Annotated in this window: 39 protein-coding genes; 20 read left to right on the top strand and 19 right to left on the bottom strand. The window is 40.1% G+C overall.

What is annotated here, in order from left to right; translation table 11 throughout:
- Nucleotides 1-162 precede the first annotated feature (162 nt).
- The 3 genes from HZA38_00905 to HZA38_00895 all read left to right on the top strand — a co-directional run bounded on the left by HZA38_00905 (nucleotide 163) and on the right by HZA38_00895 (nucleotide 1,011).
- On the top strand, nucleotides 163-381 hold the full coding sequence (locus tag HZA38_00905; protein ID MBI5414059.1) for a hypothetical protein: 219 nt from the start codon (nucleotides 163-165) through the stop codon (nucleotides 379-381).
- A 127-nt stretch (nucleotides 382-508) separates the two neighbouring features.
- The gene (locus HZA38_00900) at nucleotides 509-730 is read left to right on the top strand and encodes a hypothetical protein (protein ID MBI5414058.1); all 222 of its coding nucleotides are present in this window, start codon (nucleotides 509-511) and stop codon (nucleotides 728-730) included.
- Nucleotides 721-1,011, top strand: a complete 291-nt coding sequence (locus HZA38_00895; GenBank protein ID MBI5414057.1) for a type II toxin-antitoxin system RelE/ParE family toxin — start codon at nucleotides 721-723, stop codon at nucleotides 1,009-1,011. The genes HZA38_00900 and HZA38_00895 overlap by 10 nt, the downstream gene beginning before the upstream one ends.
- 7 nt (nucleotides 1,012-1,018) lie before the next feature.
- Here the strand turns inward: HZA38_00895 and HZA38_00890 are convergent, their stop codons facing one another.
- From HZA38_00890 to recJ, 4 genes are all read right to left on the bottom strand, one after another.
- The gene (locus HZA38_00890) at nucleotides 1,019-1,462 is read right to left on the bottom strand and encodes a riboflavin kinase (GenBank protein MBI5414056.1); all 444 of its coding nucleotides are present in this window, start codon (nucleotides 1,460-1,462) and stop codon (nucleotides 1,019-1,021) included.
- A 36-nt stretch (nucleotides 1,463-1,498) separates the two neighbouring features.
- Nucleotides 1,499-2,629: a deoxyguanosinetriphosphate triphosphohydrolase gene (locus tag HZA38_00885; protein MBI5414055.1), complete on the bottom strand. Its 1,131-nt coding sequence runs from the start codon at nucleotides 2,627-2,629 to the stop codon at nucleotides 1,499-1,501.
- A 76-nt stretch (nucleotides 2,630-2,705) separates the two neighbouring features.
- Nucleotides 2,706-3,047, bottom strand: a complete 342-nt coding sequence (locus HZA38_00880; GenBank protein ID MBI5414054.1) for a four helix bundle protein — start codon at nucleotides 3,045-3,047, stop codon at nucleotides 2,706-2,708.
- 52 nt (nucleotides 3,048-3,099) lie between these two features.
- Entirely contained in the window at nucleotides 3,100-4,770 is a 1,671-nt protein-coding gene (gene recJ / locus HZA38_00875; protein ID MBI5414053.1) for a single-stranded-DNA-specific exonuclease RecJ, read from the bottom strand.
- Nucleotides 4,771-4,966: 196 nt separating this feature from the next.
- Between recJ and HZA38_00870 the strand changes: the two genes are divergently transcribed.
- On the top strand, nucleotides 4,967-5,344 hold the full coding sequence (locus HZA38_00870; protein ID MBI5414052.1) for a hypothetical protein: 378 nt from the start codon (nucleotides 4,967-4,969) through the stop codon (nucleotides 5,342-5,344).
- A gap of 244 nt (nucleotides 5,345-5,588) precedes the next feature.
- Here HZA38_00870 and HZA38_00865 read toward each other — a convergent pair whose 3' ends face one another.
- The 6 genes from HZA38_00865 to HZA38_00840 all read right to left on the bottom strand — a co-directional run bounded on the left by HZA38_00865 (nucleotide 5,589) and on the right by HZA38_00840 (nucleotide 12,887).
- Nucleotides 5,589-6,050: a hypothetical protein gene (locus HZA38_00865; GenBank protein ID MBI5414051.1), complete on the bottom strand. Its 462-nt coding sequence runs from the start codon at nucleotides 6,048-6,050 to the stop codon at nucleotides 5,589-5,591.
- A gap of 54 nt (nucleotides 6,051-6,104) precedes the next feature.
- Nucleotides 6,105-7,679, bottom strand: a complete 1,575-nt coding sequence (locus tag HZA38_00860; protein MBI5414050.1) for a glycosyltransferase family 2 protein — start codon at nucleotides 7,677-7,679, stop codon at nucleotides 6,105-6,107.
- A 55-nt stretch (nucleotides 7,680-7,734) separates the two neighbouring features.
- A complete protein-coding gene (locus tag HZA38_00855) occupies nucleotides 7,735-8,535 on the bottom strand; it encodes a dihydroorotate dehydrogenase electron transfer subunit (protein ID MBI5414049.1) in 801 nt (266 codons plus the stop codon).
- A gap of 88 nt (nucleotides 8,536-8,623) precedes the next feature.
- Complete coding sequence (locus HZA38_00850) at nucleotides 8,624-9,853, bottom strand: O-antigen ligase family protein (GenBank protein ID MBI5414048.1); 1,230 nt, start codon at nucleotides 9,851-9,853, stop codon at nucleotides 8,624-8,626.
- A 22-nt stretch (nucleotides 9,854-9,875) separates the two neighbouring features.
- Nucleotides 9,876-11,318, bottom strand: coding sequence for an extracellular solute-binding protein (locus HZA38_00845; protein ID MBI5414047.1), 1,443 nt, complete (start codon nucleotides 11,316-11,318; stop codon nucleotides 9,876-9,878).
- Nucleotides 11,319-11,549: 231 nt separating this feature from the next.
- A complete protein-coding gene (locus HZA38_00840; GenBank protein MBI5414046.1) occupies nucleotides 11,550-12,887 on the bottom strand; it encodes a glycosyltransferase in 1,338 nt (445 codons plus the stop codon).
- Between the two features lie 181 nt (nucleotides 12,888-13,068).
- Between HZA38_00840 and HZA38_00835 the strand changes: the two genes are divergently transcribed.
- From HZA38_00835 to HZA38_00780, 12 genes are all read left to right on the top strand, one after another.
- The gene (locus HZA38_00835) at nucleotides 13,069-14,469 is read left to right on the top strand and encodes a cysteine--tRNA ligase (protein MBI5414045.1); all 1,401 of its coding nucleotides are present in this window, start codon (nucleotides 13,069-13,071) and stop codon (nucleotides 14,467-14,469) included.
- Nucleotides 14,470-14,499: 30 nt separating this feature from the next.
- Complete coding sequence (locus HZA38_00830; GenBank protein ID MBI5414044.1) at nucleotides 14,500-14,661, top strand: type II toxin-antitoxin system HicB family antitoxin; 162 nt, start codon at nucleotides 14,500-14,502, stop codon at nucleotides 14,659-14,661.
- A 48-nt stretch (nucleotides 14,662-14,709) separates the two neighbouring features.
- Nucleotides 14,710-15,639: a hypothetical protein gene (locus HZA38_00825; GenBank protein ID MBI5414043.1), complete on the top strand. Its 930-nt coding sequence runs from the start codon at nucleotides 14,710-14,712 to the stop codon at nucleotides 15,637-15,639.
- A gap of 592 nt (nucleotides 15,640-16,231) precedes the next feature.
- The gene (locus HZA38_00820; GenBank protein ID MBI5414042.1) at nucleotides 16,232-21,058 is read left to right on the top strand and encodes an S-layer homology domain-containing protein; all 4,827 of its coding nucleotides are present in this window, start codon (nucleotides 16,232-16,234) and stop codon (nucleotides 21,056-21,058) included.
- Nucleotides 21,059-21,245: 187 nt separating this feature from the next.
- The gene (locus HZA38_00815) at nucleotides 21,246-21,785 is read left to right on the top strand and encodes a tetratricopeptide repeat protein (protein ID MBI5414041.1); all 540 of its coding nucleotides are present in this window, start codon (nucleotides 21,246-21,248) and stop codon (nucleotides 21,783-21,785) included.
- A 2-nt stretch (nucleotides 21,786-21,787) separates the two neighbouring features.
- Entirely contained in the window at nucleotides 21,788-23,524 is a 1,737-nt protein-coding gene (locus tag HZA38_00810) for an S-layer homology domain-containing protein (protein ID MBI5414040.1), read from the top strand.
- 342 nt (nucleotides 23,525-23,866) lie between these two features.
- On the top strand, nucleotides 23,867-27,478 hold the full coding sequence (gene dnaE / locus HZA38_00805) for a DNA polymerase III subunit alpha (GenBank protein MBI5414039.1): 3,612 nt from the start codon (nucleotides 23,867-23,869) through the stop codon (nucleotides 27,476-27,478).
- Between the two features lie 299 nt (nucleotides 27,479-27,777).
- Entirely contained in the window at nucleotides 27,778-29,304 is a 1,527-nt protein-coding gene (gene guaB / locus HZA38_00800) for an IMP dehydrogenase (GenBank protein ID MBI5414038.1), read from the top strand.
- A 74-nt stretch (nucleotides 29,305-29,378) separates the two neighbouring features.
- Nucleotides 29,379-30,488, top strand: a complete 1,110-nt coding sequence (dnaJ, locus tag HZA38_00795; GenBank protein ID MBI5414037.1) for a molecular chaperone DnaJ — start codon at nucleotides 29,379-29,381, stop codon at nucleotides 30,486-30,488.
- A 183-nt stretch (nucleotides 30,489-30,671) separates the two neighbouring features.
- Entirely contained in the window at nucleotides 30,672-31,688 is a 1,017-nt protein-coding gene (locus tag HZA38_00790) for a DHH family phosphoesterase (protein MBI5414036.1), read from the top strand.
- A gap of 88 nt (nucleotides 31,689-31,776) precedes the next feature.
- On the top strand, nucleotides 31,777-35,016 hold the full coding sequence (gene carB / locus HZA38_00785; protein MBI5414035.1) for a carbamoyl-phosphate synthase (glutamine-hydrolyzing) large subunit: 3,240 nt from the start codon (nucleotides 31,777-31,779) through the stop codon (nucleotides 35,014-35,016).
- A gap of 97 nt (nucleotides 35,017-35,113) precedes the next feature.
- Nucleotides 35,114-35,422, top strand: a complete 309-nt coding sequence (locus HZA38_00780; GenBank protein ID MBI5414034.1) for a 2Fe-2S iron-sulfur cluster binding domain-containing protein — start codon at nucleotides 35,114-35,116, stop codon at nucleotides 35,420-35,422.
- Between the two features lie 39 nt (nucleotides 35,423-35,461).
- On the opposite strand, the gene HZA38_00775 is transcribed toward HZA38_00780, so the two are convergent.
- Nucleotides 35,462-38,146, bottom strand: a complete 2,685-nt coding sequence (locus tag HZA38_00775; protein MBI5414033.1) for an HAD-IC family P-type ATPase — start codon at nucleotides 38,144-38,146, stop codon at nucleotides 35,462-35,464.
- Nucleotides 38,147-38,215: 69 nt separating this feature from the next.
- Between HZA38_00775 and HZA38_00770 the strand changes: the two genes are divergently transcribed.
- The gene (locus HZA38_00770) at nucleotides 38,216-38,581 is read left to right on the top strand and encodes a (2Fe-2S) ferredoxin domain-containing protein (GenBank protein MBI5414032.1); all 366 of its coding nucleotides are present in this window, start codon (nucleotides 38,216-38,218) and stop codon (nucleotides 38,579-38,581) included.
- 5 nt (nucleotides 38,582-38,586) lie between these two features.
- On the opposite strand, the gene HZA38_00765 is transcribed toward HZA38_00770, so the two are convergent.
- From HZA38_00765 to ruvA, 4 genes are read right to left on the bottom strand one after another with little or no spacing between them, the layout of a single operon-like run.
- Complete coding sequence (locus HZA38_00765) at nucleotides 38,587-39,594, bottom strand: prepilin-type N-terminal cleavage/methylation domain-containing protein (GenBank protein MBI5414031.1); 1,008 nt, start codon at nucleotides 39,592-39,594, stop codon at nucleotides 38,587-38,589.
- 23 nt (nucleotides 39,595-39,617) lie between these two features.
- Entirely contained in the window at nucleotides 39,618-40,475 is an 858-nt protein-coding gene (locus HZA38_00760) for a hypothetical protein (GenBank protein MBI5414030.1), read from the bottom strand.
- Nucleotides 40,472-41,110: a prepilin-type N-terminal cleavage/methylation domain-containing protein gene (locus HZA38_00755; GenBank protein ID MBI5414029.1), complete on the bottom strand. Its 639-nt coding sequence runs from the start codon at nucleotides 41,108-41,110 to the stop codon at nucleotides 40,472-40,474. Before HZA38_00755 ends, HZA38_00760 begins: the two co-directional genes overlap by 4 nt.
- A 31-nt stretch (nucleotides 41,111-41,141) precedes the next feature.
- Nucleotides 41,142-41,702, bottom strand: coding sequence for a Holliday junction branch migration protein RuvA (gene ruvA, locus HZA38_00750; protein MBI5414028.1), 561 nt, complete (start codon nucleotides 41,700-41,702; stop codon nucleotides 41,142-41,144).
- 402 nt (nucleotides 41,703-42,104) lie between these two features.
- Between ruvA and HZA38_00745 the strand changes: the two genes are divergently transcribed.
- Nucleotides 42,105-42,659 carry a transposase gene (locus tag HZA38_00745; protein MBI5414027.1) on the top strand — a complete coding sequence of 185 codons (555 nt, stop codon included), beginning with the start codon at nucleotides 42,105-42,107 and terminating at the stop codon, nucleotides 42,657-42,659.
- 67 nt (nucleotides 42,660-42,726) lie between these two features.
- Here HZA38_00745 and HZA38_00740 read toward each other — a convergent pair whose 3' ends face one another.
- Nucleotides 42,727-43,200 carry a hypothetical protein gene (locus tag HZA38_00740; GenBank protein MBI5414026.1) on the bottom strand — a complete coding sequence of 158 codons (474 nt, stop codon included), beginning with the start codon at nucleotides 43,198-43,200 and terminating at the stop codon, nucleotides 42,727-42,729.
- Between the two features lie 141 nt (nucleotides 43,201-43,341).
- Here HZA38_00740 and HZA38_00735 point away from each other — a divergent pair, with 141 nt between their 5' ends.
- Nucleotides 43,342-44,079 (top strand): hypothetical protein, encoded by a 738-nt coding sequence (locus tag HZA38_00735; GenBank protein ID MBI5414025.1) that lies wholly within the window; start codon nucleotides 43,342-43,344, stop codon nucleotides 44,077-44,079.
- A gap of 33 nt (nucleotides 44,080-44,112) precedes the next feature.
- On the opposite strand, the gene HZA38_00730 is transcribed toward HZA38_00735, so the two are convergent.
- Both HZA38_00730 and HZA38_00725 read right to left on the bottom strand, forming a co-directional pair.
- Nucleotides 44,113-45,483 carry a radical SAM protein gene (locus tag HZA38_00730; protein MBI5414024.1) on the bottom strand — a complete coding sequence of 457 codons (1,371 nt, stop codon included), beginning with the start codon at nucleotides 45,481-45,483 and terminating at the stop codon, nucleotides 44,113-44,115.
- A gap of 234 nt (nucleotides 45,484-45,717) precedes the next feature.
- Entirely contained in the window at nucleotides 45,718-46,482 is a 765-nt protein-coding gene (locus HZA38_00725) for a hypothetical protein (protein ID MBI5414023.1), read from the bottom strand.
- Nucleotides 46,483-46,594: 112 nt separating this feature from the next.
- On the opposite strand from HZA38_00725, the gene HZA38_00720 reads away from it, so the two are divergent.
- Nucleotides 46,595-47,056 carry a hypothetical protein gene (locus tag HZA38_00720; protein MBI5414022.1) on the top strand — a complete coding sequence of 154 codons (462 nt, stop codon included), beginning with the start codon at nucleotides 46,595-46,597 and terminating at the stop codon, nucleotides 47,054-47,056.
- Here HZA38_00720 and HZA38_00715 read toward each other — a convergent pair.
- A partial coding sequence (locus HZA38_00715; GenBank protein ID MBI5414021.1) for an IS30 family transposase occupies nucleotides 47,037-47,146 on the bottom strand: 110 nt, incomplete at its 5' end. The two genes, HZA38_00720 and HZA38_00715, sit on opposite strands and share 20 nt — an antisense overlap.

Genomic DNA, 47,146 nt, shown 5'->3' with positions numbered 1-47,146 from the left:
CTCAAAAAGGAGTTATCTGCCTGGCAAAAACAACGCAATCAAAGTCTATCAACAATTCAATGGAAATTCACAAAGCAAGATGCTGACCAAAAACTACAGAGACACTATACATGAAATTATTTATTGGAAATTATACTAGTGATACTTTTGTCTTTGTAAAGCATGGGGGAAGGTCATAAAAATTATCGTGAAATTGAGTTTGAATATTCAGGAATAGCACCAGGCTGTGCTGAAATTATAGTGATAGTACTAGCATTAATTGGGAGTTGTCTAGCCCCCAAGATTCTGAATCCAGAGAAACCTGAACACGCTATTTCTGCGCAAATAGAAGCAACAAGGCAGAATATAACAAACCAATTTCGAGAAGGCGCGAACAAATAAATAATTTTCATTGAGGAAAAACATACAGAAATTCTTTTTTGAAGTTCTATTGATGGTGTGCATAAGCGTTGCACTTCTGATGTAAAAGTGATACACTTTTCATGTTTGAGAATTCTTTCATCACAATATGCCTACAACAAAAAAGCGTCTTAACATCACACTTTCCCCAGAATTAGAATATACGATCGCTCTTTTGGCAAAAAGAGATCATGTTCCTCTCGCGACAAAAGCAACAGAACTCTTAAAAACCGCAATTGAGATTGATGAAGATGATATTTTAATTCAAATTGCAGAAGAGAGAGATACAAAAAATGCGAAATTTGTCTCTCATGAAGAAGCATGGGGATAAAATATATACTTCAATACCATTCGGAAGTGCAGAAAAAAGATATTCCTTCTTTAGGTTCTGCTGAAAAAGAACAAATTAAAAAAACTATTGAACAAAAACTCGTTCTCGAACCTGAGAAATTTGGAAAACCACTCAGGAAATCATTGAAAGGATATCGCAAACTCAGAGTGGGGAAATATCGAATAGTTTTTCGTATTGAAAAAAATATCGTCAAGATATTGGCTATACATCATCGACAAGATGTGTATCAAATATCAATTGTACGAATAAAATTCGAATAATGAAACTTCAATTATGTGATTTTTTCAAAATCTCCTTCGCTCCTTCGCAATCCTTCGTAATTTGCTTCTTCAATTCTTCCTCAGAATCAAACTTTTTTACATCACGAATCTTTTCGCCAATGATGTCAAATTCAATTGGCGAATTTTCTGGAATATCTGAAAATGAGACGCGATGAATCGCGTCTCTACTAGAAAAAATATGAATTTCGACACTCATGTCGAAACTGTCAAAAGTTGGGCGAGGACCGATGTGGACAATGCCTTCAAAAGGGTCACCCGTAGGCGGGTGACCCTCACTTGTGAAGATTTTTCCACGGACAGCGAATACACCTTCATGATTTTGCGAGGGACGCATGTATGCGTCCCCTACGTGCAATTCAACATTTACCGTCGGAAATCCGATTTTTCTCCCGCGTCCTTCGCCTGTGATGGTATGGCCGGAAAATTGCATGATATTTCTGGAAAGCGACACGGCGCCGTGTCGCTTTCAGGATAAAGAATCTGCCAAATTCAGCGCAAAATCATCCGTCATCCCTGCAATAAAATCCTTGAGAACGACCTCTTTTCTTTCGCCAAATTGGACAAGCTGGTAATAATTCTCTGGAAGACTTTCGGGATGATCATATAAATAAAAGAAAAGCTTTTTAATCGTTTCTTTTCCATTTGTACTCTGCGCAATTACTTGTGAACTTTTATAAAAACATGAAAAGAGAAAATGCCGAAGCTGCGTATTCATATCTTCCATTTCCTGAGAAAATCCGACTATTTTTTCTTTTGAATTACGAATATCATCTGGTGTTTTCGGCTTCAGTTCAGCGATTTTACGAGCGCTTTCTTTTGAAAGATTTTCGACCATTTCATTAATAAGCCCAGAAACAAGACGTGAAATCCAAACCTCTTCTGACCCGCCACTCGGAATTTTTGCCATAACTTTTTGCCAAATATCTAGTTTTGAAAGATCATCGAGAGACAAGATTCCGCTCCGGAGCCCATCATCAATATCATGGTTTTGGTACGCGATTTGATCTGCAGAATCCACAATTTGTGCTTCTAAAAAAGCATTTTCAGCGAGTTTATGTTTTTGTCGATCATGCGGAGACACGTGTTTAAAAAGTCCCTCTCGGCTTTCTTTCGTGAGATTCAGTCCATCGTAATTTGGATTTCGTTTTTCGAGAATTTCGACAATTCTTCGGCTCTGAGCGTTATGTTCAAAATCAAGCCCAAATCGATGCATGAGTTCTCGCATTGCTTCTTCACCGGCGTGTCCAAAAGGAGTATGTCCGAGATCATGCGCAAGAGCGATTGTTTCTGAGAGATCTTCATTTCCCTGAAGAATTCGAGCAAGCGACCTCGCAATTTGAGCAACTTCAAGAGTGTGTGTAAGACGAGATCTGAAATGGTCGCCATAATGCGCCACAAATACCTGGGTTTTTCCTTTGAGACGTCTGAATGCTTTGGAATGAAGCACACGATCTCGATCGCGTTGAAATTCAAGCCGTGTTGGAGACTTCAATTCTTCATGATCTCTTCCCTTGCTTTCGACATTCCGAATCGCATACGGAGGAAGCATGTGAAGTTCACGGTTTTCGAGATCTTGGCGAGTGAGGAGAAAAGTCATAAGAAAGAATTTTTAATTTTGAAATTTTAAATTTCTAAATAAATCTTAATTTCTAAAATTTAATTTTTAAATGATTTTATAAAGAATTTCTTTTGATTTTTGCGAAGATAAGGGTTAATTCATGAGCTTCTTTCCAGAGTTTTCTACAAATATCAGCTTTTTCGGGAGAAGCTTTTGCGATCATTCTAAGCCAATATTTTGTTTCATTCGACTCCTTTGTAGAAATAGCTATTTTATTTCGAAAATCTCTCTTGGAACTGGCGTAATTTGCCTCCATATAGTTTGCGCCAATACTTGTTGAAGATCTGATCAGCTGATGGAATAATGGCTTCAATATATCATTCGTTTGAATTGATTTTATAAACTCAATAACATTTTCTCCAAATTTTGCCGAACGCTCTTCCAAGTCATAATTCATAGTATTTAAAAATTAGAAATTAAGATTTATTTAGAAATTTAAAATTTCAAAATTAAAAATTCCCTCGTATATCTACAATTTTCATCTGCACCCGCCTCTCTCCATTCCATTCTCTCACTTCCGGCGATGCCAGTATATCAATTTCTTTGTCTTGAGAAAGCCTATCAAGAAGAGCGCCCTGCCCAAAGAATATTCCGGAAAATCTTTGCCCGTGCTGATTTTCGAGAAAAAGCGAAAGATGCTTATTCCCATTCCCACAAGCTTTCGAATTTTTGATCTTCATTTTTGGAAAATGAAACAACGGATTCGGGTTTCCTGTACCAAAAGGAGCGCAATTCTCGAGCTCCAAAATTTCTTCTGCATGAATTTTTTCATGGTGAGAAAAATCAAAATCAATATGCTGCAGAATCTCTTCCGTGCCACGAGATTTTTCTACATACCGAAGAAAAGCGGATTCAAAGAGCGAGTATTTTTCCGAAGATATCGAGAATCCTGCAGCAATAGCATGTCCGCCAAATCCCAAAAAAAGATCTGGATTTTCTTCAGCAACATTCTTCAGTGCTTTTGAAAAATGAAAATCATCAGGTCCACGACATGAGCCAATCATTTTCTGTTGTCGGACCTCGACAACAACAGTTGGTTTTCCATATTTTTCACAGATTTTTCCGGCGAGAAGTCCAAGAATTCCAGATGGCCATTCTTCGCTTTTGAGGAGAAATGCCGGAAGATTTTGTCCTCTTCCATCAATCATCTTCTCCGCTTTTTCTAAAAAAATTTCCACAAGATCTTGTCTCCTGTGATTAAGAGTTTCGAGCTCAAGTGCACGAGTATGATTTCCGAGGAGAAGTTCTAAAGAAATATGCGGATCAGAAAGACGTCCTGCCGCATTGAGTCTGGGGGCGAGATAAAACGCAATTTGCTCCGCATTCAAAGAATCAGCAGCGCTTTTCGACATATCGAGGAGACTTCGAAGTCCAGGATTTTTCGTATTTTTTAGGTGCTCAAGACCGAGCAGTGTAATTATTCTATTTTGTCCCTGTAAAATACCACAATCGGCAATGGTCCCGAGCACTGCAAGCTCGAGGAGCTGCTCCAAAGATCGCCTGCTTTTTTCTTTTCCATACACACGGAGAAGAAGACCATAACACAAGAAAAACGCCACACCAGAACCCGTAATGTGTTTGTCGGGAAAAAGTTCGCTCTCAAGAAGTGGGTGCAGGATAGCATATGCAGGCGGAAGCTCTTCTTTAAGAGAATGATGATCCGTAATAATGACATCAATATTTTCTTTTTGAAGAGCTTCAATTTCGCGTCTATTTGAAATTCCACAGTCCGTTGTGAGAACAAGTGAAGTTCCGGAGTTTTTTATTTCTTCAGCAATGTGGGAAGAAAGGCCATATCCTTCCTCTCTTCTCGGAAGCCTGTACGAAACATTTGCGCCCAGCATCTTCATTGTCAAAAATAGTTGAGCAACTCCACTCATGCCATCAACATCATAATCACCAAAAATAAGGATCTTTTCACCTTTTTCAAGAGCATTTTGTATGCGAGAAACGCTTCTTTCCATATCACAAAAAAGAAAAGGATCGAAGAGTTTTTCAAATGTTGCATCAGTAAAATCCGCTTCGGAACGATTTCGAACATCCAGAAGGTTTTTAAAAAGCGATTTCTCTGAAGAAAATTTTCCTCGCTCGCGCCAAATTTTTCCAAGAAATGAAATCATCAGAAGCAATTATAAGTGGAAAATGCCAAATGCAAAAATGGGAAGAATTTATTTTCTTGAAAAAAAACTTTCCTTTCCTGAGAGACACGGTATAATGGAGAAAAATATGGGGGAAAGCACTTGTGAAAAAGAGGGATTTTTGATATAATAAGCTGAAAATCTTCTTTCATTTTTCCATTTTCTTTCATTTTTTTATATGAATACACGATTCTTTTCTCGCAATGTACTTCTCGTAGGAACAGCTTTGCTCCTTGCAGTCGTGGCACATGCGGGACTTCTTCCTGCTACAAAAGCACTCGCAGCCATAGATGTACCTCGCGTGGATATTGCCCCTTCGTCTGATCTCAAAACAGCCGTCATTGGATTCATTAATTATTTCCTCGGCTTCCTCGGACTCGTTGCGGTAGCGTTTGTTATCTACGCAGGTGTCCTCATGGTGACTTCGCAAGGCGAGGATGAATCGACTGGAAAAGCAAAGAAAATCTTGCTGTGGTCTGGAGTCGGAATCATTATCATCATGCTTTCATATGCGATTGTACAACTCGTGGTTCGAGCCGGAGAGACGATAGCATAGGAAAAAAGATTTGTTTTCTGGGAAAATGAAAAAACGTTGATATCTTTATATCGAAGAGAGAGAAGGGATGAATTTCGGTTCATCCTTTCTTTTCGCGAAACCGTCATTTAATACTGCTTCGCTTTTAAAAGGATACTCAATTTTAGTATTATGCCACGAAGCTTTCTCTGCTCCATTATTGTTTCAAAAGCTTCGCAGTATTGAAAAGTGCTATTTTTAAAGCGAAGTGGTATAAGAACATCTCCTACACATACGGAGAAAGTTCTTCTTTTGGTATAAATACTCGGTTATCATCTTGAACAAGAATCATTTTTTTCTCTGGAATTACCTCCTGAATATCCTGAAAACTAAAAATTCTCTTCGAGATGGGAATGAGAAGAATTGATTTTTGACATTCAATTTTCGTAACAACAAAAAGGAGTGGATCAATCCAAATCTCCTGAACGTTCCCATAAAAAGTCCCTGTTTTCGAACACACGGAAAATTCTTTCCAATTTTCCCCTGGTGTATCATGAAGAAAATCTCCAGAAGTCTTCCATCCATGTTTCTTCTCGATAACCGCATCGGGAGAAAGCACTCCGTGGAGAGTAAGAATTCCCGTTACTTTTCCCGTTTGAGAATCCACATAAATTCCTGTAGGAATTTCAAAGGTTCCGTTTGGCATCTCAATAGGGATAGCGCAGAGACGTGAGAGAGGAAGACTCATGGATCTAGTATAGGTGAAATTACGAGAAATGGTACCGCTTTATTTCCTTAGTTTTTATATCGGAACATGACCATATACCTCCTTTGAAATTCTCTTTTTTTCAGTAACATTAAATTCCAATGGTTTTTTGAGAAAAAGACGTATTTGCGCATCAAGAGCCGGAAAAGATCCAAAGATAATAATGACTATGGGGAGAAAAATCCATTGCCAGAAGAGGGAGAAGAACTTCTTTCTCGTTGGAGCTTTTGGCAAGGTAATAAGAGAAACGGTCATGGATAAAACAATTCCAATGATCGCAACTCCAAAAAAGTTTTGGAGAAGATACGCCAAATTTACCGAAATATTTGTTTCACTAAATTCAGAACTCACTATTTGAGGCATTCGAATCGTAAATGTCACAAAAATTGCTGTAGTTGCCCACATAATATGCCCTTCTACGAGTCTCACAAATTGAAGAATCGTTTTTCCCAAGGGAAGCTCACGACGTTTTTTCCAAAAATTCACAGCGCAAAAAGGAATATCACTACATCCCCACGCCCATCTTCGCATTTGTTTGTATTGTCCCAAAACTGACCTGTAATAATTCGCATTGAGCACGGCATCCTGATAAATCGGGATAAAGAGAGGAACAACTTCATATTCTCCCTTGAAATGAAGAAAAGACCTCCAGAACTGATGTCCGTCTTCCACAATAGTGTCCACTGCCCAATAGTTCATTTCTTGAAGAGCAAGAAGCGGCTGAGCATGAGAAGAAAAGTTCCGAAGTCGATCAGGGCGACCACTTTCAATCATATGCCAGAATCCACTGGAAATGGCGAGAATTCTGTTGAGGAGAGGAACATCCCAAATATTGTTATAAAAAAGAGGAAGGGGCTGATAGCTCTGTTTTTGTCGATTGTTTTGAAGGCAAAAATGATACGTAAGACATGAAAAATATTGCACATCCACCTTGTTGTCAGAATCGAGAGTAGTCACGAGAATATTTCGGAGATCTTCATGAAGAGCAATCTGTGCAGAGACTTCTCGAACCGCAAAACTAATGTTTGAGCCCTTCCCCTGAACTTCTCCCGAAATGCCACCTGGATGTTCAACAAAAAAAAGATTTCCGAATATACCAGAAAATTCGTGTTTGAGAATTTCTGAATTTTTTCTCCCCAAAACGGATTTTCGTTCTTCTGTCGCAAGACATACAAATAATTTTTGAAGATCAAAATCCGAATTTTGAAGAGAAAAAAAGGTTTCTCGTAAAATTTCAATATCCTCATCGTACATTGCAATGATGACGAGATGTTTTACTTCTCTTGGAGAAATCCAATCTTTTTTCTGAATGAGTACATCACGAATATTTTTTTCCTCTCTTGTTAAGCATTCACCAGTTTCGAGACTGATTATTTTTTTTGCCCAATTCTCTGCTGCTGATTTCTTAAATTTCCAGAACGAAAATATGAGGAAAACAGAATATTCCACGGTTCGCATAAACCACAAAAATGCATATATCACCACAGAAACAGCGACTGCTTTTGGATACGAAAACGAGAGAAAAATCGGAACGAGAAGAAGAGAAAACGACAAAGTGGCAGGAAAAATCTCCCAAAAACGCCGATAGAGATATTCGCATGAAATCTTCATGGTCATAAGAGCGAAAAAGAAGATTTTTTCTCATCATACTTTGTTCCTGTCTTGATCACCACAGTATCTTCTGTCCCTCTGCTCCGCGATGATATTTCCCAAAATCAGAGAAATTTTGAAGAGCATAAGCTCCATCTTGAACTGGACCTTCTCGGCACATTCGCTCCCCTGTTCCATCTACAGTACATTGTCCGCATACGCCAAATCCACATTTCATATATCTTTCGAGAGAGACTTCACAGGGAACGGATTTTGCGACGCACATTTCTGCAATCACCTTCATCATTTTTTCCGGTCCACACGTCTGAACAAGGTCAATTTTTTCCTTCATAAGGAGACGTTCAAGAATATGAGTCACAAATCCACGTTCTCCTTTTGAGCCATCGTCTGTAGTAACAAAAGTTCGGAATCCAGACTCAGAACACTCTTTTTCAAAAAGAACATTTTGTCCTGACCGTGCACCGGTAATTGCGGTAACAGTATTCCCATTCTCAAGATGCCATACTCCACAATTATGAAGCGGAGCCATTCCATATCCACCGCCCACAAGAACAATATTTTTCTTTTTGGGAAGAGAATATCCTTTCCCAAATGGACCTCGAATCCCAATTGTGTCGCCGGGACGAAATGAACAAAGCGCATGTGAAAATGGTCCAACATCAGCAACCATAAGCCAAAACTCTCCATTTTTATCCCGAGAAATAGAAAAGGGTTTTTCATCTTTTCCCGGAATCCACACCATGACAAACTGTCCGGGAAAAGATTCCATTGAGACGTGAAAAACAAAAGTTTTTACCCCCTTAGCTGAGTCAAAAATTCTCTGAATTGGAATCGCGAGAGGACTGTTATTTCTCATTATGGGAAAGTAAGAATATCTCAAAAAAAGAGTCTCAAAAATGAAGAGAAAATGCAAGATGGAGAGATCAAGCAAAAATCCAGTCTTTTCAATCTTCATTCTGAAAAACAAGTCCTGCATAAATTCCAAAAAGAATCATCCCAAGAGTACTTGTAATGAGAAGATGATCAAAAAGTGCAAAAGTACAGACTGCAGCACTTATACCAAAAAACAACTTTCTGCGTTTAGGATCGGCATTTGCGAATATTTTTCTAATGATACTTCCTGAGAGAAATGCGAATATCAAAAATCCGACAATTCCTGTTTCACTTAAAATAAGAAGAAATACATTATGCACTGGCTGAAGTTGCCAGGGAAAAATGGGGACTATTTTTACGGCTTCTGAAAGAGAATTTCCAAGCCCAAGCCCAAAAATAGGATGTTTCAAAAAAATCTGAAAACTCACAAAAATTTGTAAAATTCTTTCAGATTCTGAAACAGACATATTGTCAAAAGTATGGCGAAAGAATATTACAAAAACACTCAGAACACTAAGAATAATAAAGGAGACAATGCGCTTGTCGATTTTGTCTAAAGTGTCGAAGCTGGCAATACTTCCAATGATAAGAGCAATGAGGGTTGCTTTGGAAAATGTGCAAAAAATTCCGAGAACAAGAAGAATTCGAAGCACTCTCCATTTTTGTATATTTTCGAGGAGGAGAAAAAATACAAAAACTAAAAAAAATCCAAGAATGTTTGGATGCTCAAGAGTACCTGTTGCCCTCCAGATTTCTCCAAATGGCGTTCGAAGGACAGGATCTCCAATAGGGAAAATTTCCGGAGAAAAAAAACTAAAGAGTGTTTGAGAAATTCCGAGAAGTGCTTCAAAAAGTCCGATATATGCCAACACGGAAACAAAAGATGTTTCACGAAAAAAATGATGGATAATTCCATAAAAAATTCCACCAACCATACACCACTTCAAAAGAAAATTGAGCGCCGCTCCAGAGACATTCCCCCCCCAAAGAGAGATACTTCCTACGACGAGAAAAAAGCTCCAAGAGAAAATGAGTGAGTGAGGAATCTTTTCTTTGTGTTTTGCATCATGGATGGAGCCGAGGTTCCATATTCCCAGAATAATGAGGAGAAATCCAAAAATGAAGAAACTCGGAGGCCAAAAAACTGTAGAAAATGGAGAAAAAATCCCACTCCAAAAACTCCCACTTTCCTCCACGTGAAATTTCATCGGAAGAAAAAGAGAAATGAGAAACGCTCCCCAGCAAATCTGAATCGCAGTGAACATCTTGCCGCTGCTGCGATGAGGGGAAGAGGAGACCATTTCTCGGTGGTTCCAAAAGAGACTATGATGCAAAGCAATTTTCTTCAGACTCAGGTTTTTCCATTTTTTTGAGAATGCAGTTCATCTGCTTTTCAGCGGTCTGAATACCGGCATCGACCGAAGTTTTGTTTTTTACAATTTCATCAACCACTTTTCCGAAAATCTCAAAAAATGCTTTTGGCTGGCGGGTAAGAAGGCTCTTTGCATACGGAGCCTGTCTCGCAAATGTCCCCCAGAATTTTTCTGTCGATTGTTCTTCGATCATATCTTGTCGAGACGTAGGTTTATTCGTTTTTTTGTGATATTCAACAAGACTCTCACGCGTTGAGAGAAATTTCAAAAAATCCCAAGCCACTTCGGAATTTTCACTCGTTCGTGAGACGACAAACGGATAATATTTTGCAAAAGCATCATTTTTTCCATTTTCAGTGGAAGTGGAGAACTGAGGAGATGGAGCGACTCCTACATTTTCCATCTGAATAGTTTGTTCGTTGGCGCGGGCAAGTCCATCTATCGCAATTTTAATCTCATTATACATATTGGAAAAACCAAAGATCATAGCAGTCTTTCCGCGGGCAAATACACCGATTTCCTTTTGTTCCGGATAAAGACTGGTAATATTCAAATTCCAAGACGCATGTTGAGAACTCGGAAGAGCAAAACTTGTATAGAGCTTCACTGCTTCTTTTACCGGGAAAAACGGATTCCCCGTTCCCGGACTCACCCCTTGAGCTCTCGAAAATTGCGCCTTTGCCCCCAAAGGCTCAAAAAGCTCTGCGCCCTCCTCAAGAAGAAGAAGCGAAAGAATATCGGGAAAATGCGAAATGTTCACAGCTTGCCCCAAAGCGATACCAGAAAGAGAAAATCTTTCAATACTCGTGTCGGCTTTTGAGAGAGCAAACGCTTGTTCCTCAAGGTCTTTCCACGTTTCAGCAGGCTTATTCGTAGAAGGAAGGTTATCGCGAAAAAGCTCCTTGTTATAATAAATAGCAAGCGTATCAATAAAGAGAGAGACTCCCCAAACCTGATCAAATCCATCGGCATCGGGAAGCACCAAATCGTCGTTTGCAACGCCGAGGAATGTCTCAGCAAATGTTTCAGGAATAAACGTATCTTTTGGAGACGGAAGTATTTTCTTAAGATAGCTTTGAACTGAGTCATTCCTGATAGCGAAAATATCTGGACCTCGCCCTTCCGCAAGCTCATTCAAAACGAGGTTTTCATACTCTTCCACATTTTGGAATTTTTTATAGGTAATATCTATATCGCGATGTTCACTTTCGTATGCTTGAATTTGACCTCGGAATGCATCTTCTGGATCAAAAAGGTTATAAAATACAAGAGTCTTTTTTTCCGTCTGAGTCGTTCCCGCTTTTGGATCAGGGGCCCCAGGATCCTCTCTTTTGGTACACCCAGAAAAGGCAAGAATGAGAATAAGAAGAAGGATGGGAAGAATTCTTTTCATTTTTTCTTTCTGAAGAAAAGCTGAGCGCAAGTTTTTCGCTCACGAACATTTTCTCTTTTTTCCTTATGAAGAGCAAATTATTTTCTCCATAAAAACGATGAAAAATGTGCACTGCTGCGTCAACTGCGCCAAAATTCGCTCGCCGTACCTAAAAGCACGACTCGCTGGAATTTTGGCTTGTTTCCTTGCATTGCAGCATTTTTGATCGTTTTTAGTTCAAATAAATATACCTCAATGTTTCTTGAGCTTCTGGATGAGCTTCCGAGAAAATTGCAAAGGACCTTTTGCTCGCAAGTATTGAATTCCGGCCTTCATTTTTGAAAACATACGGGCAGAATCTAAAAGGACTCTCCACGAATGAGCGCTGAGAGGGATGTCTTTTTCGAGCCACAACCTGATTGGAGTACATACGAGTTCATTTACCAGGATGTTTCGACAAACTTCGCCAGCATTTTTTGAATATGTCAAAAGAAGTTCTTTGTTTTTCTCAAGCTCTAAAATTGAATTTTTGATTTCGACAAAGTTGCCACTTTCGACAACCTGTCCACACTGCCATTTTCGAATATCATGTGCTATTTCACTTCCTTCTGTGGTGATCAAGGGGAGACCGAATTGGAGCATTTCTGTAAGCCGATTTCTCGCGCCTGTTTCTGTTTCAATGCACAAAATATCAGCCATTATTCCCACATTACTTTCTTCATATACTTTGGGAATATACTCCGGCTCGATCCATCCGAGAAAAATAAATCGATCTTGATAAGGAGATGCCTTTACCATTTTTTTAAATCGAGAAAAAGTATTCTCAGCGATATTCGGAATACTTCCTCCAGTTGTCACAAAATAAATATGGTCATTTTCTTTCATGGCTTCTTCAGTTCCATGAAACATCGTTGTGGCATCAAGCCAATTATTAAATCCGCCAACTTGAAGGAGAACAAACGCATTTTCTGGGACTCTTGTCCCTCGAAAATACTTCTTTTCATCGTGGTTCCTTTGAGAGAGAAGATTTTGTGGAACATTTGGAATGGCATGAACAAAATTTTCCAGAAATACTTCCTTCGTAAGTCGTCCCAAAGATGCGAGTTCTCCTAGCGTTGCAAATCGCTGTGCGCGTGAAACAGTTGAAATGCCGTCTGCTCTGAGGAGAATTGCTTTCTCTTGCTCCCATGCCTGAGCAATAAATGCATTGTGCTGAAGCTCACTGCTTTGCGCTTGTATTTCCGCCATAATCCATCCATTGAGATCCGCCCAAAAAGGAACTGACGAATCAATTACTTCTGAGGCAACATACGCAGGGAATGTATTCACCGCAATAACAGCATCAAATTTTTGTTTCGCATAAATTTCAGCGATTTTTATAAAGAGATGAGGACTTCTTCTGGAAATTTCAAAAGTGCGATCATTCTTCCAAATTCCGTGGTCATACTCATCTCCAATGAGGATAACTTTTACGCGATGAGAATTTTGAAGAGCACGAAGAAACTGGTATGTTCTGAGACCTCCGGCATTACACATCGGATGTTCTGAGTCTGGAAGTGGGCCCGCTCCAAAAAGGAGAATGTGTTTCATAAAGATGTTTTTCTTGACGATTTGTACTCGGAAGCCAAGCGAAAGTCAAGGAAGTGCAAAACTCAAAGATCAAAACAAAGCATTTTAAATTTCGCACTTCAAATTGCCGCTTGCAACTCCATATTCTTTTTGTAAGAATTCAGACATACACACAATATCTTTGAGTTTTGATCTTCCTTCTATGCAATTCCTCCTCCAAAACACCCTCAGTGGACAAAAAGAGACATTTTCGCCAAAGCACGGGAATCAAGTTGATTACTACTCTTGCGGTCCGACTGTCTACAATGTTGTCCACATTGGCAACTTACGAGCGTTCCTCAACGCAGACACTCTTTATCGCTGGATGAAATATGGCATGAAATACGATGTTCGCTGGGTGATGAACATTACCGATGTTGACGATAAAACCATTCGAGACTCTCAGAAAGAATTTCCAGAGATGAATCCGATGGAGGCTTTACTCAAGTTTACGAGAAAATACGAAGAGTTTTTCTTTCGAGATCTCGAAATCCTGAGTATTCATCGAGATTCTTTTTATAAAAACCCAAGAGCGACTGAGTCTATTCCTGAAATGCAGGAACTCATTCGGAGCATCATGGAAAGTGGAATTGGCTATGAAAAAGATGGTTCCATTTACTTTTCTTTGGAGAAATACACCGAAAAAAGCACATACGGAAGACTTGTTCATCTTAACCTTGATGCCATGAAAACAGGCTCTCGAACGCTTGCCGATGAAATTGAAAAAGAAAATGTGCAAGATTTTGTCCTTTGGAAAGCGCACAAAGAAGGGGAGCCATCTTGGGCCTTTTCTCTGAATGGGAAAAACTTTCCCGGAAGACCGGGGTGGCATATTGAGTGCAGTGCAATGTCGAAAGCAGCATTTAAAAAATTTCCTTTTGATATTCATTCTGGCGGAGTAGATCTCAAGTTTCCGCATCACGAAGATGAGATTGCTCAGAGCACTGCTGGTTACGCTGAAGATACTGCCAGGTTTTGGGTACACAATGAACATCTCCTCGTTCAAGGCAAAAAAATGTCGAAGTCACTGGGGAATTTTTATACTCTCCATGACCTTATGAAAAAGGGATTTTCTCCTGCGGCAATTCGCTTTTTTCTCGTCACGAATCATTATCAAACAAAGCTCAATCTTTCTGACGAGTCAATTTTTGCGGCAAAAAATTCGTTAGATCGCATTCACAATAAGGTGAGAGAAATTCAGAAAAATCCGGCAAAACAGGGGAAAAGCTTAAAAAAATACCGACAATCTTTTGAAGACGCTCTGTGTGATGATTTGAATACTCCTCAGGCAGCTGCGACTCTCTTTGAAGCGCTCGACGCTGAGTCGCCTCACCTTGAGGAGCTCGAAGAGTTTCTCCGCTTTGCCGAACAAATTTTTGGCGTTAATTTTTCCCCAAAGAACATTGAGGTTCCAGAAAAAATTCTCTCTCTCGCCAAGAAAAGGCAAGACGCAAGGAAAAGGAAAGATTGGAAAATGGCGGATGAACTCAGAAAGGAAATAGAATCACGAGGATATGAGGTGAGGGATGAGAAAGAAGGCATTGATTTTTTACAACAAAAATAGAGAGAATACTTCAGAATTTATTGCTTAAGCATGGCTCGCAATATAATTATTTCTAAAGGCGAAGATGGGTTTTTTATAGCGAATGTCCCGAGTTTACCAGGGTGTTTTTCACAAGGAAAAACCTACGCCGCAGTCCTCAAAAACATTACGGAGGCAATAGAACTCTATACTAAGGCTATTGAAAACAATTGATTACTTTGTTCAGCATATAGGAAAAAAGAAAAAGTTTTAATATTCCCTTTGAAAAAGCTCTTCGCGCTCCTCATTTGGCTCTGTTTCTTCATTTCCGGATCACTCCTTTCACTTTTTTATGTGCAGGGATGGAGGTTTGAATTCGCCACTGGTGAAGTCATGAAAACTGGAGTTCTTAGCATTTCTACAATTCCAGAAGAAGCGACACTTATTTTTTTAGATGACAAATTTGTCGGAAAGTCCCCGCAAGTTTTTCGCGGATTTCCTCTCGGAAAAGTACATGTTCGGCTTGAAGCGAGTAATTCAATTCCTCTTGAAACAGATCTCGTGGTTCGGGAAGATTTTGTAACAGAACTTGCGCATATCCACCTTCTTCCCAAAAATCCTCGAACTTTTATTACTCCGATTGGAAGCGCTGAGGAGGTCGTCTGGGATTCTGAAAAAAGAGGATATGTACGGCTCTTTCATGATCTCAGCATTATTGACGTGGTGAATTTCGTGACTTCTGAAAAATCAATTATTGAACTTACAGCGCCTCCGCGAAGCATTACTCTTACCAAAGAAGGAAAGCTCATGGCAACGCTCGAAAATGGCGCCATAGAGGCGCAAGATGTTTTTTCACAGGGAATTTTTTCTTCTGAAAAAGTGAGGAATATTGAAAATTTTTTCTCACTTCAAAGGCAAAAACTTCTTTCTTTCGAAAAAAATGAACTCTTTTTGAAGGATGTAAAAACCAAAAAAATCACAAAAGCATTTGCTCTGTCAGAACAAATTTTAGAAGCCTCATGGCTGAGTAAAAGCGATGATATCCTTATTGTAACGCCATCACAAATACTTTTTTGGAATGATGTAATGAAAACATCTCGAGTATTTCTTTCGGGTCTCAGTATCACAGAAACATTTTTTCTTTCGGATCAAAAACAGCTTATTTACAAAGAAAACAACATATGGAATAGTATTATTTTTGAAAAAAATTAATTCTTCTTTGGTCAAATTTTTGATTCAAAAACACTGAAACACTTGTAAAAATTCTTTTATAAAAAATGTATACAGTGAAACATGAAAACACAGTCTGCACCTTGTGTTTCATGGTTTTTGTATGTTTCTCTTCTGGCAAAAAAAAGTGTTTCACTTTTGAGAGGAAAAAGCACATATTTTTATTGACACCCTCCCTGCAAACCCGTAATATTCCTGCGATATATTTCGGGGCAAAACGCGTGGCGAGGGATTTTTTACTAAATTGATGCTTGTGGCCGAGTGGCCAAGTCAGGAGAGAGAGGTCTTTAAAATATCGGCAAAATGACAAACGGAAAGCAAAATTTTTACTCCGCTTCAGCGGAGTTAGATTTTAAATTTTAGATTAAATTAAGTTCGAATCTCCCTACAAACTGCGTACATTCTTCACCACCTGGTTTTTGGAAGATGCATGCATTCAAAGAAAATACATACCTACTGACTTTTGAAAAACGTTGTTTTCGTGAGTGGATATTTTTTTCACTCCGTTAATTTTTGAATTCTTGCTTTTGCAAAAAATTCAATTTTTTATTTCATTTTTTTATCCATATATTTTATGAAAACGCTAAAAAGACTCCTCGCGAGCCTTGCCTCATTAGCGGTCATGGCGAATATTCTCGTTGTTCCTCTTGCAGTAGCAGCAGGGACATACAGCGATGTTCCATCAGACCACTGGGGAATCGATTTTATTGAGGACCTTGTTGAAAAAGGGGTTTTGTCAAAGGACAACAAGACATTCCGACCAGATGACAAAGTTGCTCGTTCAGAGCTCGTCAAAATGGCCGTTTCTGCCTTTGTCGGGGAGATTGATTCTGAGGTAGTGGGAGATGTTGCATCCTTCAAGGATGTGCCGAACACAAAAGACAACTGGGTATTCGGGTGGGCAGAAATGGCCCTCTCGTATGATATTATCAAAAAGGCTGAATATTTCAGACCTACTGATCCAGCAACACGAGGAGAGGCACTTAAAGTCCTTATGGAGGCTGCTCCCATTGCTACTGACACCGATGGAACTACAAAGTTCGATGATGTCAGTGAAAAGAATGATTGGGAATATAAGTACGTAAAGGCTGCAGGAGACCTTTGTATCATTTCTACTGAGGGGAAAAAGAACTTTGAGCCAAAAAAGAATATCAGCCGAGTTGAAACTGCAAAATTGGTTTCACAAGTATTCAAGGCAAAGGAAAACGGAACTGCTTGTGAGGAAGGAACCACTCCCCCTCCTCCTCCAGAGGAAAAGAAACCAGTAACTTGTACTGCACCTGCAGTTGCCGTAGATACTGACGCCGATAAGATTGCTGATAAATGTAAGACACCAGTAACTTGTAAAGAAGGCGAGACTGCTGTTGATACTGATAAAGATACAGTAGCTGACGCATGTCAGAAAAAAGACCTTACATGTAAGACAGATGAGGTTGCTGTTGATTCAGACAAAGATGGCGTACTCGATAAGTGTGAGGTGAAAGTGGTAACACCGCCAGCAACCGGAACACTTGAAGTTTCACTCAATGCAGGGTCTCCAGCTGCGAGATCTGTTCCATATCGTGCATCTGGCATTGACCTTGCAAAGTTTGATTTCACCGCTGCAAGCGACGATGTTATTGTCAAGAATGTCATAGTTACACGAAATGGTATTGGAAATGATAACGAGTGGGCGAATCTTTACTTGTACAAGGGGGAAAATCGTCTTACCGCAGGTAAGTCAATCAACTCATCAAATCATGCTGCTCAATTCAATTCGGTAAATATTACCGTGAAGAAAGGGACTACAGAAACTCTTACGTTGAAGGGTGACGTTACTGCAACACAGGCAAATGCAGGAGGAGAGAGTTCGTTTGCCATCGTTGCTAAGGAAGATGTGGTTATTGAGGGAGCAGGCGTTTCTGGAAATTTCCCTGTTTCTGGAAATACAGTCAAAACTCTCAGCACAGTTCAGGCTGGACAGTTAACTATTGCGTTAAGAGGAACTCTTACGAACCCAAAAGTGGGCGAAAAGAAGGTCTCTATTGCACAGTTCAGTCTTACTGCAAGCGGTGAGGATGCTCTTCTCCAGTCAATATCGCTCTTAGTTGCGGGATCCATTACTGCTGGAGATGTGCAGAATGCAGTTCTCTACGAAGGAGATACGGAAGTTGCAAAGGTGGATGCTGTAAACTCTCAGGACCTCCTGGTGTTTAATCTCGCTACACCAAAAGTGATTGAAAAAGGAAATGTTCGAAACTATACGGTAAAGGCAGATTTAGTGACCGGACGTGCGAATGATACCCTTTGGGTATATCTTGATGAAGCAACAGACTTGAAAGCAAAGGGAGGCACTTATACTGAAGGGGTGAATGTGGCCATGGGAGGATATGACAACGGTGCCAATGATGGAACAGATTCATCTCGAACGACTCTTGTTGGAGGTGACGTGACGATCTCTACATCTGGTCCTGCTGCAGGCAGAGTGTCTGTAAATGGAAAGGATCTTGTCCTTATGAACTTCACCATTGCTTCAGGAACAGACGTTACTTTCAAAAACTTCCCAATACGTCTCGTTACAACTGAAACAGGTGCTGATACTACTCGAGGATTTATAAATTCTGATGATACTTCGAATAGTAATTTTACCGATATCAAAATTACCTCGACAACAGCAGGAAAGGCCATCACTCTTGGACCTATTACTGGTCTTTCTCTCACTTTCGCCAATCCTGTCGACTATACAACCGTTGTTACAGAGGCTAACGATACTACAGGATATTACTCATTTACGGATGAGTTCTCTATGAAAGCAGGAGAATCTATTGACTTTCAGCTTACGGTTGACATTGCGAATGAGGATGAGCTCAACGGTGAAACAATTTTGGCATATCTTGAGCTTTCTGGGACTAGACCAGAACTCAAGGATGTAAATAGCAAAGTTCTCACCAATGCAAATTCTCTTGTTCCGACTACAGCAGTAGAAGGAAGAACGATGGAAATTAAAACTCCTACTCTTACAGTTGCGCCTGCGTCAGTAGTCGTAAGCCAACAATATGTAAAGGGAACAAGAAATCTCTGCTTTGGTGCGTATACGCTTGAGGCTGGAGATGCGTCAGATGTTACTCTAACGGATCTTGTATTTACGGGATACCTTGATGAGGATGGTGATACATATAACGATGGAAATGGTGCTACTGCTGAGGCAGGTCTTGATAACAATGTTCGTCTCAACTCTCTTGTTCAAAGTTTGAGTTTATATGAGGGGGACACACAGGTTGGGGAAAAGGAAAGCGTTGTTCTTGCGGGAACTGCAACCTTTAACAACCTGAAATATGTTATTGAGGCAGGAACTACAAGGATTGTAAAGGTATGTGGCGATGTTTCTACAAGTGCATTTGTGAATAACACAAATGATCGTATTGCTTTCGGAATAGCTGCAAGTGCGATTACCGCAAAAGATAAATCCGATAATCCTGTATCGCAAACAGGAACAGCAAACACAACACCTGATGTTGTTGCTACGATTATCAACGGAGGAACACTCACGCTTTCAATAGACTCTTCCACGCCTGAAGAGGATATCGTATATGCTGGAAAAGCTGATGTTGAAATTTCTAAGGTAAAATTTACAGGGACAAGTGAGCCATTTGAAGTACGAAAGTTTACCGTGGCAAATGGGTATGGTGCGACCCCTTCAGATTGGAATAATAATATCGCTTCAATAAAGGTTACGTATAAGAATGAGAAGGGTGAAACCAAGACAAAAGTTGGTTCGTTTAATCCTGCTGCGGACAGCGTGTATACATTCTCCTTTTCTACTGTCGATGGAGGAATCTATGTTCCAAAAGATGGAAATGCCATCGTTACGCTTTCTGCTACCCTGAATGGAGTGAATAGCGGTGCTACTGCTGGAGAAGGAGTTGACCTTTACCCAGTGTTAACTGAGATAGATGCTCTTGCAAAAGGCTCAAATAGCGTATATCGCCCATGGACAATGGATGATAACACTGGAGGAGCGGGCTCTATTGCGGACGAAGAGCTCAGAATCTTAGATGGCAGTATTACTTTCGATGATTCCCGTTTTATAAACACAGTTGATTATGAAATGAGTGCTGTGGCAGATGCAGATCTTACAGGTACGGATACGCTGGGTGGCTCGGCTTCCTTCCATGTCAATGTGGGTAATGCCGATCCAAATCCTCTTCCAATCGGTACATTTATATGTCCTACTGATGACGCTCATAATGCTGACGTTTCTTGCAGCGCTGCGACCGATGATATTTATGTGGTAACAGCGTGGACAGACACGGCAGTAGCACATGATCTTGTAACAGGAATTCTTATTAATGATGCAGGAGATGCAAGTTATGCTGCAGATACTGATGTGGATTATGCAGTTCCGGGAACGCAATTCTTTACATCTACAAAACGAATTTATATTTATGAAAACAAACCAGTAGTTGCTATTTCTGCAAGTAGTCCAAAAGGATCACATTCGACATCTTCAGTTGATGATGCGTTCATTTTCACCATCACTGCTCAAGGGCAAGATCAGGTGCAATTTAGAATGGGAGTTAATCCATCCACTTCAGATGAATGGGATGCTGTTGTGGACGGTGCTGCTGCCAATGAATCTGATGTGTCAGTCACTCAGTTCGTAAGTTCGCCAAACTCTATGCGAATCAAATTGAATGGCGATGCTGATGATGCATGGTATTTTGACAATAATGTTGAGATGTCGAGCTATACACGCGCTAGCTTCTGGTACTATGTTACGGATAGTGTGACAGATGACACCATTGCTGGTGCAAATATCAGCTTGGCAGCGAATAATGCCGCAGATGCTGCTGAAACAGCTACTTTGGCACTTAGTACAACGACTCTTTTAGAATCTCAATGGGTCTTTGTTGATGGAGCGTTTGCACCAAATGCTTCGAGTGAGTTCATTGGACTCCTCTTTACCGGAGCAACTGGAGCTACCGAGGCTACGGATTATATCTACATAGATCAAATAACCTTGTACAACGAAAAGCTTCAACTTGCTATTTCCTCTGATTCTCTGAAGAATACCGGAGTTTCGGGTGCTGATGGATCTGAGGCAGTACTCAAGGAGGGATCGACTGTAGTTGCTACTGGATATGTTGATATTACTACCAACACCTCAGCTGCTGTGCTTCAATTCGTTCCAATTACTCGAAATCTTGAGATTGGAGCAGGCGACACCAAGACGTATACAGTTCAGATAAACTCTGCAAACCTCATAACACTTGAGAGTGGCGCTGATAACTTGAGGTTCGAATTCTCACCTGGAACTTCATCTAGTGCAGGGACTCTCTATTGGAACGACACCAATACGACTGTAACCTGGCTTGGTAACGTCACAGCAAGTTCTGTAACAGGACCAAACATCGAGTACTAATATATTATTTTGTTATTTGCTTTACACTTTTGTATCTTCGTAAGATTTGTATATTCAAAAAGCCCCTCCAAATGCTGGAGGGGCTTTTTTGTGTGAATGTTTTTCAAGGCTATAAATGAAAGGTTGAATTTTGTGCACGATATCAATTACAATTACTGGGCATTGAAAAATTTATCTATCGTTTTTTATGAAAAAATATTCCGTCTCACTCCTTATTCTTGGTTTACTTTTTTCCGGTTGTGTTTCTGAAAAACTTCCTCAAAAGCCTGAAGACATGCCTGATGTGCAATATGAAAAATATATTGAACTCATTAAAAGCACACGCCAAACAATAAAAGAAACAAAAGATGCTTTTCCAACGCAGGCATATTTGGACATGGGGCTCTATTCACAGATTTTACAAGATTATGCCGCAGCAGAAGATGCATATAATGCTGTTCTCGAGGTTGTCCCCACGAACAACCTCGCCCTCAACAATCTTGCGGTGGTAAAAGAAGAGCAGGGGAAAGACGAGGAGGCGCTGCTCCTTTATGGCAGGCTCATTGATGCCGCTCCAACGAGCTATGAGGCAATGAACGATCTTGTTCGACTTTTCAAAAAAACTGGACGTGTGCAAGATGGAAGAAAAACGTTAGAAAATTTTATAAAGAACTTCCCTCAGGAGAAGAAAAACGATGCTTTCCTCAAGTTTGTTTCGGACATGTTTATTTCTCTTAATGAAAAATAATTATGAAAAAAATATTTTTTCCATTGATTATTCTCATCGGCTTTTTGTATTTTCCACCACTCTCTCTTGCTGCCCCAACTCTTTCTTCTAGCTCTGACCAATCGTTTAATCTCTACCAGGGAGTGACGAGTCTTCGCCCATTTACAGTCACAGATGTTATTGGCGGAGAGATTACCAAAGATTTTGGGATAAAAATTTCGCTCCCAGAAGGATTATCATCAATATTTGATACAAAACTCTCTAAAGAACAGTTCTCGGTAAGTGGAACAGCTGTAACAAATGGGCGCGTTGCAACGAATGTACAATTACAATTTGAAGATAAAGGAAGGGCGATTAAGATTGCGATTCTTAACGATTTTATAAAAGGAGAGCAGGTGATTCTTAACGGCCTTTACCTGAAAGATATCTATGTAGAAACAAAAACAGGGGCGATGGAATATCCAATGCTCGCCTATAGTGTTACAGGAACTGTTCGTGGATCCGACCGTTTGATTGGGTATAAAATTAATACAGATGACAGAAATAGACCTGACATCCCAACAAGTTTTACAGCGGAAATTGATAAAAGCGGAGGAATAATTCTCAAGTGGAATGATCCATGGGATCTTGATTTGAGTCGAATAAATATTTATCGTGGGAAAAACTTGCCCGCATCAGCAACTGTATTTCAGGTAGTTCAGCCAGGAATCCAACAATTTATCGATACGGACGTTATCATCGGGGATGTTCTTGAATATAGTATAGAGGCAAATGATGGGAGAAATGCGAGCGACCTTGTTGGCCCTCTCAATATCACCGTCACCGCCTACGTTCCGCCACCTCCTACCCCAGTCGTATGTCCAGAAAATGAAATTGGAATTGATACGAATAATGACACTATTCCTGATACTTGCCAAAAAAAGCCAGTAACATGTTTGGAAACGGAAGATGCGGTTGATACAGGGAGCGATGGAGTTCCTGATACCTGCAAGAAAAGACCAATTGTGTGCGCTGAAGGAGAGACGGCAAAAGATACCGATGCTGACGGAATTAATGATACGTGTGAAAAAATAGTTCCTCAGGGAAAAGTATGCGGAGAAGGGGAAACACCAATTGATACGAATAATGATGGAGCTACAGACGATTGCCAGAAAAAAATAAAAGAACCGATGGAACTTCCAAAAGCAACATTTGCTGATGCAGTTCTTGTCAATTTTGCCGATTATATTAATCCTTTCAAAGATACGATTCTTACAAAGCTCACCGGAGAGGCAGCGGCGGAGCTTTTTCGACGTGGAGTCATAAAAGGACAAGGAGATAGTGGAAAGTTCCGCGGAGATCTTCCGGTAAACCGTGCTGAGGCTGCAAAAATGCTCCTTCTTGCTCGATATGAGACCATAGATGAGGTTTCCTATGATGGAAGATTTTCAGACGTTTTAGAAGGCGAATGGTACACAGAATTTATTGCCGCTGCTGCGGAAAAGGGGATTATTAACGGTTACCCAAATGGAACATTCCGTCCTGAAGGAACTATTAACGCTGCAGAATTCCTCAAAATGATGGCGCTCACGTTTGAACTTGAACTCGATCTTGATTATGACTACTCCGACATTCCCGCAGATGCATGGTTTGCAAAATATGTTGGAATTGCAACAAGATATGAACTTTTTCCAGATCGCATAAATACGCTTGATCCGGGGCATGATCTTACCAGAGATGAGTTCGCAACGGCGATATTTCAATATTTGAAGAATCGGTGAGGCTGCAAGAAGCAACCCCCTCTAACTCCCCCTTGTCAGGGGGAGAATCTCAAGTGTATCTTTACTCTTCGTCATCCCGATCACCTCGTGAAGCGTGAGGATAACGACATATCAGTGTGCGATACCAAGAGGAGGGATCTCTTATCACGAAAAATGGACACTGCATAAAGTGTTCGAGATTGGCGAAAAGAGATGCCTCCAAAAAGACGTACCCACTTTTTTGCTGAATTCGTTAAAAAGATTTCATGTCTGCAGTCGGCATGACGGGGAAGGAAATTTTGTCAATTTTTCATTCCGAGGAGATTTTGCTACAATCTCCGCGCCCTTTCCTCCTCCCAAAGATTGTCAGATTTTGTTCATCTTCATGTTCATTCGCACTATTCCCTTCTCGATGGACTCGGGAAGGTGGAGGATTATGTAAAGAAGGCAAAAAAATTGGGAATGAAAGCCATTGCGCTCACAGATAAGGGAAATGTGTATGGACTCATTGATCACTATAAAGCGTGTAAAGAAAATGGAATAAAACCGATTCTCGGGTGTGAAGTCTTTATGGCTTTTCGCAGTCGATTCGATAAAGAGCCAGGAATTGATAATCAGCGATTTCAGCTCATTCTTCTCGCCAAAAATATGACGGGATATGAGAATCTCCTCAAACTTTCTTCCGAAGGATTTTTGACAGGAATGTATTATAGACCTCGAGTCGACATGGAACTTCTCCGAGAATATTCGGAGGGGATTCTTGCGATTCTTCCAAGAGTGAATAGCGAAGTTTCTTTTCATCTCGTGAATGGAAATGAAAAAGAAGCGGAAAAAGCGCTTCAAAAGTATCAGAGCATTTTTGGGAAAGATGTATATCTCGAAATGCTCTTTCGCCCCAAATATGAGTCGGATGAACTTCTCACAAAAGGAATTCATGAACTTTCTCAAAAAACAGGAGTTCCACTCGTGGCGACAAATGATGTCTATTATGTCGAGGAAGATGATGCCGAAGCGCATGACACGCTTCTTTGTCTCCAATACAACCAAATTAAAAATGATCCGAACAGATTTCGTCTTACCGAGCACAATCTCTCTTTTGTGACCGGCGAAGAAATGGAAAAATGGTTTTCTGAATTTCCAGAAGCTCTTATAAATACCAAAAAAATTGCAGAAGAATGTTCTATAGAATTTGAATTTGGAGTTCACAGGCTTCCGAATTTCCCAATTCCAGAAGGATATTCCTCTCCAAAAGAATACCTGAGATTTTTGTGTGAAAAAGGAATTTCCAGAAGATATCATTTTGAAAAGGAAGCGGAAAAAAAAGCATCTCAAATATCTCAAGATGAAGTGCTAAAACGCATGAATTTCGAGCTCGACATCATTGGAACGATGGGATTTGATTCATACTTTCTTATCGTGCATGATTTTGTGGGATGGGCGAAAAGTCATGGAATTGCCGTTGGTCCGGGAAGAGGATCTGCGGCGGGTTCGATCGTGGCATATCTCTTGGAAATTACCGATCTCGATCCGCTCACGTACGACCTTCTTTTTGAAAGATTTTTAAACCCAGAGCGAATTTCTCTTCCAGATATTGATCTCGATTTTGCTGACGATCGGCGCGATGAAGTTATTGAATATGTTCGTGAAAAATACGGGCGCGATCACGTTGCCCAAATTTGTACATTCGGAACCATGGCAGCGAGAGCAGCTGTAAAAGATGTTGGAAGGGTGATGGGACTTCCATTTCAAGAAATGAATGAATTCGGAAAACTGATTCCGGAAAGACCAGGAACAACACTTGAAGAAGCGGAAAAAAAATCACCGGAGCTTGCTTTAAAGCTCCAAAATGATGAAATTGCACGGCAGGTGTATGAAAATGCAAAAAAATTTGAAGGGAATGTCAGACATATTTCTGTCCACGCATGTGCCGTCGTGATTGCTCCAGAACCGATTTTAAAATTCACAGCGGTGCAACATCCGCCAAAAGATGATAATACAATTATTACTCAATATTCTGCAAAACCGCTCGACGCCCTTGGACTTCTCAAAATGGATTTTTTAGGACTTCGAAATTTGACGATTTTGGAACGCGCAAAATTTATTCTCTTCAAAACAAAAAAACTTGATCTGAGTCTTTCTCAAATTCCCATGGATGACAAAGAGACCTTTAAGCTCTTGTCGGATGGCTCCACAACTGGTGTTTTTCAAATGGAATCAGCGGGAATGACGAGATATTTGAAAGAGCTAAAGCCCACACATTTTGAAGACATTATCGCCATGGGCTCTCTCTACAGACCAGGACCAATGCAATTTATTCCCGACTATATCAAAGGAAAACACGGAAAAGCAGATATCAGGTATCCGCATATAAGCCTTGAAAAAATTCTAAAACCCACGTATGGAATTGCCATTTACCAAGAACAAATTCTCCAAATAGCACAAGTTTTTGCTGGATTTTCTCTCGGACAAGCAGATATTTTGAGAAGAGCTATCGGGAAAAAAATTCCAGAAGAACTCGCTTCTCAAAGACAAAAGTTTATTGATGGCGCCAAAAAATTAGGACATGATGAAAAACTCGCTATGAAGATATTTGATGAAGTCGTTGAACCATTTGCCGGATATGGATTTAATCGATCTCATGCGGCTGGATATGCGCTTATTACCTATCAAACGGCATATCTTAAAGCTCATTATCCGACTGAATTTTTTGCTGCGCTTCTCTCCTGTGATAAAGAAAATACCGATCGTGTTATCCTCGACATCGAAGAAGCGAGGCATTTTGGAATTACGGTACTTCCTCCGGATATTACGGAATCAAATGCAGATTTTACCGTTACAAAATCAAAAGAGATTCGTTTTGGACTCATGGCGGTAAAAGGAGTGGGACAAGGTGTAGTAGAAGAGATTATCAAGGCACGAGAAAGTGAACCATTTGCAAATTTCGCTGATTTTCTTTCGAGGGTTTCTCCAAAAGCAATAAATAAAAAATCGATTGAATCTCTTGCAAAAGCGGGAGCTTTTTCTCAGTTTTTAGATCCAAAAGAGATCATCGAAAACTTAGAAGAAATTCTCCGGTTTGCGAAACAAGAATCTCAGCCTCGTGATGAGAATCAACACACTCTTTTTTCAGGAGAATCACTTGAAAAAAAAGAACTCCGACTTCCAAGAACAGCACATGCGAAGTTTTCAGAAAGGCTCAAATGGGAAAAAGAAGTTCTCGGGATCTATGTTTCGAGTCATCCGCTCCAGGGAATGCGCCGATTTTTTGAAACGAAAGGAGTTCCAATTTCCACCATTCCAAATTCTGTTCGATATGGGAAAAATAAAATAACTCTTCATGGTCTTTGTACAAATATTCGCAAACTCATTACGAAAAAAAATGAGGTCATGGCAATTGTTACCATTGAAGATTTGACGGGAAAAGTTGAGGCAGTTCTTTTTCCAAAATCATACGCTGGATTTCAAATATTTCTTGAAGAGGATTCGTTCATGTTTCTTACGGGAAAAGCGGAGAAAAGGAACGGAGAATGGCAAATAGTCGTCGATTCACTGACCTCAAAAGAACTCGAAAAAGTCCGAAATGAAGCGGAAAAGGAAGGATTCCTTGATGAAAATGAAGAGTTCTTTTCCACAAAATCAGTGGAGAATATTCCTGAAATGTTTTTGTCTGAATCTGAGCCGGGAAGCGAAGAAACAGTCTCATTTCCAGAGGAAGAAAGTCCTGATGAAAATATTAAAATTGAGGAAAAATGGCAACAAACGGAAGAGAATTCTCCTTCAGAGTTGCCGTTTCGAATTCCACTTCCCGATGCATTTTCACGGGAAAAAATGAAGAAGTTGAATCAACTCTTGTCTGAGTATAAAGGAGATCAAGAAGTAGAATTGCTTTTTCAAAATCACACGCTCCTTTTTCCCGAAAGAGTATCAGTTGGTACCACTTTAAAAAAGAAGATAGAAGAACTTTTTCAAGAGTAGAATTGGAAAAGTAATTCGTGAATTTTTTTGGTGTTTTTTGAAAGAAAAAGCACTTTTTTCGCGTATACCATTTTGAACGATTTTTTTAATTTATGTACAAAATGCAATAAAAATTACAAAATACTATTGCAAATAACAATTTTGTACTATACAATGTACAAAATATCGTACTTTTTTATAATAATATGCTTCCAAAAATTGTTACTACATCGAATTTTCGAAGGAACCTTGCGGATCTTCTCGAGAATGCAAGAGCGCAAACTGTTGTTATCAAGGGGAAAAAATCGAACAGCGTTGTTATGAGCGAGGATCTCTATAACCAGGTAAATTTTCTTTCTCCTGAAGGACATCTTTTGTTTCCGGAAAAACTCACGTTTGACGATGTTCTTCTTATTCCTGAGTACTCTGAAGTTCTTCCGCGAGACACGAGAGTACATACACGTATCTCAAAGAATATCATCCTCAAAATTCCCTTCATTTCTGCGGCAATGGATACAGTTACGGAATCAAGGATGGCTGTAGAAATGGCACTCGCTGGAGGAATTGGGATTATTCATAAAAACCTCGCTCCCGATGAGCAGGCTGCAGAAGTGAAAATCGTAAAGCGATTTGAAAATGGATTCATAAAAAATCCAGTGGTACTTCCTCCGACCGCAAAAATCTCTGATGCCTATATTATTCGAAGAGATGTCGGATATAAGGCAATTCCCATTACCGAAAACGGAAGACTTCATGGAAAACTCTTGGGGATCTTGACTTCCAATGATTATTTTATTAATCGTCACGGGGAACTTCTCGTTTCAGAGAGAATGACTCCTTCCGAGAAATTACTTACTGCGCCTGAAGGGACGTCACTTGAAAGGGCTCATGAAATTCTGGAAGAATCAAAGCATTCAAAATTGCTCATTGTCTCCGCATCAGGGAATTTAGTAGCCTTGGTTACTCGGAGAGACTTGGAACGGAAACAAGATTTTCCAGATGCTTCTCTTGATAAAGATGGACGCCTCCTTTGTGGGGCAGCAGTGGGACCAGCAAAAAATATGGAAGAACGTGTACAAAAACTTGCAGAGGCAGAAGTCGACCTTTTTGTCGTTGATACTGCGCACGGACACTCAAAAGGAGTTGCTGATACAGTGCGGTATATCAAAAAGAAATACCCAAAAATAGTCGTTATTGGAGGAAATATTGCCTCAAAAGAAGCAGTACAGTTTTTAAAAGATGCAGGAGCTGATGGAGTAAAAGTCGGGATAGGACCAGGGTCTATTTGTACGACGCGAATAATTTCAGGAGTGGGAATGCCGCAATTTTCAGCTATACTCGATACCGCTGCTGAGGCAAAAAAACTCCAGATTTCTCTCATAGCAGATGGCGGAATAAAATATTCGGGAGATGCGGTAAAAGCCCTTGCTGCAGGAGCGGATGCAGTCATGATTGGTTCGATCTTTGCTGGGACAGAAGAAAGTCCGGGAGAACTTATCTATGCAAATGGAAAAACATATAAAAGCTATCGGGGAATGGGATCACTCTCAGCGATGAAAGAAGGCGGAAAAGAACGTTATGCTCAAGGAGATGTTGAGTCTGAAGAAAAGTTTGTTCCCGAAGGAATTGAGGGACGAATTCTCTTTAAGGGATCAGTGCGGAACGAAATCTATCAAATGGTTGGAGGTCTTAAATCTGCATTGGGGTATCAGGGGTGTGCTTCCCTCGAAGAGCTTCACCAAAAAGCGAAATTTATTCGTGTTACAAGTGCAGCAGTTAAAGAAAGCCATCCTCACGATATTACTATTTCCCGGGAAGCACCGAATTATCGGGGGAATTATGAATAAAATTAGCACTCTCACCCCTCCTTTGACAAAAAATATCAAAAAAGATAGAATAGGAAGAGCTGTCTAAAAAGTTCATGAAGGATCTCTACGAAGTATTAGGACTCAAGAAAGAATCATCTCCAGAGGAGATAAAAAAAGCGTATCGCCGTTTGGCGGCTAAGCATCATCCGGATGTAAATAAAGAAAAAAATGCTGCCGAGAAATTTAAAGAGATTCAAGCGGCATATGAAATTCTCTCTGATCCCACAAAGAAATCTCAATACGATCAATTTGGAGTGGCGGGAAGTCCATTCGGTGGCAGCGGTGGAGGGGGCGGACATGGATTTGAAGGGTTTTCTAACGGATTTGGTTTTGAAGACTTTAGTGATATTTTTGAGAATTTTTTCGGTGGGGGATTTCAGAAAAAATCAGGACCAAAACAAGGAAGAGATCTCAAAGTAAGCGTAAATCTCACTTTTGCGGAAAGTATATCCGGAGTGCAGCGTGACATTCATATAGATGGCTACACTGAGTGCAGCTCCTGCCGTGGCGCAGGAATAGAAAAAGGGTCGCGATTTACCACATGCCGTACCTGTGGTGGAGCTGGAAAGGTGACAAGGGCACAACAAACTCCCTTCGGAAATATTCGTACAACGGCGATGTGTCAAGAGTGTAATGGAGAAGGGCGCATCCCTGAAAAACCATGTTCCAAATGTAGTGGGGCGGGAAGAATTTGGGAAAAAAGAACGCTGAAAGTCAATATTCCTAGAGGAGTATATGATGGAGCCCTTTTAAGGCTCTCTCAAAAGGGAGAAGCGGGGGAGAGGGGAGCTCATGATGGAGATCTTCTCGTGGCTGTCTCAGTCGCAGAATCGCGTGATTTTGTGAGAGAAGGAGATAATATTTTAAGTACTGTCTCCATTCACGTACTTCAGGCGATTTTAGGAGATGAAGTTTCTATAAAAACTGTATATGGAGAGGAAAAAATAAAAATTCCAGCAGGGACTCAGAGTGGAAAAGAGCTCCGCATTCGCGGGAAAGGAGCTCCTCGCCTTGGAACAAATGCACATGGAGATCATATTGTTACGATTACTGTAGAGATTCCGCAAAAACTTAATTCACAAGAAAGAGGCCATTATGAAGCTCTCGCAAAAGAAGCGAAATTGCATCTTCGAGAAAAGGGCTTTTTTGAAAAGTTATTTTAGGAAAGCGGAAATAAGCATTTTTTTAGGATTTCCCGCGACGGAATAATCAGCCGGGGTATTTTATTATTTTACAATATTTATAAATTAGCGCAATTCCAGTCGCTACTCTCACACAGAAAAACATGAGACAATCCTCCCCTTCACCTTAATCAAAGAGTAATCAAAAATTTTCAACATATTTTTATGAGACTTTCAGAAAACACAGGGAGAGAGTTCGCAAAAGTAATTGATAGCGCGCAGAAAATCGTGCTCATATCGCACAGGAATCCTGATGGAGACACGATTGGTGCAGCACTTGCGATGTATGAAATGCTTCTTACCAGAGGAAAGGAACCTACATTTTTTTGTGTTGATCCACTTCCCGAAGATTTTCATTTTCTTCCGAATAGCGAGTTTGTTCTCCATAAACTTGATCAAAATGCATATGATCTCGCTATTATGATGGATGCTGCAGCCCACTACATGTCCGGAATTTTCGAATCACATCCAGATCTTTTTTTCGGAAAATATCCCCTCGTGAATATTGATCACCACATGTCTAACGAAGGGTATGGAAAATGGAATTTAGTCGATTCAGAATCAGCCTCTACAACCATTGTTCTCACGCATCTTTTTAATTTTCTCGGATGGAAAATCACTCCAAAAATCGCCACCTGTCTCATGACAGGACTTTACACGGATACTGGTTCACTCAAACATTCCAACGCTGACGCGGAAGTGCATCGCATTGCTGGAGAGCTTCTCCGAAGTGGCGCGCGTCTCAAAGACATTGTGAAGTATATCTTCAGAACAACAAAGGTGAGTACTTTGCGTCTTTGGGGAAGAGTGATGAAACGTATTACCCAAACTTCAGATCACATTACGCTTTCGTATGTTTCAGAAGAAGATTTTTCCGAAACAGAGGCGAAAAAATCAGATCTTTCCGGTGTTGTGGATTATCTCAATGCCGTTCCTGATGCAAGATTTTCGCTTCTCCTCACGGAAACAGAAGGAAAAGTAAAAGGATCTCTCCGAACACTTCGAGAAGATGTTGATCTCACAGAAATTGCTGGGAAATTCGGCGGCGGAGGACATAAAAAGGCTTCAGGATTTACCGTCACTGGGAAATTGCGACTTCAAACACGATTTGTGATTGAATCGGATGAGAAAAAATTTGAAGATTCACTTCTCTTAGAGGGAGTGACACCACATTCAAATTAAGCCTCTTCTCGCAAACCTATTGCAAAAATGTAAAAAAAACGTAAAAATTCTTAAGAAAGTTTCGATAGTTTCCCCTCTCCTCTTAAGAATGCCATCTCGATTTCCCAGACGCTCTTATCCAAAAAAAGTTATACTTTTAGGATCTGGAGCTCTCAAAATCGGACAGGCGGGTGAGTTCGATTACTCTGGATCACAAGCCATAAAAGCTCTCCGAGAAGAAGGTATTAAGGTGGTGCTCGTCAATCCGAATATTGCCACAGTGCAGACATCGGAAGGGATTGCCGATAAAGTATATTTTTTGCCAATCACGGTCGATTTTGTTGAACGAATTATCGCGAAAGAAAAACCGGAAGGAATTCTGCTCGCATGGGGCGGACAAACCGCGCTGAATTGTGGCATTGAACTTCATACAAAGGGCGTTCTCAAAAAGTATAAAGTAAAAGTCTATGGAACTCCGATTGAAGCGATACAAAAAACAGAAGATCGCCAGCTTTTTAATGATGAGCTTTCAAAAATGGGAATACGATTTCCTACTTCCATGAGTTGTACTTCAGAAAAGCAGGCTGAGACAGCTCTCAAAAAAATTGGATTCCCCGTCATTATTCGGGCCGGATTTACTCTCGGAGGTGGAGGCTCAGGCTTTGCTATGAATATGGAGGAATTTGGAACTTTGGTAAAAAATGCATTCGCTTATTCCCCGCAAATTCTTGTAGAAGAAAGCCTCAAGGGATGGAAAGAAGTGGAATATGAAGTTGTTCGAGATTCGGCAGATAATTGTATTACGGTCTGTAATATGGAAAACCTCGATCCTCTCGGAATTCATACCGGAGAATCAATCGTCATTGCGCCATCACAAACTCTCAATAATTCTGAGTATTATATGCTGAGGAGTATCGCCCTCAAGGTTATTCGTCATCTCGGAATTGTCGGAGAATGTAATATTCAATATGCGCTTGATCCGAAATCTGCAGAGTATCGAGTGATCGAAGTAAATGCGAGACTTTCCCGTTCATCTGCTCTTGCTTCAAAAGCTACCGGATATCCGCTTGCATATGTTGCCGCAAAATTAGCACTTGGATATCGATTAGACGACCTCAAAAATTCAGTTACAAAAGTGACCAAGGCTTTTTTTGAACCTTCCCTCGATTACGTTGCCCTCAAAATTCCGAGATGGGATCTCAATAAATTCCGAAAAGTATCCCATTCCATTTCTTCCGAAATGAAAAGCGTAGGAGAGATTATGGCGCTCGGGAGAAATTTTGAGGAAGCACTCCAAAAAGGACTTCGAATGCTTCAAATCGGTGCGCACGGTATTACTCACCACCCATTTCAAGTAGGAGACATTCGGAAGGCTCTTGAAAATCCGACTCCCACTCGAATATTTGCCGTATACGAAGCTCTTAAAAAAGGCATGACGGTTCAAGAAATTGCAAACATCACCAAAATTGACGAATGGTTTCTCGGAAAGCTGAAAAGAATTCTGAGTACGGAACGGAAAATTCAGGAAAAAGGAATGGACCTTTTTTCCGATCCTGGACTTTTTTCCCATGCAAAAAAAGAAGGATTTTCTGATGCGCAAATTTCAAAGATTTTGGGAGAAGAACGCATTTCGGAATCAGATGTCCGCGCGAAACGAAAAAAACTCGGAATTCTTCCGGTGGTAAAACAGATAGACACCCTTGCTGCTGAATTTCCAGCAAAAACCAATTATTTGTATCTCACGTATCATGGAATCAAAAACGATGTTCCTGTTTCACAAAAAATGAAGAAAAAAGCCATTGTCCTCGGATCAGGACCATATTGTATCGGATCATCTGTGGAATTTGACTGGAGTGCGGTAAGTGCCGTGAATACGCTCAAAAAAGAAAAGTACGAAACCGTTATGGTAAACTATAATCCAGAAACAGTGTCGACCGATTATGACACCTGTGACACGCTCTACTTTGATGAACTTTCCCTGGAAAGAGTCCTCGATATTTACGAAATAGAAAATCCGCAGGGAATTATCCTTTTCTCAGGCGGTCAAATTCCCAACAATCTCGCGAAAAAACTCGGAGAAGCTGGAGTGCGCATCCTCGGAACATCACCAAAAGAAATCCACAGAGCAGAATCACGGCAAATTTTTTCAGAACTTCTTGATACCCTGAAAGTTGATCAGCCGGAATGGAAAGAATTTTCCACGATAGAAGGAGCAAAATCTTTCGCGAAAAAAGTAAGCTATCCGGTTCTTATTCGTCCGAGTTATGTGCTTTCTGGAGCAGCTATGGCTGTTGCGCTTTCGGAAACCGAACTCGAGAATTATCTTTCAAAAGCAGTAAAAGTTACTTCAGAAGCGCCGGTCGTAGTTTCCAAATTTGAAGTAGGAGCGAGAGAAATTGAAATAGATGCAGTTGCCGGAAAAGGAGAACTTCTCCTCTATGCCATTTCTGAACATGTGGAGAATGCTGGTGTGCATTCGGGAGACGCGACGATGGTACTTCCCCCGCAAAAGACCTATCTTGAGACCATCAGACGCGTAAAAGAAATTGCAAAACTTCTCGCAAAAAAACTAAATATTACCGGACCGTTTAATATTCAATTTCTGGCGAAAAATAATCAAATAAAAGTTATTGAACTCAACTTAAGAGCATCGAGATCATTTCCCTTTGTTTCCAAAGTTACAGGGCATAATTTTATAGAAATCGCCACAAGAGCGACTCTTGGAAAAATTGAATCAAAGGCGGAACGAAGGAGAAAATACAATACGGTCGATCTTGACTTCGTTGGCGTCAAGGCCTCACAATTTTCATTCGCACGCCTCAGAGGAGCAGATCCGGTGCTTTCTGTGGAAATGGCATCCACGGGAGAGGTGGGATGTTTTGGGAATAATTTGGAAGAAGCGTTCCTAAAGGCAATGATCTCAACTGGATTCAGTATTCCTCAAAAAAATATTTTTCTTTCTATCGGAAAAACAGAGGAAAAACTCGGGTTTTTAGAATGGGCGGAAAAACTTGTAGAAATGAAGTTCACGCTTTTCGCGACCGAAGGGACATTTCAAGCGCTTCAGCATCACCATATTCCTGTAAAACTTCTCGCAAAAGTGTCAGAAAACAAGTCCCCGAATATTCTTTCGTATTTGTGTGATCGAAAAATTGATTTGGTGATCAATCTTCCGAGGTCATACGCGCACGAAGAAAAAACTGATGGCTACAAAATGCGTCGAGCAGCAATTGACAACAACATTCCACTTATTACGAATTTTCAGGTCGCAAAACTCCTCGTTCAGGCTCTCGAAAAATGGCGAAACAAAGAACTTCCGATTACGGATTGGGGAGTTTTTCAGAAATAAGCGGTAAGCAGCAATAAGTTTTATGTACGTTACAGAACAAATCCTTCCAAATTTCCACAATTTTTTTAGACTTTTTATAAACTTTCTCTTTCGTATCATGATTATCTGCACTGTAAAATCTTCTTCTGGCGAAATAATGGGAACATTTCACCCAAAAGGAAAAAAGAATCTTCTCGATGAAGCCGCGGATGAAGGTATTGAGATGCCATTTTCTTGCCATGCGGGAGCATGTATGAGCTGCGCTACGCGCGTAATTCAGGGCATGGAGCTTCTTGATCTTCAAAAAGATGGAACCAAATATGTCGATACTGATGCTGATGTTGCTCTCACGTGCATTGCCGGAGTGAAAGAATCATTTGTGATGGATGACGAAGAACATATTCTGGAAGTCGAAGTACTTATGTAAAGGGAAACTTTGAAAAATGCGGGATAAGTTTCCACGACATTAAAATTCAGGATGCTCTCTCGACATAAATTTTTTCCGGATTTCTTCGACCCAAAGCACAAGGGATGACGCGAAAAGAACGAGAATTCCCTCCTCGAGAGTGAGAGATGTTGTTTTAAAGAAAGGATGAAGAGGCGGGATATAGAGCATTGCTGCAACCATGAGGAGTGATATGAAAAGTGCGATAAGAAGGAACTTATTTTCAAATGGTTTTTGGAAAGCTGAGTGGAGAATATGTCGTGCAGAAAAGGCAGTAAAGAGCTGTCCGATGACGATTGTTGAGAACACCATACTTCGAATTTTTTCAGAAAGGTGAGGCGAAACTTCCGCTCCCCATGTCCATTCATTTGTAAAAAGAATCCAGAAAAGCACAAGGAAAGCAGATGCGGAAAGAACAAGTCCAATCCAAAATAAATGGAGCACAAAATATTTTTGGAGAATACGTGCATTTGAATTTCGTGGAGGAACATGCATAATTCCTTCTTCCGTTTTTTCAAAGCTCAGTGCAATCGCCGGAAGTGCATCTGTTCCGAGATTCACCATAAGAATGAGCACTGCCGTGAGAGGATTTGGAATGGAGAGAATAAGAGAAGTCATGACAATAATGAGTTCGCTGATGTTACTCGCAAACAAAAACCAGATGAATTTTTTGAGATTCTCAAAAATAGTTCGCCCTTCACGAATCGCCGACACGATCGTTGCAAAAGAATCATCGAGAAGCACCATGTTCGCCGTTTCTTTTGAAACTTCAGTCCCCGTAATTCCCATTGCAACACCAATATTCGCCTTCTTTAACGCCGGCGCGTCATTCACGCCATCTCCCGTCACCGCGACAATTTCTCCCTTCTCCTGGAGCAGAGAAACAATGCGCATTTTATCGGCCGGAGTACTTCGTGCAAAGAGAATCTCACGGGGAATATTTTTCTTGGGAATTTTTTCAAATAATTTTGCAGAAAGTTCTGCGTCTGATAATTTTTGGAGATCAGAACTCGTCAAAATTATGGCATCTTTCTCAGAAAGAATTCCTATTTCACGAGCAACAGCTACGGCAGTTTCGGCGTTATCTCCGGTAATAATAATGGTTCGAATTCCCGCCATATGAGCGGCTCTTACTGCCGCATGCACCTCTTTTCGAGGAGGATCAATCATCCCCAGAAGTCCATAGAACACGAGTCCATTTTCTGCATCTTTTGCTTGGAGAGGAATATCTTTTCCTTCGAATGATTTTTTAGCAAAAGCCAGAACGCGAAGCGCTTTTACGCTCAAAAAAGAAACTGCCTGTAGAAATTCTGTTCGTTTTTGAGGAGTGAGACGTTCCTCTTTTTCTCCACTCCAATATGAAGTACAGACTTCAAGCACCATCTCGGCGGCGCCCTTCACAAAAATTGTTTTCTCAGATTCATTTTGACGATGGACACTGCTCATCATTTTTCTCTCTGCATCAAATGGGAATTTTTTTAAAATAGGAAGTGGAAGAATTTTCTTTTCGGGAAAATTTTTCAGAAATTTTTCAGCAGTAACAAGAAGAGCCCCTTCCGTTGGATCACCAAAAAGTTCTACCTTGCCATCTGATTTCGATATTTCTATTTTTGCGTCATTACAGTTCTGTGCAATTTCTAAAATTTCTTGGAGATGGGAAATACACTTCACTGGATTTCCCCTTTCAAACACGATATTTCCGTCGAGATGCCACCCTTCTCCCTGAAAAACAACGGGAGTGCTACTCGAAAGAAATCCTTCTCGTACGGTCATTTCGTTTTTGGTGAGCGTTCCTGTTTTATCCGAACAAATAACAGTAGTTGCTCCGAGTGTTTCCACCGAAGAAAGTTGCTTTACAACGGCTTTCTTTTTCGCAAGTCTTTGAACTCCAAGAGCAAGCGCTATTGTAATGGTTGCGGGAAGTCCTTCGGGAACAGCCGCGACAGCAACACTTATAGAAAACAAGAGTGATTCCAAAAAATTGGATTTCTTAAAAATAAAATCAAGACCAAATACAACAAGAATCAAAACTATCGCAATTTTTCCAACAAATATTCCAATGTGCCCTAATTCCTTCTCAAGTGGGCTTTTTTCACTTTGAGTTGAAAGTGTAAGATGAGCAATATTTCCGAATTGAGTCGCGCCTCCCGTTTTCAGGACCTGCATTTTTCCGGATCCATATACGACAGCAGTTCCGAGAAAAACCTCATTTCCTTCACCTTTTTCAATGGGGTACGATTCCCCCGTGAGAGCGGATTCTTCCACTTTAATTTCTGAATCTTCAAGAATTTTTCCATCTGCTGGAATTTTATCGCCCTCACGGAGCATCACAATGTCGCCCGGAACAAGAAATTTGGCATGAACTTTTTGTTCTCTTCCATCGCGAAATACAATTGCTTCGGGGGATACGATTTTTTGAAGTGCTTCAAGTGTTTTTTCACTTTTCCACTCTTGAAAAATCCCAATACAAGCATTTAAAATAACGATAGCAGCAATAATACTTCCATCAATTCTTTCTCCTAAAACGAAAGCTACCAACGCAGAAATCATAAGAATAATCACCATAAGATCACTGAATTGCCGGAGAATTTTTTTCCACCAAGTGTCTGATTTTTTATGAGGAAGAACATTAAGCCCATACTCCTTCTGAAGTTTTTCCGCTTCCAAAGATGAAAGACCTCTCAAGGAAATTAGAGCACTGCTCATTTTGTTATTTTTCTAAAAATGTGTAAAAATCTTACTCGGATATGATTGTATTTTTTTGAAAAAAAATCCATGGAAAATGAGCAAAATCCGTTTCCGCACATGCTGAAGAAGAAAAAAATTCGCGTGTGTCGATCGCAAAAAAGTTGCGAAAGAAATAGAGCAAAATATATCTGGGAACGAATTTGTAATGAACTCGAGATAGATCCGAATTCTGAAAAAATATCGATGGGAAACCTGAGCGTGGAACCCAGCGGATGTCAGGGGAACTGTAAATATTCGCCCAACATTCAAGTAGTGGATGAAGAAACTGGCGAAGTAAGCCAATTTGTAGACGTAAATCCGATAGAAGCTGCAAAAATTCTCAAAAAACTCCTTTCCGGAATATCGGAGAAGGGAATTTCACGAAAAGGAAAAGATGAATCTCAAAGTTCATAATATTTTTATTCCTTTTCAAAAGGAATGAGGACATCATTATAAATTCTTGAAGAAATTGTAGTTTCAAGCGTAATCGAAGGTTCATCGCCTTCACCCTCAAATTGTTTTGCAACAGACGGTGAAACTTTTGAAGAGAGGAGAATCGTAACATTTGGATGCACTCTCTCCGCAGGATCATCAGTATTGTATTCTTTTCGCGGATCATCTGCTGGACTTATGAAAAACTTAAGACCAGTGATTTCAATATCGAGAGGAGAGATCGGAATAAAGCCACTTAAAAAGTCAGGATTTGACCACCAACTGTCGTAATGTGAATCATCGACAGCGTCAGCTTGTGGTTGCGGCGAACAATTGTTAGGAAAATTATTAGAAAAGTCATTATTATTACAACGATCGCTGAGATCAAGAACAAGCAATCCGACTCTTGTAGTGTCGATTTTTTTAATGACGGTCTTCTGTTTTCCATCAGATGACATAAGATACAGTTCATCTTGTCCAAATTGAATGTTGTTTTCCGCATCTCGTCCAAGAGCTACAGCGTCCCAGTCATCATTTGCAACAGTATTCTCGCCTATGGTGGAAAAATATCCTTCATTACTATCTTGCGGATAACATGGATCTTCTTTGTTCATAGTGTAGCGTTGAGGATCATTAAAATCATACACAGGAGCACAGCTACCACCCGCTACGGGGCTTATGTAGAAAAATCGTTTAAAATACTCGCGATAATATAAGCCGTATTGATTTTCATTTGCCACAGGAAGAGATTCGCCAATGATCATATTGTGCTTATGATTAAAATACTCATCATAATCCACGGTATTCATACGAATTTCCCTCGAAATCCTATCAAGAAGCACACGCGTTTCCTCAAATAATGTATTACTCGCGATTTCTCTTTTTGATCCGCGAAAAAGATTCACACTTGTGGCGCTAATTGTTCCCACAGCAATAACGACGATAACTATTGCTATAAGAAGTTCAATAAGCGTAAACCCCGATAATTTTTTCATTTTTTTTCTCATAGAATAATATATTAATCATTCCAGCTTTCTCGTTCAAAATAATCCGTAAGAAGTGTTTCCAAAGTGAGAGTTTTGTATTCCGCGTCAGCCGCTCCATCTTTCCAAAACACTTTAGCTGTTACGAGAATGCGATTATCTTTTCCTGTGTCATCCGTGGGAAAGAATCCTGAATCGTTACAATCATGATTTGTAAAAGTGTCATCTCCATTATCTGTAGGAGCAGTGATGTTATCGATGTAACAAATATCAAGAGTACGATAGAAAAGACTCGGATTTGCCGCAGGAAGATGGGTATATCGACCATCTCCGTTGATGTAAAGTCTGGATGTTCGACTGCCAGCAGTATCAATAGGATCCGCCTCGGGATACTCTCCATTTTGATATCCGACGCCACCGTAAGGAATAAACGTCGTATTTGCATTAAGATAATCCGATGCAGGGAGGATTATCCAGCGCGAAGTCGTGGAATCAAAATCGACAATAAATGATCTCATTCGAAAAGACCCTCCCCCTGGGGCGTTTAATCCGACGCCCAGAGGATGATTATTTTGTCCATTTGCGATGACACAATTTTCATTAGCTCCTACTATTCCATCTTCATTTACATCCGGAGAGAAATTCCAACATTCTCGCAAATTTGAAGAATACACCATCCAATTTGTATCTCGAATATTTCGCACCACTTCAAGCGCTTCCTCCGCCAAATTTATGGCAATAATTCGATTTTTGCTAATCACATTTGCTCGAGAAGACGCCATAAGGAGAGAAAGAGACGCTACTGCACCAATGGTAAAAACGATGAGAGAAATAAGCACCTCTATGAGAATGGCTCCATTTTTCCCCCGGAGTTTTTTCAAAAATTGCTTCATTTCGTAAGTGAAACTTCAAAAAATCGAGAAATTTTGTTTATTTTTATTTCATATTCTCGCATGTCTTTATAGTTGAGTTTTAGAGAAATATTTTTAGTGGCACCAAGATCTTGAGAAGTGTCTGAGTTCCCAAAAGTCACCTCAGCGGAATTCGGTGCAAAGAGTATCCAAAAATTATCCGTGACTGGAGCTGTCGGAGAAGTATCAAAAATAAGGCCTGTTCCTAATGGATCAGTATCTGTTGCACTTATATTGATATAATCTGGAATAATTTCACTTTGATCGAGATAGCCTCCATCATTATTCACATCATAAAGCTTATCACCATCCATATCCGCGAAGACGTATCCACGTTTCTCAGTCGGATTAAACAAAAATCCAAAACCACCAACCGGAACCTTTACTGTGCCACTTGGGAATTCGTGTACCTCTCCTGCCATAGCAGAGGCTCTTGCAGATCTCATGAGTGTCACGAGATCTCTGGTGGAGCTTTCTACTTCTGCTATTCTGGCTCTATCAGGTACAGCATATCGACTGAGTCCTGCTGCGGTGAGAATTCCAAGAATGATCACAACTGTGAGTATTTCAATAAGCGTAAAGCCGGCAGTATTTTTTCGAAAAGAGAAAGTATTCACTCCAAGGCATAATGTATCTTCCCATTATACATCAAAGTGCACTCTTTTGCAAAAACCAACGCACCATTTCTTCGGGTGAAGGAAGCGGCTTCTTCAGTTCCAAAAATGTTTTCTGAATCTGATTTCTCTCAAATCCCAAATCTTTAAGCGCTTGAACGACTTCGGGAGGTAAACTTTCCTCCTGTCCAATGCCGATTTCAGGAAGATTTCCTCTGAGTTCCAGCACCATCCGCTCTGCTGTCTTTTTCCCGATTCCCTTGAGGGTTTTGAGGAAATCTACATCTCCTTTTACAATTGCCTCATGAACAAGAGATGGAGAAACTTCCATAATTTCGAGCGCACTTTTTGGTCCGATTCCAGAAACAGAAATGAGTTTTTCAAAAAACTTCAAATCGCTTTCTTTCAAAAATCCATACAAAGTCTGATCATCTTCTCGAATATGATGGTGAGTAAAAAGAAAAACTGGTTGTTTTTCATGCAGATGTGACATCGCAGAAAGTGTCGTGAATACCCGATATCCAACGCCTTGGACATCGATGAGAATCGCACGGGGTTCTTTTTTGTAGAGAGTTCCGGAGAGAAAGGCAATCATACGGAAATAAAAAATTCAAAACTCAGTGAAGAAGACCGCACTCAGCATAATTGAATTTCTCGATTTTTGCGAATAAAATGCGGGAAGGAGTGAGGAAACATGAGATTTATTTTGTACCATGAAGGCGACACGGCGCCGTGTCGCCTTCTGAGATATCGCGGCAGGAGCACGTTCGCAATGATGCATATTTTCTAATCCGAATATTGCTCTGAACGATCAGAATATCCCGTGCGAGGCATCCGTCCACGGGTGCCCTGTAAGAAATTGTCGTCGAACCTCGTCGACAGAATAAAATCTTTTAAAAGCATCTTAAGAACGAGGTTTTTAGAATATCTCCAAAAATGTTTACATTGGGAAAACGAACAGGAATGAGAAAATATGGACACGTATCCCTCAGGAAAAGTGAAAAGAAATAGATCATTCTTCTTCCGGCAGAATGCAACATATTTTTTAACGACAACTATCACAGAATTCACAAAAATTTTTGATATTCCCGATCTTGCAGAAATTCTCATTCGTACTATCAATTTCTACCGGGAAAAATTTTGTGTAAAAATGCACGCTTTTGTCATCATGCCAAATCATATACACCTTCTCCTGACAATGGGGAACATCAGGACTGTTTCGGAGCTCATGGGAAGGGTAAAGGAGTACAGTGCAAAAGAAATTGTGAAATGGTGTCAAAATAATAGAAGAGACGATCTTCTCCATATTTTTCAAAAATCTGCGAAGAAATATATAACGAGGCATGAATATCAGGTGTGGCAGAGAAGGTTTGACGATCTTATTATTGATAACGATAATACCTTCAATATAAAGATGGACTACATTCATGGGAATCCACTTCAAGAGCACTGGAAACTTGCAGCGACTCCTGAAGAATATCCTCTCTCGAGTGCGAAGTTTTATTTTTTAGGAGAGGAAACAGTAATACCGATTTCGTATATGGACGAATGATTCTTCCCGGGCACCCGTGGACGGGTGCCTCGCACGGATTTGCGAATGAAATGCGGGAACACCATCTTCATCGTTTATCTAAGAAAAACCACTCCATCCATTTATTAAGTTGTATTCCTTCTTCTGCTGTTTCTTCTAAGGGATCACTTGTGGAGTCCCGCATTGCGACGTCCAGCATTGCGAGATTAAACGAGCTTTGGCTCTGCGGTATCATTCCTTGTTCTTGAAAAGCTTGGAAGACTTCCGCAAGCATCTCTCTCTTCTCAGGAGCTTCTTCTTCTCGTAAAGCTTGGAAAATTTCCATAAGTACCTTCTTGAGTTGCCTCTGCGGTATCATTCTTTGTTCTTGAAAAGCTTGGAAGACTGCCAAAAACATCTCTATCTTCTCAGGAGCTACTCCCTCTTGTAAAGCTTGGAAAATTTCCTCAAGTACCTCTTTGTTGCAAGAAATTTCTCCATCTTCTTGTGATGATGGAGGAGTAGCTGTTTCTTGAGCATCAAAATCAGAACTGCCGATATTTCCTGTTTCTCTATTTGTCATATGGAATTAAAGAAAAATAGAACATGATTTTACATGGCCCGTTAAATATTGTCAATATTCAAGAACAATAAGTAAAAATATATAGATTTTATCTTTATATTCAGCTATAATTTACTTGTCGATATTTTCTGACAACAGATTATGCAAGAACTTTTTCATATTTTCGGACTCAAAAAGAAAGAGATTCAGACGTTTCTCAGGCTTCTTGAACTCGGGGCTCAGCCCGTGAGTATTATTGCAAGACAAGTCGGAATTCCTCGTCCTACGATGTATCTTGTCCTCGGAAAACTCAAAAAACTCGGACTCATTGATGAATTTGAACAAGCAGGAATTACCTATGCGAAATGTATTCCCGTAAAGAATATTCCCGATCTTCTCGCCTCAAAACAAAAACAAATTGAACATACGCTCGAAATGTTCCAAGAAAAGCGCGAAGAACTCGAAAAACTGGAAAATAAACTCAGCATTACTCCAAAAATACGTTTCTTTGAAGGGAAAAATCAGGTGATGCAGATGTATGAAGAAGTTCTGAAAGAAAAAGGATTTTGTGCCATTTTTCATCCGGAAATCGTAAAAAAACTCATGCCGGAATATCATTATCTTGTCGCGGAAACTATGAGAGAAAAGCATCTCAAAATTCAGGAGCTGCTCATTGATTCAAAAGAAGCGAAATATTATCAAAAAACATATGCTTCCAAAAATCACCAGATCAAAATTTTACCAAAAACACTTCAATTTGCATCGGATACCATTATTTGTGCTGATAAAATCTATATGGTTTCATATGGAGAGAACCAAGTTTCCGCAACGGAGATTTGGAATTCTTCTCTTGCGGAATCGCAAAGAACAGTTTTTTCGGAATTATGGAAAAACGCATAAACCATTGTAGGGGCGGCAGATCTGCCGCCCCTCCTATATATCATATTTTCCCATATTGAATCTTTGTATTCCCTTGATTTGTTCATCTGTCATCCCAGGAAGAAGGGGATGTACAAACTGAGTTACATTTCCTGCAATAGAACAAATTTTTAGATAATATTGCGTAGTAAGTTCTCTTAAGACTGGGTCAGGATGAGTAAGTGCTGAAGGAAGGGCAGTAAAATCCAGAGATTGAAATGTTTTTGGAAAAGTAAGAAGTTGACGAACAGCATTTTCGTAATAAGGATCACCCCAATCATCATTTCCAGGAACGAAAATTTTGGAAACATGCGGTCTGGGAATTGCGTAGTATTTCTCAACCATTTCATTCGTGATGGCATACGCCGCCTCAAGAGACTCGGCATTATCCTTTTTATTATGACCAAAAACCATAAGAACTTCTGGAGTAAGACCAAAATCTTCCCGTGCGGAGCGAATTGCTCCTATACATCTTTCTGGTGTATTTTGAAACTTCCTCAGGTGTTTCCACACATCTTCTCCCCAGCCATCTACTCCAAAACCTACAGTGTGGAGTCCTGCTCGAATAATTTTTTCTATTGTTTCTGGAGATTTTTTTCGCGCTTCCCCAAAAGAATCAACACTCGAAAGACCGCGCAGGCGAATGAGAAAACTATATTTTTCTCTGAGTTCACAAATTACCTCCGCAACATCATTCAGTTTTCTCGGATTTTGAAAAACATCAAGATTTGACATGTAGATATCAAATTCTTTTATTCCGAACTGAAGAGCGCGTTGAATAAGATATTCCACATCCTGCTGAATAATCTCTGGTGAGCGATATGTCTCTGGGCGTTTCTTTAATGCTGCGCAAAAAGAACACTGTTTATTGCATCCTTGAGAGATGTACAATGAGAATTCTCGAGAAAGATATTTTCGCATATCCTCATCTGAAATAAGTTTATATGCAGGAATAAGTGAAGTTTGTTCTTGGGGAGGAAGCGCTCTCTGGTCAATTCCAAGATGCTCAGCAAGAATTGCATCATTATTTCCATTTCCTGAATTTTCACCAAAAAGATGGCAAAACTGACCCTCTGTAAGCCCAGATATTACTTGTCCCCCGAAAAGAAATCTAAGGTTTTCTTTTGTTTCTGCGGAAGTTCTCCTTTGAAATTCTTGCGCCTCGGGGATATATGGCGCTCCCAAAAGATTTATACCAATATGAGACGAAGTAATATGAGCAGGTCGAAGATTCTCATCTTGCAAAGAAGAAACCTCTCCTCCTGCTTGCAATATTCTGGCGGCAGCCGCAAGAAGTGAAACAGGGAGGTAAATATGTCCTTCTGGATGCTCTTCCTTGGGATAAGCATAAGAATGCCGAAGTTGTACGAGATCAATTTTCCCCATAGAAATAATTTTTTATTATGATACTTTCTTGTATATATACAACGTTTTCTCCTTTCATTATGATAAAGGAGATTCTGAAAGCAAGTTTCGTATGGAGGTATTCGTAAATACTGGCTTTAAAACTCGTTACATGAAAACATTTTCTGTTGTCGGACCTCGACAACAGATTTTTTTCTGATTTTTAAGAAGAGATAAGACATGGACCGAAGACTCCACTTCGTAGCCTTGTCTCTGCTATATTTTCTTTTTGAGCATATCAAACAGGAAATGAAACATTTGGCTAATTTCGGATTGCTTTATTTTAAGACCAATTTGAGAGGTTTTGTAACACGTAAGATACACAGCGTGACCAGCAATAAAAATACTCGTTGTCCCTTTTGCCGCTGGTATTTTTTCCGGATTAAATTCTAAAAACGCAATTCTGTGAAGACGTTCGGGAAGGAGCGTTCCCGTCATTTCCAAAATTTCAAAATCTACCATGAGACTTTTTATTTCGTTAAAGAATTCCTCTATAAAGCGAGAAAGTGGCACATTTCCCAGCCGTTCTTCAAATGTATTCGAGGTAAGCATTTTGATTTGATGGAGTTTTTCACTTTTCACTTCAAAGAGGAGGTCTCGAAAAAAACGCTTGATGCCTGCTTCCCCTTCGAATATCTCAAGTTCTGGAATAAGCTCTCTTTCTCCCTGAAGAGATTTCATCATTTTTTCGACAAGCGGAAATTCTTTGAGAAGGTCTTCATAGAGACCATATTTTTCTTTGAGATGCATTCGGATGCTGTCAAAACTCTGTATTCCAAAACACTGAATTCCGCTCCGATAATAAATTCGTAAAAACCCTTTTTCCGTAAGATGCTTTAAATTTTTGTATGCAGTAACACGATCCATATTGCATTTTTTGGCGACAACTGAAGCAGGCTGAATTCCTATTTCTGCAAGAACGAGATAAAGCTCTTGTTCTTTTTCTGTAAATCCTATTTTCTTGAGATATTTAATAAGCATATTAAAAACTAAAAATACTGTTGTTCTTTATGAAGAACAATTTACAGTTTATCAAGTGAGTATAAAAATGCACTTGACAATTTGTGTGTTTTAAATCTTTTCTCATCTCCTTATGCCATCATGCCCTGAATGTAATGCCTCATTTCAAATCACTCAATTTGAAAAGGAATTTTATGAAAAGATTGGAGTTCCTCCTCCGAAACATTGTCCAGACTGTCGACTCATTCATCGAGTCATATTTCGAAATGAACAAAAATTCTACAAACGGGAATGTGATTTTACGAAGAAAAACACCATTTCTCTCTATCCTCCTTCTTCTCCTGTAAAAATATACACCGTTGAAACTTGGTTTAGCGATAAATGGGATCCCATGGAATATGGACGGGATTTTGATTTTTCAAAATCATTTTTTGAACAGTATCGCGAACTCAGCTTTGCTGTTCCAAAACCAAGCCTTACACAACTTCAGAATGAAAACAGCCCGTATACGACGGGAACTGGATATTGCAAAAATTGCTATCTTATGGAAAATTCAAGGATTATAAGCACCACCCCTAGAGGAGATCAGAAATGACTTCATTTGGAGTACGATATCGAAGTGATTTTCTTGGTCTGTCGTTGAGTTTTTCTTGTACTGCATAGATTTTTTCTTCTGATACTTTGG

The organism is Candidatus Peregrinibacteria bacterium (genome assembly GCA_016220175.1).
Classification (GTDB): domain Bacteria; phylum Patescibacteriota; class Gracilibacteria; order CAIRYL01; family CAIRYL01; genus JACRHZ01.
This window is presented reverse-complemented; position numbering and strand designations above follow the sequence as displayed.

Coding starts and splice junctions, on each gene's coding strand:
- HZA38_00905 (MBI5414059.1), top strand. CDS start 163: ATGGGGGAAGGTCATAAAAATTATCGTGAAATTGAGTTTGAATATTCA.
- HZA38_00900 (MBI5414058.1), top strand. CDS start 509: ATGCCTACAACAAAAAAGCGTCTTAACATCACACTTTCCCCAGAATTA.
- HZA38_00895 (MBI5414057.1), top strand. CDS start 721: ATGGGGATAAAATATATACTTCAATACCATTCGGAAGTGCAGAAAAAA.
- HZA38_00890 (MBI5414056.1), bottom strand. CDS start 1,462: ATGCAATTTTCCGGCCATACCATCACAGGCGAAGGACGCGGGAGAAAA.
- HZA38_00885 (MBI5414055.1), bottom strand. CDS start 2,629: ATGACTTTTCTCCTCACTCGCCAAGATCTCGAAAACCGTGAACTTCAC.
- HZA38_00880 (MBI5414054.1), bottom strand. CDS start 3,047: ATGAATTATGACTTGGAAGAGCGTTCGGCAAAATTTGGAGAAAATGTT.
- recJ (MBI5414053.1), bottom strand. CDS start 4,770: ATGATTTCATTTCTTGGAAAAATTTGGCGCGAGCGAGGAAAATTTTCT.
- HZA38_00870 (MBI5414052.1), top strand. CDS start 4,967: ATGAATACACGATTCTTTTCTCGCAATGTACTTCTCGTAGGAACAGCT.
- HZA38_00865 (MBI5414051.1), bottom strand. CDS start 6,050: ATGAGTCTTCCTCTCTCACGTCTCTGCGCTATCCCTATTGAGATGCCA.
- HZA38_00860 (MBI5414050.1), bottom strand. CDS start 7,679: ATGAAGATTTCATGCGAATATCTCTATCGGCGTTTTTGGGAGATTTTT.
- HZA38_00855 (MBI5414049.1), bottom strand. CDS start 8,535: ATGAGAAATAACAGTCCTCTCGCGATTCCAATTCAGAGAATTTTTGAC.
- HZA38_00850 (MBI5414048.1), bottom strand. CDS start 9,853: ATGGTCTCCTCTTCCCCTCATCGCAGCAGCGGCAAGATGTTCACTGCG.
- HZA38_00845 (MBI5414047.1), bottom strand. CDS start 11,318: ATGAAAAGAATTCTTCCCATCCTTCTTCTTATTCTCATTCTTGCCTTT.
- HZA38_00840 (MBI5414046.1), bottom strand. CDS start 12,887: ATGAAACACATTCTCCTTTTTGGAGCGGGCCCACTTCCAGACTCAGAA.
- HZA38_00835 (MBI5414045.1), top strand. CDS start 13,069: ATGCAATTCCTCCTCCAAAACACCCTCAGTGGACAAAAAGAGACATTT.
- HZA38_00830 (MBI5414044.1), top strand. CDS start 14,500: ATGGCTCGCAATATAATTATTTCTAAAGGCGAAGATGGGTTTTTTATA.
- HZA38_00820 (MBI5414042.1), top strand. CDS start 16,232: ATGAAAACGCTAAAAAGACTCCTCGCGAGCCTTGCCTCATTAGCGGTC.
- HZA38_00815 (MBI5414041.1), top strand. CDS start 21,246: ATGAAAAAATATTCCGTCTCACTCCTTATTCTTGGTTTACTTTTTTCC.
- HZA38_00810 (MBI5414040.1), top strand. CDS start 21,788: ATGAAAAAAATATTTTTTCCATTGATTATTCTCATCGGCTTTTTGTAT.
- guaB (MBI5414038.1), top strand. CDS start 27,778: ATGAGCGAGGATCTCTATAACCAGGTAAATTTTCTTTCTCCTGAAGGA.
- dnaJ (MBI5414037.1), top strand. CDS start 29,379: ATGAAGGATCTCTACGAAGTATTAGGACTCAAGAAAGAATCATCTCCA.
- HZA38_00790 (MBI5414036.1), top strand. CDS start 30,672: ATGAGACTTTCAGAAAACACAGGGAGAGAGTTCGCAAAAGTAATTGAT.
- carB (MBI5414035.1), top strand. CDS start 31,777: ATGCCATCTCGATTTCCCAGACGCTCTTATCCAAAAAAAGTTATACTT.
- HZA38_00780 (MBI5414034.1), top strand. CDS start 35,114: ATGATTATCTGCACTGTAAAATCTTCTTCTGGCGAAATAATGGGAACA.
- HZA38_00775 (MBI5414033.1), bottom strand. CDS start 38,146: ATGAGCAGTGCTCTAATTTCCTTGAGAGGTCTTTCATCTTTGGAAGCG.
- HZA38_00770 (MBI5414032.1), top strand. CDS start 38,216: ATGGAAAATGAGCAAAATCCGTTTCCGCACATGCTGAAGAAGAAAAAA.
- HZA38_00765 (MBI5414031.1), bottom strand. CDS start 39,594: ATGAAAAAATTATCGGGGTTTACGCTTATTGAACTTCTTATAGCAATA.
- HZA38_00760 (MBI5414030.1), bottom strand. CDS start 40,475: ATGAAGCAATTTTTGAAAAAACTCCGGGGGAAAAATGGAGCCATTCTC.
- ruvA (MBI5414028.1), bottom strand. CDS start 41,702: ATGATTGCCTTTCTCTCCGGAACTCTCTACAAAAAAGAACCCCGTGCG.
- HZA38_00740 (MBI5414026.1), bottom strand. CDS start 43,200: ATGACAAATAGAGAAACAGGAAATATCGGCAGTTCTGATTTTGATGCT.
- HZA38_00735 (MBI5414025.1), top strand. CDS start 43,342: ATGCAAGAACTTTTTCATATTTTCGGACTCAAAAAGAAAGAGATTCAG.
- HZA38_00730 (MBI5414024.1), bottom strand. CDS start 45,483: ATGGGGAAAATTGATCTCGTACAACTTCGGCATTCTTATGCTTATCCC.
- HZA38_00725 (MBI5414023.1), bottom strand. CDS start 46,482: ATGCTTATTAAATATCTCAAGAAAATAGGATTTACAGAAAAAGAACAA.
- HZA38_00720 (MBI5414022.1), top strand. CDS start 46,595: ATGCCATCATGCCCTGAATGTAATGCCTCATTTCAAATCACTCAATTT.